Raw genomic sequence first — 57671 nt, forward strand, 5'->3', positions numbered from 1 at the left:
TCTTCCCTCCCCTCCCCCCCTCCCCCCCCCCCCCCCCCCCCACCCCCCCCCCCCCCCCCCCCCCCCCCCCCCCCCCCCCCCCCCCCCCCCCCCCCCCCGCTCCCGTACGGTTCCGCCGGCGCGTCCTCAGGTCTTCAGCAGCCGGTTGAAGAACGACCGGTACTGCTGGAGCGCCATCCGCAGGTCCTCCGTGGCGACCTCACCTCGCTGCCACTGGCCCTCCAGGTCCTGCTTGTGCGCCGCGAACGTTCCGGCGAGGTTCTGCATCAACTCGGCGACCAGACCGTCGGCCGAGGTGACCGCGTCCTTGGGGTCGTCGACGAAGCGGCCCTGGATCTCGCCCCACGCGGTGCGGTACCGCTCGGCCTCCTCGGCCGACAGCAGCGGCTGGTCCTCCCCCGCGTCCGGCTCCACGGGCTGCTCCGCCGTGCCCTCGTCGCCCGCGCCGGCCATGCCTCCGGCGCCCGCGACGGCCGTGACGTCGTCGTCGCGGCCGGCCAGGCCTTCGTCGTCCCGGCCGGCGACGCTCTCGTCCGCGTCGTCGGCCCCCCGGACGCCTTCGTCCGCGCCGCCGGAGAGGGTGGCCCCGGCCGCCTCGCCGGGGTAGACCGGCACGTCGCGCCCCTCGGTCTCCTGGCCCGCGAGGTCCTCCGTGCTCAGGGGGGTGCGTTCGGCCGACTCGTTCTCGTCATGGTTGCGCATCTCACCGGCTCCTCTGATCCGTGAGCAGTTCCTCGAACAGGGCGCGGTAGTGCACCATCGCACCCCGCAGCTCCTCCGTCGTCGCACGGCCGTCCACGCTCCGCGCCCGGACGTCGTGCGCCGCCCGGTAGTGCTCCAGCGTCCGGCCGTGTTCGACCGACAGGTCGCGCACCGCTCCCTGGTACCCCTCCGTGGGGTAGCCGCGCTCCCGCATCAGCCGGGAAACGAGGTCATCGGCCTCCTCGACGGCACCCGCCGGCCGGTCCACGAAGTGTTCCTGGACGCCGGTCCACTGCTCGGCGTAGTGGCGCCTGCGGTCCGGGGGGAGTTCCTTGATGTCGAGTTTGTCGTGCCGTGCCTCTCGGGCGCGCAGTTCGCGGTCGGCGGCCATCGTGCCGCCCTTCTCCTCGACCGTGCGCTCGTATTCCGGTCCGAAGCGGTCGCGCAGATGACGTCGCCGTGCCAGCAGCCACATGATCGCGGCGAGGGCGATCACCACGACCACCGCGACGACGATGACCGCCATGAGTGTGCTTGTGGACATCCTGGGCCTCCGTCCCGGGGCCTTGTACCCTATGGCGCGGCTGCCCGCCCTGCCTGCGGACAAACCCGACACGGGGCGGCGCCGCCGTTCCGTACGCCCTCCGGAGAGGTGCGTGGCATCCTCGACGTATGGAGGGCGAGTCCGTGCTTCGCGCTGACGGTGACGCCGCGGCCCCTGAGGTGCTGGCGCTGGCCAAGGTGGTGGCCAAGCTGCGTGCCGAGGTGGTCGACCTGGAGGGCGTGGCTTCGGTGACGGCCGTCCTCGAGCGGGCCAAGGGCGTGGTGATGGCCCAGGCGGACGTCCCGGCGGACGCCGCCCACGAGCTGCTGCTCGCCCGTGCCGTCCAACACGGGCGCAGCCTCCTGGAGGAATGCTGGATCACCCTGGGCCGCACGGGCAGGGGCCCCGCCGACGCGCCGCCGCGGGCGGCCGGGCCCGCCCGGACGGAGTCGCCGGCCCCCGAAGCGCCGGAGCCGGACTCCGGCTCGGTCTTCCGCACGGGCCGGTTCGTCATCGGCGCGGGACGCCCCGCCGGGAACCGGCGGATCCTCGCCGGGCTGGCCCGGGAGCTGGCCGGCGTCCGCACCGCGGACGGGGTCGCGGAGCTGCTGCGCTCGGCTCTCGGCGAACCGGAGGACGTGGACGCGGTGATGATCTACACCGTGTCCCCGGCCGGCAGCCTGGAGCTGGCGGGCCACGCCGGTGCCGGCGACGCGACGGCCGAACGGTGGAGCCACATCCCGCCGCTCAGCGGCGTCGCCGCGCTGGAAGCCGCCGGCACCGGCGAGGCGGTCTGGCTGGAGGACCCGGACCAGGACGGCAGCCGGTACCTGCTGATCGGCGATCCCCCCGAACGCTGGCCCTCGCGGGCCTGGCTCCCGGTCCCCGGCAACAGGCCGGTGACGGCGGTCGTCGGATTCTTCCGCACCCGGCACGGCCCCTTCGACGCCCGCAGCCGCACCCTGCTCAGGCGGGCCGTCCGGCTCTGCGGCGGGCTCCTGCGCGAAGACCACCGGCTCCGCGGCCCCGGCCCGCTGGACGCGGACGTGGACGCCGTCCAGACCGTCTTCGACGCCTTGGCCGGACCCGCGGTCCTGCTCACGCCGCTGCGCTCCGCCTCCGGGGAGGTCGAGGACTACCGGATCGAGGCGGCGGCGTCGGAGTCGGTGGACGTGGCGGGCCGGCGCGGCAAGGAACTGGTCGGTCGGCGGATCCTGGAGACCTACCCGACGGTGGCGGGCACCCCCCTGTGGGAGGGGTACCTGGAGACGCTGGCCACGGGCACGGTCTACGAGGGCGAGCCCTTCGTCTACGAGGAGGTCACCGCCGGGGTGCCGCAGCAGTCCGTGTACTCCGTGCGCGCCGCCCGGCTGGGGGACCGGCTGGTGGTCTCGTGGATCCGCCACGACACGAGCGAGCGCGAGACCCGCAGGCTGGCCGACATGCAGCGGCTGGGGAACCTCGGCTGGGCCGGCTGGAACCTGGTGACGGACACCATCACCTGGTCCGACCAGGTCTACGCGATCTTCGACCGGGATCCGGCGCTGGGCCCGATGAAGCTGGAGGAACTGCCCCGGCACCTGCTCCCCGAGGACCTGCCCCGACTGTCCTCGGCGGCGCGGCGGCTGCTGGGCGACGGCAGGGCGATCGACCAGTCGTTCAGGATCACCACCCGCCACGGAGTACGGCACCTGAGGATCGTGGCGGAGGCACAGACGGACGCGGACGGCAGCCCGGTCGAGGTGCACGGCTTCTTCCAGGACATGACCGCGCAGCGGGACACGGAACAGGCCCTGCTGGAGAGCGAACGCGCCAACCTGGTCCAGCGCGGCATGCTGAAGGCCGAACGCGCCCTCGCCGCCCGCCTCCAGGACACCCTCCTGCCGATCCCCCAGCAGTCGCTGGAGCTGGCCGGGCTGCGCGTGGACGTCGCCTACGTGCCCGCCGACAGCGGAGTCAACGTCGGAGGTGACTGGTACTCGGCGATCGAACTCCCCGACAAGAGCGCCCTGTTCGTCGTCGGAGACGTCGCCGGACACGGCCTGAGCGCGGTCGGCACCATGGCCCAGCTGCGGTTCACCACCAAGGGCATGACCATCACCGGCTCCCCCCTCCCGGACGTCCTGCGCCTGCTGAACGCCCTGCTCATGCACACGGCGGGGGAGCAGTACAGCGCCACGGCCACGATGGTGATGGGCCGCTACCAGCCCTGGGACCACCGGCTGACCTGGGTGCGCGCCGGCCACCTGCCGCCGCTGCTGATCCGGGGCGGCGAAGCGCGCTACCTGCCGCAGCCCGAGGGCAGCTTGCTGGGGGCCGCGTTCGACGCCACGTACGGCCAGGACACGATCGACCTGCTGCCGGGAGACCACCTGCTGCTCTACACGGACGGTCTGGTGGAGAACCCGGGCGAGGACATCGAAGAGGGCCTCGCCCGCCTGGCCGCGACCGCCCTGCGCCTCCTCCGGGAGGGCCGGGGCGACACCCTGGCCCGCTCGCTGGCGGCGCTGCGGCCGGGCAACCGCGACGACATCTGCGTCCTCGACGTCAACGTCCCCGAGGAGGCCTGACCCGCTGCCCGCCGTCGGCGATATCGAGCCGCGGGCCGGTCGTCGCGGGCGGGCCGTGGGCCGGGCAAGCGTGGCCGGACGGCGTGCTGGACGCTCCCGCCGGCCGCATCGGCGCGCTGCGCTGCGCGATCGTGAGCCCCCCGCGTCCAGGTGGAGATCAAGCGGATGACGCCGGTCTGGATTCCGGGCCGGCCCCGCCGCGCGCAGGACGCGGAGGACATCGGCCGTCCGGAGGAAGCCCTGCGGACCGGGCCGCGTCCGGCGTGACCCGCCCCGGCGTCAGGCCGGAGCGGGGCCGGTGAAGTGGCGCGGGCGTCGACGAGGGCTCGACGGGACCTCGAGCCGGCTGCCGGGCGGCCCGCCTAGCGTGGGCGCATGCGCAAACTTCCCCTCCTCGCAGTGGTGTTCGACCGTGGGTCGGCCGGATACATGGAGGTCCTCGCCTCCGCCCGCAAGCTGTGTTCCGTCGTGTTCGTCTGCGACGAGGACCTGCCCGGCTCGGCCGGTGTCGTGCGCCGGCTCGGCGAGGTCGCCCGGGTGCTCGACGTCACCGGGCTCACGCCCGACCGGCGCCGCGCCGCTCTCCGGGAGCTGCGCCCCGACGGCATCACCACCTTCAGCGAGTACCGCCTCGCGGCCACGGCGGAGCTGGCCCGGGCCTGCGGACTGCCCTTCCACGCCCCGGAGGTGGTGGCCGGCCTGGTGGACAAGGAGCGGCAGCGGGCGAGGCTGCGCGAGGCCGGCGTCCAGTCGACCCGTTGCGTGGCCGTTCGGACGGTGGCGGAGGTGGCGGCGGCCCTTGACGGGGTCGGCCTGCCGGCGGTCCTCAAGCCGCGCAGCGGCGCGGGCAGCGTGGACACCTGCCGGGTCGACGGTGTCGAACAGGCCCTGGCGGTCGCCGCCGACTTCCTGGCCGACGGGAACGCGGAGTTCGTCGTGGAGGAGCTGCTGGCCGGGGACCCGGACGCCGCAGGACCCGGATTCGGTGACTACGTGTCGGTGGAGTCCGTCAGCTCGGCCGGCACCGTCCGCCACGTCTGCGTGACGGGCAAGCTCCCGCTCGCCGAGCCCTTCCGGGAAACGGGCATGTTCCAGCCCGCCGCCCTGCCCGAGCCGCTGGCCGGCCAGGTGCTCGAGCTGACGGACGCCGCCCTGCGCGCCCTCGGGATCACCGACGGCGTCACCCACGTGGAGATCAAGCTGACCCCGGACGGCCCCCGGCTGATCGAGGTCAACGGCCGGATGGGCGGCTACGTGGGAGCCCTGCTGCGGCGCTCGACGGGCTTCGACCTGCTGCGCGCCGCGCTCCGCGCCGCCCTCGGTCTTCCCCTGGAGATCCCGGAACTTGCCTTCGCCGGAGTGGAGTTCGTCTACTTCGTGACTCCGCCCGCCGATGCCGGTGCCACCCTGGCCGGGATCCGGGGGCTCGACGAGGTGGCCGGCATGAAGGAGGTCTGGCAGGTCAAGGCCGACGCCGCGGCGGGCCGTGCCCTGCACTGGCGCGCCGGTACGGAGGGCCACCTGGGCACCGTGCACGGCACCGCCGCCGACCACGACCGGCTCCGGACCGTCCTCGGAGCCATCGACACGGCCATCCGGCTCGACTACGCCTGACCGCACCCGGACCCGCACCCGCCGGTCACAGCGGGATCGTGGGGTCCAGCGGCTCCCGCAGCCGTCGTGCCACCAGGGCCCGTACCGGCGCGGCCAGCGGAGCCAGATCCCACCAGCGGCCCGGGAACATCAGCCGGAACAGCCGGAGGTTGCGCAGCGCCACCGCCGTCGGCCGCAGCGGCACGCACGACACCAGCAGCGCCGTCCGCAGGGCGCGCAGGTGGTGCGCGGGGCGCCGCGAGGCCAGCAGCGACTGGGCGAAGGCGTTGCGGTAGGCCCACCACATCATCTCGTGACGCTCCGCGCCGATCTGCATCCGGGTGTTCGGCTCGCCCGCGTGCGGGTCCGCCGAGTGCGCGAGGCCGGCGGCGATGTGGTGGACGTACGGGTACCGGTCGGCCACCCGCCACAGCAGGGTGCCGTCCAGCCCGAGCCCGTGGCTGAACTCGAACGGCAGGTTGCTGGGCAGCTCGTCCTGGAAGACGTCGAGCAGATCGGCCCTGCGCATCAGGGTGCAGGAGGCACTGACGGGCACCTGGTCCTCGACCGTGGCCGACCGCACCAGGAACTCCAGCGACGACATCCGCCCCTCGCGGTGCCGGTAACAGGTCTGCGGCTGCTCGTAGTGCCACGTCATCGCCGTGAACACGAATCCGGCGCGCGGGGACCGGTCGAGCACCTCCACCGAGCGCTCCACCGCGTCCGGGGATATCCAGTCGTCGGAGAAGAGGAGCTTGACGTATTCCCCCTCGCTCAATTCGAGGGCGCGACGCCAGTTCAGGACCCGCGACAGCAATGAATCGTTGCGGTACGCCCGGACCCGCGCATCGGATTCCGCGATTTTCGTGATGACGTCCCAGGTTTCGTCCGTACTCGCATTGTCAACGACGACGACTTCAATATCGCTATAAGTCTGTTCGAGGGCGCTGCGCACGGCGCGCTCCACCTCCGCAGGCCGGTTGTACACCGGGATACAGATGCTGACCTTGGCCATCGCGCGCTCCCTTTCGTCGAGTCGGCACATTGAAGCACAGTCCGTCAACCGACGGCCCGATGAACGGACATGACCATTCGTGGCCTCCGCGATCAAGCTGTGTTGACTTATCGTTCACCCCGTGTTTGGTTTATTCGGCGATCAGTTCAGCCATTCCCGGCCCAACTCGTGCACACACCGCAGGCGGTTATGCCGGGACGGAGAACCATGCTCTTGGGGGAATCTCTCTTGCCGTCTGCCGACCACTCCTTCGGCTTTGTGTTCTGCGGTGGAGGACCCGCAGCACTCGGCCCGGTCATCACCGCCGCCCGCTCCGGCCGCCTCGACGAGCTGCTCGGCCGGGGCATCGCCCTCGTCGAACCCGGACCCGTCGGACCCGGCGGCCTCGCCCACTACCGCATCGGCGCCAACTCCCTCGGCGGCCCCTTCCTGGAGTGCCTCGACGGCCTCGGCGACACCGGCCCGTTCGCCGCCCTCCACGACCTGCCCGAGACCCGCCTGCTGAGGGCCCACGCCGACGACCACCCGCCGCTGTCGGTGGTCGCCCCCTTCCTGACCCGCCTCGGCGCCGTCGTGGCCGGCCTGCTGGAGGCGCACTCGCGCTGCGAAGTCCTGCGGGACCGCGCCCGGTCCGTCCGGCTCACCCCCGACGGCGTCGTCGTCACCACCGGCTCCGGCCGCGGGATCACGGCCCGGCGCGCCGTGCTCGCGACCGGCGGCCGCCCGCTCACCGGGTACGCGGACGCCGAGGTGGCACCCGGCCTGGAACTGGCCCCCCACCGCGACAAGGTCGTGCACTCCTCGTCGCTCGTCGACGCCCGCCACACCCCGCCCCCCGCACGCGGCAAGGCCGTCGTCGTGGGCGGCTCGCACAGCGCCTGGTCGGCCGTCGACCTGCTGCTGGCGGGGGACACCGACGGGATCACGGTGATCCACCGCACCGCACTGCGGCTGTGGTACGACAGCGCGGACGAGGCCCGCGCCGACGGGTACGCCTTCGACCCAGAGCTCGACGTCTGTCCGGTCAACGGCCGCGTCAACCGCTACGGGGGCCTGCGCGGCCGCGCCCACGAGCTGGCCAGGGCCGCGCTCGGGCTGCCCGGCGCGGCCCCCGCCCCCGTGCGCCTGCTCCGCGCCGGCGACCCGCGGGACACCGAAGCGGCCCACAAGGCGCTCGCCGAGGCCGACGTCATCGTCATGGCCAACGGCTTCGAGGCCGACCTGCCGCCCCTCCACCATGCCGACGGCACCGCGCTCACCCCGGCCACCGGCCCCACCGGCACCGTCGTCACGGACCGGGGCCACCTCGTGGACGTCCACGGCACGGCCCACCCCCGGCTCGTCGCATACGGGCTGGGAGCCGGACTGGCCCCCTCCGCCGACATCGGCGGCGAACCGAGCTACACCCGCAGAGCCGACGGAGTCTGGCTCTACCAGCACGACATCGGCGAGATCGTCCTCGACGACCTGCTGCACACCACGACCACGGGGGAGAACCACACATGAAAAGGCCGACCAGGGCAGTCGTCCTCGCCGCGGGACTGGGCCGCCGTCTCGGGCTCGACCACGCCAAGCCGCTGCTCCCGGTGGCCGGCACGCCCATCCTGCTCCGCACGCTCGACAGCCTCGCCGCCGCGGGCGTGCGCGAGGCCGTCCTCGTCGTCGGCCACCTCGCCGACGAGGTGCGCGCCGCGGTCGGGGAGACCCACGCGGGCATGAGCGTCACGTACGTCCACTCCGACGCCTACCGCACCACCAACAACGCCTACTCGCTGTGGCTGGCCCGCGAACAGCTGGACCAGGACGTCTACCTCGTCGAGGGCGACATGGTCTTCGACCCCGAACTGCCCCTCGCCCTCGCCGCCGCGGACGGCGAGGTGATCACCGCCGTGGCTCCGTACCGCCCTCCGATGAACGGCACCGTCGTCACCCTCGGCGCCGACGGCACCGTCTCGGCGATGCTGCTGCCCGCCCAGCAGGGTCCCGGGATCGACCTCGGCGAGACCTTCAAGACCGCCAACGTCCACCTGCTGCGCGAGCGCTACCTGCGCGAGGAGTTCGTACCCGCGCTCACCGCCCTGATCGCCGACGGCGGCCACGGCGCCTACTACGAGCTGGTCATCGCCGACACCGTCACCGGCGGCCGCTTCCCCGTCCACGGCGTCGACTGCGGGCACCTGCGCTGGTACGAGGTGGACGACCTGACCGACCACGCCGCCGCCGAGTACCTCTTCGCCGACGACGACGACCGGCTGACCATCCTGGAGAACCTGCACGGCGGCTACTGGCGCTACGACCTCGTCGACCACCGCCTCCTGTACAACCTGTACTTCCCGCCGGCGTCCCTGGTGGACGAGCTCGCCCACGACTTCCGCGACGCCCTCGTCCACTACCCCGTGGGCCACTTGCCGCTCCAGCAGCTCCTCGGAGCCGCGATCCGCCAGCCCGCCGACCGCCTGGTCGTCGCCAACGGCGCCTCCGAACTCATCAAGATCCTCGGCGGCCTGCTGGGCCGCGTCGGGCTCGTCGTCCCGGGCTTCAACGAGTACGAGGCCGTCTTCGACGAGGCCGACATCCACCGCATCCACCTGCCCGCCCCGGCCTTCACCATGGACCCCGCACGGGTCGCCGAGGAGGCACGGCGGGCCGGCGTGGCCGCCGTGATCATCACCTCGCCCAACAACCCCACCTCGATGGCCGTCCCGCGCGCCGACCTCGTCACCCTGGCCCGCCTGCTGGCCGCCGCCGGGATCCGGCTGGTCGTGGACGAGTCCTTCGTGGACTTCTGCGCACCGGGCCACAGCCTGGAGCCCGACCTCGCCGAACTGCCCGGCCTGACCGTCGTCAAGAGCATGAGCAAGGTCTACGGCATCGGAGGACTGCGCCTGGGCTACCTGCTCTCGGCCGACCTCGGCTTCGTCGCCGACGTCCGCGCCGCCCTGCCCATCTGGAACGTGAACGGCTTCGCCGAATCCTTCCTGCGGCTGCTGCCCCGCTACCGGGACGCCTTCGCCGCCAGCTGCGCCCAGGTCCGGCGCGACCGCGACGAACTCGCCGGCCTGCTCGCGGCCCTGCCCGGCGTCACGGTCTACCCCCCGGACGCCAACTACGTGATGCTGCGCCTGCCGGAGGGCACCTCCGCGCTCGACGTGGTCAGGCGCACCTTCTCCGGCCACGGCATCCTCATCAAGGACTGCGGCGGCAAGTCCATGCCGGACGGCGACCGCTACCTCAGGGTGGCCTGCCGCGCCCCGCAGGAGAACGCCCGGCTGGCCGACGCGCTCGCCGCCGTCATGGCCGAACGGCCCACCCCCCTGGCCACGGGAGCCTCCTGATGCCCGCCGCGTCCCGCCGGGACGAGATCCACGCCGCGCTGAAGTCCGTACTGCGCCCCCACGACCGCCTGATGGTGCTGCACTCCAGCCTGTTCGCCTTCCGCACCCCCGCCGAGGGGCTGCGCGGCGACCTGCTCGCCGCACTGCGCGCACTCGTCGCCGAGGGCATCACCGTCGCCCTGCCCGCCGTCACCTTCGAGTTCTGCCGGACGAAGGAGTACCACCACCGCACCTCCGCCCCCAACACCGGCGTCCTCGTCGAATGGTTCCTCGGCCTGCCCGAGGTCCGCCGCACCCCCCACCCCGTGTACTCCTTCGCCGTGGCCGGCCCCCTGGCCGACGAGCTGACGGCCTGCCCGCCCGACACCGCCTTCGGAGCGGGCACCGTCTTCGAGGTGTTCGAACGCCACGACGCGCGGATCGTCACCCTCGGCGCCGAATGGAACTCCTGCACCCAGGTCCACCGCTACGAGGAGCTCGGCAAGGTCCCGTACCGCCACCCCATGACCGTGAGCGGCACCGCCGACTTCGGCGCCGGGCCCGTCACCGTGGACCTCGAGATGATCGTCCGCGACACCGCTCTGAACTCCACCCTGGACTTCACCCCCGTCTTCGACCGGTTGCGCGAGGACGGCGCGCTCGCCCGCACCGGCCTGTGGGGAGCCGCCGTGGAGGCGGTGTCCACCCGGGAACTGGCCCGCACGTGCGACGAGCTCATCACCGCGGACCCGTACGTCCTGGTCCGCGAACCCCGCGTGATCGAGCACCGGGCCCGCCAGCTGGCCGCCCCGCCCGTACGGCTGGCCCTGCTGGGCACCCGCAACCTGGAGATCCTCGCCGCCGAGGTCAGCGCCGAGGGACGGCGGGTCCTCGGCTCCGCGCCGCACACCGTCTACGCGCCCGCGTACGGCACGCTCGCCCGCGAGATCCACGACCCGGCCTCCGGCCTGCGCGGATTCGACCCGCACGTGAGCTTCTTCACCGACCGGCTGGAGGACGTCCTCGCCTCCGACACCCTCGGCCCCGCCGACGGCGAACGCCTCGCCGAGGCGATGGAGCACTACACCGGCCTGGTCCGCGCCTACGCCGAGACCACCGACCGCCCCGTCTTCGTCCTCTCCTTCGCCCCCCTCCAGCCCTCCCCGCTCTCCACGGGCCCCCTGCTGCGCGAGGCGGACCGGCTGCTGCGGAACGCCCTCGACGGCCACGAACACGTCCACGTCGTCGAACTGTCCGAGATCATCGCCCGCGCCGGCGGCGGCCCCCTCGTCGACCAGCGGCTGTGGCTGGTGGGCCGCGTCCCGTACGGCGCCGCCCTGAGCCGGGCGCTGGCCCGCAGGTTCTGGGGACTCACCCTGTCGGTGACCGGCCGCACCGCGCGGGTCATCGTCACCGACCTCGACAACACCCTGTGGCACGGGGTCGTCGGCGAGGACGGCATCGACGGCATCCAGATCGGCACCGACCACCCGGGCAACGCGCACAGCAGGCTCCAGCGCGCCCTCAAGACCCTGCGCGAACAGGGAGTCGCGCTGGCCATCAGCAGCAAGAACGACGAGGACCTCGCTCTGCGCGCGATCCGGGAGCACTCCGGGATGGTGCTGCGCGAGGACGACTTCGTCGCGACGGAGATCAGCTGGCGGCCCAAGGCCGAAGCCATCGCCGACATCGCCGAACGCCTCAACGTGGGCCTCGGGCACGTGCTGTTCCTCGACGACAACCCCGTGGAGCGCGCCCGCGTCCGGGAGTTCCTGCCCCAGGTGATCGTGCCGGAGCTGCCCGAGGACCCCGCCGGATACGCCGACGCCCTGCTCGACAATCCCTATACCACCGTGTTCAACGTGACCGCCGCCGACCGGCGCCGCACCGAGCAGTACCGCGCCCGCGAGAAGGTGGAACGCCAACGGCGCGGCTTCGAGCGGATCGAGGACTTCTACGCCTCGCTCGGCACCGAACTGCACATCAGCCCCCTGACCGAGGGCAACACGGCCCGCGCCGAACAACTCTGCGCGAAGACCAACCAGTTCAACACGACGACCCGCCGGTACACCCGCGCCGGACTGCGCCGCCTCGCCGAGGCTCCCGACTCGGACGTGTTCGTCCTCGCCGTGGCCGACCGGTTCAGCGCCCGCGAGGACCTGGGCCTGCTGGTGCTCACCCACCAGGGCACCGAGAGCACCGTGGACACCTACCTGCTGTCCTGCCGCGTCCTGGGACGCGGCGTCGAGGAGGGCGCGCTGCGCTGGCTGGCGGCGTCCCTGTCCGCCGGCGGACGCACCCGCCTGCACGGGCTCGTCACCCCGACCGAGCGCAACGCGCCCTGCCGCTCCGTGTTCGCGGACGCCGGCTTCGGACCCGGAGCGGCCGAGGGGACCTGGCGGCTGGACCTGACCGGCGAGCACCACGCCCCCGCGTGGCTGCGGATCGTCGACCACACCGAGGCGGAGAACCACCGTGCATGACGTCGAACCGGGCGACATCGCCCACAGCAGCCACACCTTCACCGCAGCCGAGTTCACGGCCTTCGCCGCCGTCACCGGAGACCACAACCCCCTGCACCACGACGCCGGACACGCCGCCGAGACCGAGTTCGGCACACCGATCGTCCCCCTCGTGATGACCCTCGGCCCGGTGTCCGCGCTGATCGGCATGGTGCTGCCCGGGCCCGGGGCGGTCATCCTCGGCACGGAGTTCCGCCCCGTGCGCCCCGTCTCCTTCGGCCGGCCCGTCCACTACTCGCTGCGCGTGACCGCGGTCAGCGGGGCCGGCGTACTGACCTGCCGGGTGCTGGCGTACCAGGACCGCGAGGTCGTACTCGAGGGGGAGGTGCGCAGCACCGCGCGCGCCCCGCGCCCGCGCCCCGACGCGACCACCGGCGGACTGCTGATCCCGGCCGACGCTCCCCGTACCGCCGTCGTCACCGGCGCCGCCGGGGACATCGGCTCGGCCGTCGCCCGTGAACTGGCCCGCCAGGGCTGGGACCTGGCGCTCGTGCACCGCGGCGGCGCCGAGGAACTGATACGGCAGTGCGAGGAGGCCGGGGCCGCCGTGCACTCGGTGACGGCCGACCTCGCCGACCCCGCCGCCCGCGGGGCCGCCGCCGGGAAGCTCTCCGCGCTGCGACCGGCCGCCCTGGTGCACGCCGCCGCCGCACCGCTGGCCGCCGGCCACGCCGCACACATGGAGGTGGGCTACGCGGCACTGCGCGACCTGGCCGACGCGGTCCTCGACGGGATGCTGCTGCGCCAGCGCGGAAGCGTCGTCCTGATCGGCTCGGAGGCCGTCCGCTACCACCCGCGCGGCTGGTCGGACTACGTCGCCGGCAAGGCCGCCGCCGAGAGCGTGCTGCACGGCATCGACCGCCACCACGGCGCCCACGGCATCCGCGCCGTCGTCGTGGAGCCGGGCTACGTCCAGGGCCGCTACTCGGCCGGTGTACGCCCCGAAGGGCTCGGCCTGCTGCCCGAGGAGGTGGCCGAGGTCGTCGCCGCCGAGGCCGCCGATACGGACGCCCCCGCGCGGCGGGTGTGGCTCACCACGGGCGGCGCCACCCGCTTCGCCCTCGACGGCACCCCCGAGGGCACCGCCGCACCGTCACGGGACGGCGCCCCGGCCCCGCATACGGCCGCCTCCGCACCGGTTCCCGCGCCCGGGGACCTCGCCGACCGGGTGGAGGCCGCCGTGCGCGGGGTCCTGGGCCCGGGTGTCGACGTACGCGGCGGCGGGGTCGGGCTCACCCCGGGCTGGGACTCGCTGGGCCAGCTGCAGATCGTCCTCGCGGTGGAGGCGGAGTTCGGCATCCGGCTTCCCGCCGCCGCCCTCACCGGCGCCGGCCGCTTCGACCGGCTGGTCCGGGTCGTCGCCGAGCAGGCCGGGTCGTGAGCGTGCGGTCAGTTCCAGCAGGGGCAGGCCACGGGGCGGGCGGTGAACGCCTTGTCCCGGTCCGGCTCGGCGGCGACCCGTCCGGCCGGCGGAACCAGGGTGAAGTCGCCGGCCGGGTCGACCTGGTCGAAGGAGGCGAACAGGTGGGTGCGCGGGAACCAGTCGCCGAACGGCGTCGTGGCCGCGCCGATGCCGATGAACTCGCTGCCCGTCGCCACGGCGGCCCTTACGTCCCAGGGACCGTCACCCACGCACACCACCCGCTCGAAGCCGCCGCCGTGGCGCTCGACGGCCTGGTGGACGGCCTCGCGCACCACGTGCTCGCGGAAGGTGTGCTCGCTCGCGGTGGACACCGGCCCGCCGGCCCCGCCGCCCAGCGGCACCAGCTTGGCCGCGGTCACCTCCCGCAGGCCGCCCGTGGCGAAGGCCACCGCGTACGCGCCGTCGGCCTCCAGCGCCCGCAGGAAGGCGGCGGCGCCCGGTATCTCCTCGACGCCCTCGCGGGCGGTGACGGCCAGGAAGTGTTCGTGCAGCAGGCCGGCGAACCGCTGGACCTCGGCCTCGCCGGGGAGGCGGCCGGTGTTGTGGCGGAAGACCTCGCGGAAGATCCACGAGTCGGTGTGGTGGGCGTAGCCGCCCCACGCCGAGTCGATGTCGGTGAGCCCGCAGTCCTCCAGCGCCGCGTGGAAGGCGGCCTGGTGGGGGGCGACGCTGCGCAGCAGCGTGCCGTCGATATCGAAGACGATCAGGGTGGTCATGTCCTGCTCCCTCGGTCGGCTGTACGCACTTTTCAAGATCGTAGGGGAAGGGGCTGGACATGCCGTCGAACGTGACCGGGCACACCGCCCGGGTGATCCGGCTGGAAGCGGAAGCCGTCGCGGCGGCCGAAACGCTCGCGCGGGCGGCGGGGACCACGGCCGAGCGGGTCCTCGGCACGGCGTGCGCGGCGCTGGTGGCGCGGCTGTGCCGGTCCGACAGCGAGACCCTCGCCGCCGGGCCGGCCGCGGGCGCGGCGGCCGACGGACCGTCCGCCCTGCGACGGCCCGACGGCACCGCCGAGTTCCCCCTCACCGGCGTGCCGGACGACATCGCCGCCGCGATCGCCGACGCGGCGGGACCCTTCGTCGCCGCCGCCCTGGCCGAACCGGGCCGCCCGCTCGGCGAGCTCGACCTGACGGACGAGACCCACTGGAAGCAGCTCTCGGCCTGGTCCGGCGAGGACACCGGTCCCGTCGAAGAACCGGTGCACCGGATGTTCGCCGCCTGGGCGGCCCGCCGGCCCGACGCCGTCGCGGTGTCCTGGGAGGGCGGCTCCCTGACCTACCGCGAGCTCCTGGAGTACGCCAACGGCATCGCCGGCGCGCTGCGGGACCGCGGCATCGGCGCCGGGGACGCCGTGGGGCTGCTGTTCGAGCGGAGCGCGGAATCCGTGGCGGCGACCGTCGCCGTGGCGATGGCCGGGGCCACCGCCGTGCCGCTCGACCCGCACTACCCCGAGCCCCGGCTGCGCCTGATGCTGGAGGGCCCGGCGGTGGCCCTCACCCTGACGGCCGGGCCCCCCGGGGCCGGAGCCACCGGGCTGCCGGGGGCCACCCTCAGCGTGCTGGGCATCGCCCCCCGCGCCGAAACCCCGGACGCACCGGCCCCCGAGGTGGCCACGGTGATGTACACCTCCGGGTCGACCGGGCAGCCCAAGGGCGTCCGGCTCACCCACCGGGGCATCGCCCGTCTCACCCGCGACGAACGGATCGACTTCGGCCCCGGCGACGCGGTCCTGCACCTGGCGCCCGCCACCTTCGACGCGGCGCTGCTGGAGGTGTGGTGCACCCTGGCCCGGGGCGCCCGCCTGGAGGTCGCCCCGCCCGGCCCGCTGACCCTGACCGAGCTGGCCGACCTGATCACCGCACGGGAGGTCAGCGCGCTCTGGCTCACCGCCGGACTGTTCCACCAGCTCGCCGAGCACCGCCCCGACGCCTTCGCGGGCGTACGGCGGCTGTTCACCGGCGGCGACGTCGTCTCCCCGCACCACGTCGCCACCGTACTGTCCCGCCACCGCGCCCTCACCGTGGTCAACGGCTACGGCCCCACCGAGAACACCACCTTCACCTGCTGCCACCCGCTGCGGGAACCCCCGTCGCCGGGAGCGGCCACCGTCCCCATCGGCACCCCCGTCCGCGGTACCCGGGTGTACGTGGTCGACCGCGCCGGGCACCCCGTCCCCCCGGGCGTACCGGGAGAGCTGTGGGCGGCCGGGGACGGCCTGGCGGCCGGATACCTGAACCTGCCGGAACAGACCGCCGAGCGCTTCCCCGTCCCCGGCTCCGGACGGCTGCGCGGCATCCGCTGCTACCGCACCGGAGACCTCGCCCGCTTCCGGCCGGAGGGAACCCTGGAGTTCCTCGGCCGCGAGGACGGCCAGGCCAAGATCAACGGCCACCGGATCGAACCCGGTGAGATCGAACAGGCCGTCCTCGCCCAGCCCGGTGTGCGCGGCGCCTGCGTCCTCGTGGAGAGCGACCCCCTCGGCGGCAAGCGGCTCGCCGCGTACATCGAGGGTGACGACCGGAGGCTGGCCAAGGCCGTCCGCGCGGGCCTGCGCGCCGCCCTGCCGGCCTACCTGGTGCCCGCCCGCTACATCGTCATCGACAGGCTTCCGTTGACCGCCAACGGAAAGATCGACAGGAACCGGCTGCGCGCCGGAGAGAGCGAGTCCCGATGAACACCCCCGTACGGGAGACCGTGGAGCGGATCTGGTCCGAGGTCCTCGGCACCGCCATCGACGAGGAGTCCGACTTCTTCCTCCTCGGCGGCCATTCCCTGCTCGCCACACAGATGGTGGCCCGGCTGGAGGCGGCCCTGGGCGTCCGGGTCACCATGCGCGAGGTCCTCGAGTACCCCGAGTTCGGCGAGTTCGCCGACCTGGTCGCCGAGCGCGCCGCCACCGGCCTCCCCACCGCCTAGGAGCACACGCACATGTCCGCACCACTGTCCCTGCCGACCCTGAGCTACCAGGAGGGCCGGCTGCTGATGGACGAGCGCGGCCGCGCCCTCGGCGTCCCCTCGGTCCGTACGATCTCCCAGGCCTACCGGGTCCGCGGGCCGCTGGAGCTGCCCCTGCTCGACCAGGCCCTGGCCCGGCTGGCGCAGCGCCACGAGGCACTGCGCACCCGGTTCGACGGCCCCCGGCGGCAGACCGTGCACCCGGCCGTCACCCTGCGCGCCGAGGTGCACGACGCCCACGGCGACGAGGCCGCGGCGGTCGCCCTGGTGCGGACCGAGGCGGACCGCCCGCTCCCCGCCGGACTCGACGAGCGTCTGAGGGTCAGCGTGGTGCGCGTCGAGGACGAGGACCACTTCGTCGTCCTCGTCTTCGACCACCTCGTCGTCGACGGCTGGGCACGCGGCGTGCTCACCGACGAACTCTCCGCCCTCTACGGGGAGCTGGCGGCCGGCCGGGAGGCGCGGCTGCCGGAGGTCGCGTACGCCTACCGGGACCACGTTCGCGAACAGAGCGGCCTGCTGGCGGGCCCCGACGGCGAGCGCATGATGTCCTTCTGGCGCGAACGCCTGGCCGGCACCGGCGCGATACCCCGCCTGGACGTTCCCAAGCGGGAGCCCGGTGCCGCGCCGGAAGGCGGCTACCAGCTCCGCCGGCTGTCCCCGGAACGCGTCGCCGCGATCCGGGGGTTCGCGGCGCGGGAGCGGGTCACCCTCTTCATGCTGGTGCTGTGCGCCCTCAACGTCGCCCTGCGCGAGCACACCGGCAAGGACGACCAGGCCGTGGCGGTCAACGTCTACAACCGGGAGACGGAGGGCCGAGAGAACCTGGTGGCCCCGCTCGCCGAACTCCTCGTCGTACGCAGCGACCTGTCCGGCGCCGAGACCTTCCGGGCCGCCCTCCGCCGCGTGCGCTCCGACAGCCTCGACGCCCAGGAGAACGCCGCCGTCCCCTTCGCCGAACTGGTGAAGGCCTTCAACCCGCAGGAGTACGCCGACCCGGACGCCCCCATCGGCGTCGTCCTCAACATGCTGTACTCCCAGCTCCACGGCGGCGGCCTCGACCTCGCACCCGCCACCACCACCCCCTTCCCCCTGTCGGACGAGGGCTTCCGCCCGCGCAGCGAGCTGATGCTCGTCGGGGAAGCGGGCGGCGACGAGCTGACACTGGCGGCGTACTACCAGGCCGACCGGCTGCCCGAGGCCTTCGTCACCGGCCTGCTGGACCGCCTGGTCGCCCTCCTGCAGACCGTCGTCGGCGAACCGCTGCTGCCGCTGGACGGCGGCCGTGACTGACCGCCGCGACGAGGGCCTGCTGCGCGCCGCGTTCATCGTCTCCACCTGCGGGGACTGGGTGTTCCGCTTCGCGCTGCCGCTGCTGGTGCTCCAGCTGACCGGTTCGGCCTTCCTGGCCGCGTTCACCTACGCGCTGGAGTTCGTCCCGTACGTCCTGGTCGGGCTGTTCAGCGGGGTGGTCGCCGACCGGGCGGACCGGCGCCGCCTGATGACCGGCTGCGACCTGTGCTCGGCCGTGGTGGTCGGCGGGATCGGCCTGCTGTGCCTGCTGGACAGCCCGCCCGTGTCCATGGTGTACGTCGCCGCGTTCGTGCTGGCCTGCATGCGCCCGCTGTACTTCCCCGCCTTCCAGGGCTTCCTGATGGAGCGGGTCCCGCAGGAGCGGCGCGCGGTGATGAACGCGTGGGTCCAGGGGTCGGAGAGCCTGCTCAACATGCTCGGGCCGATCGCCGGCATCAGCGTCGTCGCCTTCCTCGGACCGGCGGCGGCCAGCGGCGTCAACGCCGTCTCGTTCGCCCTGTCGGCCCTCCTCGTCTTCCTCACCGCCGCCGCCCCGGCGAACGCCGCGAGGACCCCGCTGCGCGAGGCGGTGCGCGGCATGGGCCCCGACCTGCTCACGGGATTCCGGCTCCTGTTCGCCGAACCCGTGCTCCGGCAGGGCACCATCCTGCTGACCCTGACCAACTTCGCGGTGCACGCCGTCGAGGCGAACCTCGTGTACGTGGTCACGGACGCCACCGGCCAGTCGAGCTTCGTCCTCGGGCTGGTCGTCGCCGCCCAGGGCGCGGGAGCAGTGGCGGGCGCCGCCTTCGTGCCCCGGCTGCTGAAACGCTTCAGCGAGGGCCGGCTGCTGTCCGCCGGGATGGGGGCGCTCGCCGTGGCCCTGCTGGCCCCCGCCGTCACTGCGGACGTCCGGCTCCTCGCCCCGGCCTGGGCCGTGGCCGGCGCGGCGACCTCACTGATCGTGGTCGGCTGGTTCACGTACCGGCAGAAGGTCATCGACGCCGAGTTCATGGGCCGGGTGGTCGCCGTGAACCGGGCCGTCTCCTTCGCGGCGATCCTGCCGGCCGCGCTGCTGGGCGGCTGGGTGGCGGCCGAATTCGCGCCCGCCGCCCTGTTCGCCACCGCCGGCGTCGTGCAGGCGCTGGCCTGGATCGCCACGGTGGCGGGCCTGGTCGGCAGGGCGGGGCGTACACCCGCCCCGGTGATCATGAAAGCCGGATGATGGGAGAGAATGCCCATCACCGGACATGACCACCCGAAGAAGGACAGGAGCGCACCCGTTGAACGAGGAGATGCGCCAACACGCCCGGGAGTTCCTCCAGCCGGGGGAGCACCTCATAGCCGTCTGCTCCCACGACCTCGGACCGGGGGTCCCCGCCCCTCCCGAGTCGATGCTCGCGCCCCCGGAGCCGGCCGGCCTCCAGCAGCGGATCGAGGCGAGACTGTCCCGCCCGCTGCGCCAACTGGCCAAGCCCCGGGCGCTGGATCCCCGGCGGCCGAGGCCGGCCGGCGCGGCGGACGCCATCGGCCGGAAGCCCGAGGTGCCGGACGCCAAGGGCATGGAGGGCGGCTGGCAGAGCGCCGCCGGACACTTCCTCATCAGCCGGGCCAACGTACGCGGTCCGCTCACCTGCGTCCTCGCCCTCACCGACCGGCGGTGGTTCGCCCTCAGCGACGTGTCACCGCTGTGGCAGACGACGCCGGTGATGAAGCAGTACTGGGAAGTGCCCCGTTCGGCCGTGGCCGCCGTACGCGCCAACCCGGCCGGCGTCGCGCAGTTCGGCCGTATGGACATCGAGTTCACCGACGGCTCCTGGGTCGCCCTCCTCGCCACGGTCCCGGCGCACGCCACGCCCTTCGCCGCCGCCTCCGCCCGCTATCGCTGAACGCCTCTACGGCGTCGGGCAGTTGTACTGCTCGTCCAGCGGCACGGTGACGCAGTACACCCCCCGGCCGCGCGTCTCCTCCACCACGGCGGCGGGGACGGCGAACACGGCCGTCCGCGACCGGGGCATCACCACCGTGCCGATCCGGCGGACCAGCGAGGCGTTGTCGGAGGAGGCGTCGACCGCGTACAGGCCCACGGGCAGCCGCGTGCCGGGCCGGAAGCCGTGGACGAGGATGCGGTGGCTGCCCTCGTCCACGCTCATGCGGCCCGGCCTGTCAGGGAGTTCGACCGGATGGCCGTGCCGGGCGGAGAGCGCGCCCTGGGTCGCCCGGATCGTGAGCTCGCCCGCGGCGGCGAGGTCCTCGCGCGCCGTGTCGGGCGGCACGAACCACCACTTCTCGCTCTGCAGCACGCCGTTGCCCAGCTCGTGCACCGTCAGCTCGCGGTGGGCGAAGAGCGAGTCGGACGGTTCGAGCGTGCTGGAGGTCAGCGCGGAAGAGGTGGGCCGCGCCGTGGTCGTGTACTGCTTGCCGCCGGCCGTGACGGTCACTTCGACGGGCTCGCCGGGCGCGAATCCGTTCAGGCACAGCGCCACCTCGTCAGGGGTCAGCACCCCGTCCCGGCCGCGGATGTTCCCGATCCACACCGCGGGACCCTCGCCGGCCCCCGGGATCCGGCCCAGATCGGCGGCGCAGTCCGGGACGGCCCCGTCACCGGCCGCGAGGACCGTGATCTGCTGCGCCAGCAGCACGTCGGTGGCCGGGTCGGCGGTCACCGACGGTGACACGGACGACGAGACGGTCGGCGATACGGTCGGCGCGACCGAGGTGGCGTCGGCGGCGCGGCTCGTGGTGACCGGCGGAACGGGCACGTCGGTGGCACCGCCCGAGGTGCCGGAGGTCGACTCCGAGCCGCAGCCGGTGACGAGCCAGCCCAGCATGACGATGCCGGGGAGCAGGGTGCGTGGCCTCACGTGAATCAGGGTCCTTTCGACGGCCGGACGCCCGGCGGAGCCCCCGAGCAGGGAGCCCGCGCCGCCGTGGCCTGTTGCCGGAGCGCGTCCTCGATCTCCTCGTACCGCTGAGCGGTGATCTCCCCCTTGGCGCGGGCGTCGCGGAGCTGGCCGAGCGCCCCCCGCAGGTCCGCGCAGCCCGCCGCCAGGTCCCCGCCCCGGAATTCCCAGTCGGCCACGAGCGCCTGCCACAGGCCGCGCCGGGCGAAGCCGCGCTCCTCTGCGACCGCCTCCTTCATGGTGGCCACGGCCCCCGCCAGGTCCCCCCGCCAGAAGGCGTGCACCGCCGCGATGGAGGTGGCCAGCACCCGCAGCTCCTCGACCGCCGCCCCGCCCCCCTGGGCGGAGCGGACGCGCGCCACGGCCCGCTCGATCGTCCCGTCGTCCCGGACGAGCCGCGCCGTCACCCGGCACTGCTCCACCTGTGCCAGGTTCACCGACGCCCGCAGCCGCCCGGTCTCGGAGAAGGCCTCGTCCGCCGCGAGGGCGCGGAGCTCGGCGGAGGCGGCGGCCAGCGCCTCGGCGTCCACCGTTGCGGGGAGGCAGCTGGGCGCCGGGCCGAGCGCCAGCTGGTACCGCGTACCCGCCAGGCTGAGGCGGGCGCGCAGGCCGATCGGGCCGTCCGGGGCGATGGCCCGGTAGTCGGCGCGGGCCGCCTCGAAGTACGGTGCCCGCCCGGCCGCCGGGAGGCCGACGGCGATCTGCTCCAGGGCGTGCCCGCGGAACAGGCGCACCAGGTCGGCCGTGACGAACTCGGACCCGTCGTCGCGGGCACCGTCCGCCGCCGGCGCCAGCAGCCGGTCCAGTTCACGCCTGGCGTCGGCGACCCGGCCGGCCCGCCAGAGGTCGAGGGCATGGGTGAAGCCCGCCAGCCCGCGTGTGCGGCGGGCCAGTTCGGCGATCACGTGCCTGCGGCCGGTGTCGGAGTTCCAGTCCTGGTCGAGCCGGATCGGGCCGCTCAGGTACCACCCGGCGAGCTCGGGCGCGTCGAGCACCTGCGCGGCCCGTACGTACACGGCGGGCCGCAGCCCGATCTGCCCGGCGGAGTCGGCGGTGACCAGGCCGCCGACGACGATCCCGGCGTTGGTCTCGTCGACGAAGCCGGCCGTCCAGTCGTCCAGCTTCCGGCGGTCCCGGCCGGTTCCGGCGAGGACCTCCAGCGGAGGCGAGGTGGTCCGGGCGTAGTCCCGCGCCGTGCTGCCCTCCGGGAGCCGGTCCTCCAACAGCGTCGCGGTGAAGGCCTCCGACACGTCGTCCAGGACCCGCTGGTCGTGGCCCGGGCCGACGCCCGCGAAGCCGACCACGGCCACGTCCTGCGTCCCCGGCAGCCGGGCCAGCTCCGGCGGGGGCGGGCGCGGCCGGAAGACGACCACCAGGGCGGTGCAGGCGAGCAGGAAGGCTGCCAGGCCCGCGACGGAGAACCAGCGCGCCCGGCGGGACATCCCCGGCCGTTCCCTGAAGGCCTTCCTGACGGCGACGATCCCCCCGACCAGCACCGCGAACAGCAGGAGCCCGGAGGCCACGGGGCTGGAGTGGACGCCGAGCAGCTGGAGCAGCGGGCCCATGAGCGCCGAGAGCAGGGTGGTCGCGAGGGCCAGCAGGGCCAGCCCCCACGGCGGATTGCCGGAACCGCCGTCCGCGGGCCCGGGGGGCCGCGGCGGACGGTCGGCGGGGTTCTCCTCGGGGGCGTCCGGCCCGGGGCCGTCCACGGTGGCCTCCCTTCGGAACACGGTCGCGGCGCGCGGCGCGCGCACGGGCCGCCCCCACCCTCGGGGCAGAGGGCACGCGTCCGCGGGTGGCGCGCCCCGCCGGACCCGCACTCCCCACGTTCGGGGGAGCGGGCGCGGAGCTCCGCCGAGCGGGGCCCACGGCGGGAACGGTGGGATAATCCTGTGGGGGGACAGGTGCGGCGCACCCGGTACCCAAGCTCGGGGCGACTCGAAGGAGGAGCGTGGTGAGCACCCCCGCCGCTCACATCGCTGACCTGCCGGAGGGCACAGCGACGCCCTCCGGCCCCCGGCCCGCCCGCCACTCGGCGCCCGCACCGGCATCCGCCCCGCCGCCCCGCCCCGACGGCCCGGTCCTCGACATCAGCGTGGTCTGGGGCGACCTCGTCGAGGTACCCGCCGATCTGCACGTCACCGGGCACTACCGGTCGGTCGTCCCCGACGCGGCGGAACTCTCACTGGACCGCGCCATATCAGGCGGCCCCCGCCCGCTGATCACCGAGCACACCCGTCTCGGCTGGATCGACGCCCAGCTCGGGCAGGTCACCTACTTCCCCTGCGGGGCCGGCCCGATACGGTCGGCCGCGGTCATCGGCATGGGGCCGATGGGAACCCTCACCGAACGCCGCGCCGTCCAGCTGTACGCCTCCCTGCTGGGCGAGGCCGCCGCCGTCGGCCACGTGGCCACGATGGCGACCGTCCTCATCGGCTCGGGCGCGGGGAACCTCTCCGTCGGCCAGGCGGGCCGAGCCCTGGTACGGGGCTTCGCCGCCGCCCTGGCCTCCATGGGCCCGCCGGCGCCGCCACCCCGGCTCACCGAGGTCCTCGTCGTGGAGGTCGACCGGCTGCGCGCCGAACAGCTGCTGCTCGCACTGGCCGGCGCCGCGGCGAACCAGCCGCGGCTGCGGATCCGGCCCGACCTCCGCGAGGAGAGCGGTGGCCTGCTGCTCGCTCCCTCCGCCGCCGTGTACGCCCTGACCGCGCTGTCCGGACTCGCCCGCCCGGCGGATCCCGCCCCAGTGGACGCGGCCGCCGACCCCGCCGCCGGGCCCGGCGGACCTGATCCCCCCGCCGCCGAGCAGGCCCTGAGCACCGTACTGGCCGGATTCGAGCCCGGCATCCGCGACCAGGTCCGCGAGCAGCTGGCCCGTCTGGCGGACGTGGCGCGCACCGACCTCTCCCTGACGGTCCGCGGCCCCACCGCCCTCCAGGACGGCTCCGTACCCGTGCGGATGTCCGTCCAGTCGGGCACCGGCGGCCTGCGCTGGGCGGCCCTGACCAGGCGCGCCACCGTACCGGAACGCCTCGTCCCGGTGGACACCGACCTGCTGCGCGAGCTCGTGGACCGGCTGACGGAACCCACCGTCGAGGACGCGCGCGGCCTGCCCGACCTGCTCTCCCGCTTCGTCGTGCCCGCCGACTTCCAACGGCTGCTCACCGACGACGCCACCGTGCTGCTCGAACTGGACCGCGACACGGCCTCCGTGCCCTGGGAGTTCCTGACGGAAGTCCAGCAGGCCGGCGGTGAACGGCGCGCCCCCCTGGCCATCCGCACCCAGCTCTCCCGCCAACTGCGCACCACCTACTCGCGCGTGCTGACCGAAGGAACGGCGGACGGACCACTGCGCGCACTGGTGATCGGCGACCCGGGAGATCCGGAGACGGGCCTCCAGCTGCCGGGCGCCCGCAGCGAGGCCCTCGCCGTCGCAGCCCGGCTCTCGGCCCTGGGCGTCCAGGTCAACCTCTTCGTCGGCGCGGCGAACTCCACCCGCCAGCCGGGAGTGGAACCCGCCCGGCGGCTCGACGTCCTGCGGGCCCTGCTGTGCGGGCGCCACGACATCGTCCACTACTGCGGCCACAGCGCCTTCGAGGTCTCCGGCACCGGACGGCGCTCCGGCTGGGTCTTCGCCGACGGCCTGCTGACCGCCCAGGAACTGGCCCTGCTCGAACGGCCGCCGCTGATCGTCCTGGCCAACGCCTGCTACACGGCCCGCCTCGGATCCGCCGGCCCGGCCGGCACCCCCGCCGCGGAACCCGGCGCGGCCGCCCAGAGCCCGTGGGGCAACCCCCAGGCGGCCCTCGTACCCAGCCTCGCCGACGAGTTCCTGCGCATCGGGGTGGGCCACTACATCGGGGCTGCCTGGCGGATCCCCGACGACCAGGGGGTCTCCTTCGCCGAGCAGTTCTACACCCACCTGCTCGCGTCCGGTCCCGGAGAACCCGATCCGACCGTGGGCGCGGCCGTCCGGTCGGCGCGCAAGAAGCTCTACGAACAGCGTGCCGTGGAGGAGCGGGACCACGGCGCCGACCGGCAGCGGTGGAGTTCGTGGGCCGCCTACCAGCACTACGGGGACGCCTCCGAACCCTTCCTCCCCCCTCGTCCGGCCCCGGAGCCGACCGTGGCAGGATGACGGACCGTGACCGTACCCCTCACCCCTGTCCTGATCGTCGACGCGGCCAACGTCGTCGGCTCCGTGCCCGACGGATGGTGGCGCGACCGCAAGGGCGCCGCCGAGCGGCTGCGCGACCGGCTCGCCCGGCGGGACACCGGCGAGGAGGTCATCCTCGTCGTCGAGGGGGAGGCCCGCGGCATCGCGTCCGTGCCCGGAGTCCGGGTCGACTCCGCGCCCGGCAGCGGCGACGACCGCATCGTGGAACTCGCCGCCGCCCACGCCGGCCGCCCCTGCGTGGTGGTCACCGCCGACCGCGCGCTGCGCGAACGGGTGAAGGCGTACGGAGCCGACTGCGCGGGCCCCCGGACGGTGCGGCCCTCCTAGGCCGTCTCTTCCGGATCTTGCTCCCCCCGGCTCCCGCTGGGAGGCGCCCCCAGGTGCCGTGCGTCGCGAGGCGGAGGGGCGCCCGCGTACCGGACGTACTCGGGTGCCCCGACAACGCGGCGACCCGCGGGCACCCGTCCCTTCCCGGATGGACGCCCCGGAATGCACCGGCGATAGCGGCGGCTTAGCGTCGCAGTGCGATCCCGTGTGCCATCCGGCCGGGGCGCGCGCAGGCGGTCGAGAGGACACTCGCATGGCAGTCGTGATGACCTTTTCATGGCCCGAGATCACACCCGACGTGTACGACGCGGTGCGGAAGAAGGCGCGCTGGGAAGAGGACGCACCGGACGGGTGCGTGCTGCACGCCGCCTGGTTCGTCGACGGCGGCCTCAACGTGATGGACATCTGGGAGTCGGAGGACCACTTCAACCGGTTCATCGAGGCCAGGATCGCCCCTGTGCTCAAGGGCGAACTGGGGGTGCAGAGCGACCCCGAGCCGAGGTTCCACCCCCTGTACCGGCGCTTCGTCGCCCCTGGCGTCAGCGGCGCCAGCTCCTGAGGTACACCCTCCGCTCGGGGCCGCGTCAGCGGACACCGCTTCCCGCCACGCGCGGGGCTTCCCCCGGGCAAATTCCCGGCCGCGCACTAGGCTGGTGGGCCGTTCTCCGCCGGACCGGAACAACCCGGGCAGACTCGGGCTCCGCCGGCGCCCCGGACGCGTCCGGCAGCGAGACGTGAGGGCCTATGGCAGCCACACCCGAACGCGGCGAACTCACCCTGACGCCCGATGCGGCCCCGCCTGACGGGCCCGCGCCTGACGGGCCCGCGCCTGACGGGCCCGCGCCTGACGGGCCCGCGCCTGACGGGCCCGCGCCCGGCGGGGAGCCGCCCGGCGAACCCGGGAAGGCCGCCCGGTTCTCCGCCGGGCCCGCCGCCCTGCCGCGTACCCTCCTCGACGTCTTCGAGGCCTCCGTACGGGCCCACCCCGACGAGCCCGCCCTGGACGACGGCACGTCCCGGCTGACCTACCGGGCCCTGGCCGCCCGGGTCGAACGCCGCCGGCGCGCGCTCGCGGCCGCCGGGGTGGGGCTCGGCGACCGGGTCGGGGTACGCGTCCCCTCCGGGACCAACGAGCTGTACGTGGCCGTCCTCGCCGTGCTCGCCGCGGGCGCCGCCTACGTACCGGTCGACGCCGAGGACCCCGACGAGCGGGCCCGCCTGGTCTTCGGCGAAGCCGGCGTACGGGCGGTCCTGGGCGCCGGCCGGCGCATCGACCTCACCGGCCGGCCGGCCCCCTCCGCCACCCCCGCGCCCGCCGCCCGGCCCGGACCCGAGGACGACGCGTGGGTCATCTTCACCTCCGGCTCCACCGGCAGGCCCAAGGGCGTCGCGGTCAGTCACCGCAGCGCCGCCGCCTTCGTGGACGCCGAGGCCGCCCTGTTCCTCGCCGACGAGCCGATCGGCCCCGGCGACCGGGTCATGGCCGGACTCTCCGTCGCCTTCGACGCCTCCTGCGAGGAGATGTGGCTGGCCTGGCGCCACGGCGCCTGCCTCGTCCCCGTGCCCCGCCACCGGGTCCGCAGCGGCGCCGACCTCGGGCCCTGGTTGGTGGAACAGGAGATCACCGTGGTCTCCACCGTGCCGACCCTGGCCGCTCTCTGGGAGCCCTCGGCCCTCGACGAGGTCCGGCTCCTGATCTTCGGCGGGGAGGCCTGCCCGCCCGAACTGGCCGCACGCCTCGTCACCGAAGGCCGCGAGGTCTGGAACACCTACGGCCCCACCGAGGCCACCGTCGTCGCCTGCGCCTGCCCGCTGACCGGCGAGGAGCCCATCAGGATCGGCCTCCCGCTCGCCGGCTGGGAACTGGCCGTGGTCGACGGCTCCGGCGAGCCCGTCCCCATGGGCGGCAGCGGCCAGCTCGTCATCGGCGGCGTCGGCCTCGCCCGCTACCTCGACCCCGTCAAGGACGCCGAGAAGTACGCCCCCCTCGAAGCCCTCGGCTGGCCCCGCGCCTACCGCAGCGGCGACCTCGTACGCGCCGAACCGGAAGGCCTGGTCTTCCTCGGCCGCGCCGACGAACAGGTCAAACTCGGCGGCCGCCGCATCGAACTGGGCGAGGTCGACGCCGCGCTCCAGGCACTCCCCGGGGTCGCCGGCGCGGCCGCCGCCGTACGCACCGCGCGCGGCGGCAACCAGCTGCTCGTCGGCTACCTCGTCACCCAGGACGGCTGGGACCGCGCCGAGGCGGTCGAACGGCTGCGCGCCGAACTGCCCGCCGCCCTCGTGCCGCTGCTCGCGCCGGTCGACGCGCTGCCCACCCGCACCTCCGGGAAGGTCGACCGGGACGCCCTGCCCTGGCCCCTGCCGGACACGGAGACCACCGCCCCCGCCGAGCGGCTGTACGGCACCGAGGCCTGGCTCGCCGAACAGTGGGGCGAAACCCTGGGCGTGCCCGTGACCGGCGCCGGCGACGACTTCTTCGCCTCCGGCGGCAACAGCCTCGCCGCCGCGCAGCTCACCACCCGGCTGCGCACCCGCTACCCCGCGGTGGCCGTCCTCGACGTCTACCAGAACCCGACGCTGCGGAAACTGGCCCGGCGGCTGGAGCGGTCCGTAGGCGACGACGGCGCCGCCCGCACCGTCGCGCCGGTCCCGCTGCGCTCCAGGGCCGCCCAGTGCCTCCTGCTGATCCCGCTGTTCACCCTCGTCGGCCTGCGCTGGACGGTGGGCCTGCTGGCCCTGGGCAACCTGCTGCACCGGCTCGGACCGTACCCGTGGGCGCCGACCGCCTCCTGGTGGTACGTCACCGCGGGCGCGGTCCTGCTCCTGAGCCCGCCGGGCCGCCTCGCCATCGCCGCCGGCGGCGCCCGCCTGCTGCTGTGCGGGGTCCGGGCGGGCCGCCACCCGCGCGGCGGAAGCGTGCACCTGCGGCTGTGGACGGCCGAGCGGCTCGCCGAGTGCTCCGGCGCCACCTCCCTCACCGGCCCCTGGCTCCAGCGCTACGCCCGGGCGCTCGGCGCCCGCGTCGGCCCCGAGGTGGACCTGCACTCCCTTCCCCCGGTCACCGGCATGCTCAGGCTCGGCCGCGGCTGCGCCGTGGAGGCCGAGGTGGACCTGTGCGGCCACTGGCTGGACGGGGACCGGCTGGAGATCGGACCCGTCCGGATCGGCGCGGGGGCCGTCGTCGGCACCCGCAGCATCCTCTTCCCCGGAGCCCGCGTCGGCAAGCGGGCCGAGGTGGCCCCGGGCTCCGCCGTGGCCGGACGGGTCCCGGCCGGCCAGCGCTGGGGCGGGGCCCCCGCCGTCAGGCTCGGCAGGGCGAAGCACAACTGGCCCGAGGAGCGCCCGCCGCGCCCGCTCCACTGGCGGGCCGTGTACGGGGCGACCGGCTTCTGCCTGACGGCCCTGCCGCTCGTCGCCGCCCTGCCCGCGCTGCTCGTGGCCGCCCGGTTCGTGCCCGCCGGCGCCGGGCCCGGCCGGGCCCTGCGCGGAGCGCTGCTCGCGGCGGTGCCCGGGGCGCTCGTCTTCGCGCTGGCGTACGCGCTGCTCCTGCTGGCCGCCGTGCGCCTGCTCAGCCTCGGGCTGCGCACCGGCAGCCACCCCGTCCACAGCCGCGTCGGCTGGCAGGCCTGGGCGGTCCTCCAGCTGATGGACCTGGCCCGGGCGGCGCTCTTCCCGCTGTACGCCGGCCTGGTCACCCCGGTGTGGCTGAGGCTGCTCGGCATGCGGGTCGGGCGGGGCGCCGAGGTGTCCACCGTGCTGGCGCTGCCGAGCCTGACCACCGTCGGCGACGGCGCGTTCCTCGCCGACGACACCCTGACCGCCCCCTGCGAACGCGGCGGCGGCTGGATCCGGATCGGGCGCTCCGAGATCGGCCGCCGGGCCTTCCTCGGCAACTCCGGGATGACCGCGCCCGGCCGTACCGTGCCCGACGGCGGGCTGGTCGGCGTCCTGTCCGCCACTCCGAAGAAGGCCAAGAAGGGCAGTTCGTACCTGGGGCTGCCGCCGGTCAGACTGCCGAGGTCCGCCGCGAACACCGACCGCGGCCGCACCTACGATCCGCCCGCCCGGCTGCTGTGGGCGCGCGGCCTGGTCGAGGCGGCCCGGTTCGTGCCCGTCCTCTGCTCGGCCGCGCTGGCCGTCCTCACCCTGGCGGCGCTGTGCGCGCTGAGCACGACGGCGCTGGGGGTCCCGGGCGCCGCCCTGCTGTCCGGAGCGGTCCTGCTCGTGGCGGGCGCCGCCGCGTGCGCCGTCAGCGTGGCCGCCAAGTGGCTGCTGGTGGGCCGGCACCGGGCGGGGGAACACCCGCTGTGGAGCGGCTTCGTCTGGCGCGGCGAACTGGCCGACACCTTCGTGGAGGTACTGGCGGTGCCCTGGCTCGCCGGCGCCGTCCCCGGCACCCCGCTGCTGGTCCTGTGGCTGCGCGGGCTCGGGGCGCGGATCGGGCGCGGCGTGTGGTGCGAGAGCCACTGGCTGCCGGAGGCGGACCTGGTGGCCCTCGGCGACGCGGTCAGCGTCAACCGGGGCTGCGTGTTGCAGACGCACCTCTTCCACGACCGGATCATGCGGACGGATACTGTGGTCCTCCGCGAGGGCGCCACCCTGGGGCCGGGCGGAATCGTCCTGCCCGGGAGCACGGTCGGGGCACGCACCACCCTGGGTCCCGCCTCCCTCGTGATGGCCGGGGAGTCCGTCCCGGCCGACACCCGCTGGCTGGGCAATCCGATCGAGGCGTGGCGGTCCTGAACGGACCCGGGCACGGCGCAGGGAGCGCGAGCGGCGATGAGTGGCCAGACAGCGGCGGCTGACCCGTACTTCCCGGACAACGGAGACCCCCGGTACCGGGTGCACCGGTACGAACTCGCCCTGGACTACCGGCCCGGCCCCAACCGGCTGGCCGGCACCGCCCGGCTCAGCGCCATCGCCGGGCCGGCCCCGCTGGCCGAGTTCCACCTGAACCTCGCCGCGTTCAGGATCGGCCGGGTCTTGGTGGACGGCCGCGCCCCGCGCCACACGCACCGGGCCGGCCGGCTCCGCGTCCGGCCGGCCGAACCGCTGCCGCCCGGCGCCGCCTTCACGGTCGAGGTGCACTGGGCGGGCAACCCCAGACCGGTGCGCAGCCCCTGGGGCGGTCTCGGCTGGGAGGAACTGACCGACGGGGCGCTGGTGGCCAGCCAGCCCGTCGGCGCACCCTCCTGGTACCCGTGCAACGACCGGCCCGCCGACAAGGCCGCCTACCAGATCTCCCTCACCACCCCGTCCGCCTACACGGTGGCCGCCGTCGGCCGGCTGCTCACCCGGACCACCGGGGCCAGCACCACCACCTGGGTGTACGAGCAGGCCGCGCCCACCGCCAGTTACCTGGTCGGCCTGTCCATCGGCATGTACCGGACGGTGCCGCTGGGCGACCCGGACGGCGGCGGGGTTCCGCAGAGCGCCCACGTGCCCGCCCGCGTCCTGCCGCGCTTCTCCCGGGACTTCGCCCGGCAGCCCGCCATGATGCGGCTCTTCGAGGAGATCTTCGGTCCCTACCCCTTCGGCGAGTACACGGTGGTCGTCGCCGACGAGGAACTGGACGTACCCGTGGAGGCCCAGGGCCTCTCCCTGTTCGGCACCAACCACGTGGACGGCGCCCGCGGTTCGGAACGCCTCGTCGCCCACGAACTGGCCCACCAGTGGTTCGGCAACAGCGTGGGCGTCGCCGACTGGCGCCACATCTGGCTCAACGAGGGCTTCGCGAAGTACGCCGAATGGCTCTGGTCGGAGCGCTCCGGAGGCCGCCCGGCGCACGAGCACGCCGCCGCCGCGCACCGGCTGCTGGCAGGGCGGCCCCAGGACCTGGTACTGGCCGACCCGGGCCGCAAGCTGATGTTCGACGACCGCCTCTACCAGCGGGGCGGCCTCGCCGTGCACGCCGTCCACTGCGCCCTCGGTGACGGGGCGTTCTTCCGGATGCTCCGCGACTGGACCGCCCGCCACCGGCACGGCGTGGTGACCACCGGCGGATTCACCGCGCACGCGGCCGGCTACGCCGCGGGCCCGCTGGACGGCCTGTTCCGGGCCTGGCTGCACGAGCCGGCGCTGCCGCCGCTGCCCCCGGCGCCCGCCGCGGGCCCCGCCGCCTGACCGGGCTACGGGGAGGCCGGCCGGGCGCCACGGCCCACGGGTCACATCGGACGACGGCAACTCGGCCGCGGAACAAGGTGATTGCCGAGTCACTCACGGCGGTACTCAGCCCTGCCAGATCTTCCGGTACGCCTCGCGGTAGCCGGGCGGGTCCCAGGAGGCGGCGCCCCGGCTGTTGCCGGCCGTGGCGATGTGCACGGGGGCGACGTGGCCGCTGGCGGGCTGCCCGGCGAAGGCGCGGTTGAACTCGTCGACGATCTGCCAGCCCTGCGGGGACAGCGGCTCGGGGACGGTGGCGGCCTGGTACTGCCCGCTGTTGATCCGGTGGAAGGCGGAGGGGTCGCCGTCACCCGCGCCGATGTTCAGGGGCGGACCCGAGCCGGGCCGTCCCGCCGCCCGCAGGGCCGGGGCGGCGTCGGCGAAGTACAGGTCGTTGATGGCCACCGAGTGGGTCCAGTCCTTCCCGAAGCGGGACAGCAGGGAGGAGACCGCCTGCGGGGTGCGGCTGCTCGCGTCCGGGATCGGGATGTTCTCGTACGTCAGGAGCCGCACCCCGGCACAGGTGGCGAGCTCCCGCTTGATCAGGGCCGCCTTGTTCCGGGCGAAGGGGATCGAGTCGTCGGTGAACAGGACGACCCCGGCGTCACCCCCCGACCGGGCGATGATCCAGTCCGCGCTGATCCTCGCCACGTCCCCCACCCGCGTGGTGACGTTCGTGAAGAGCGCCGGGTCCCGGCTGGGGCCGGGGGAGTCCACCGCGTGCCAGCCGACGACCGGGATGCCCGCGGCCCTCGCCCGCGCCAGCTGCTGCGACTCCGGACGGGGGTCGAAACCGCCGATGACGATGCCCGAGGGCCTCAGGGTGACCGCCTGGCTGAGCGCCGCCCGGATGCCGGCCGGGGTGCCGTCCCCGTCGATCACCCGGACCGGCCAGCCGATGGCCTTCGCCGCCTCCCGGACGCCCTTCGCGACTCCCGCGACGCCCGGGTTGGTCATGGTCTGCGCCACGTAGACGAGGTTCTTGCCGGGAACCGCCGCCGGACCGGTGGTGGGGCCGGCCCAGGAGGCGTCGGCGGTCTCGGCCCGCCGGACGGCCGCCTCGGCCCGCGTGAGCGCCTCGGGACAGCCGGTCCCCGACGACGGCCGGCCGCCGGACGGCGGGCCGCTCCCGCAGCCGGCCAGGAGGGCGGCGGCGACCGCGGCCAGGGCCGCCGCGGTGACGGAAGCTCTCGGATTCGGGTGCTTCGGGTGCTTCGGGTGCACGGTGCTCCTGGCGTGGGTGCGCGTACGGGGATCTACGAGGGGCCGTCCCCGCCCGGCCCGGGCGGACGCCGGCCGTCCGCCCGGCCGGAGGCGGCCGCCCCGGCGCGCAGCCGGCGGCGGGCCGCGTATCCGGCCAGGCCGACGGCGATGAGCAGGGTGGCGCCGTTGAACAGCGGAGTGGCCCAGAACTGGGCCCCGAGCTGGCCGATCCCGGCGAGCCCGATAGCGAGGACGGCGACGGCCACGACCGTGCCCAGGGCGTTGGCGCGGCCGGCCCTGATCGTGGTGGAGCCGAGCAGGGCGCCGACGAAGGCCGGCAGGAGGTAGTCCAGCCCGACGCTCGGGTTGCCGGTCTGCTGCTGGGCGGCGAGGAGGACCCCGGCGAAGCCGGTGACCAGGCCGGAGGCGGCGAAGGCCGCCACACAGTAGGACCGGGTGGGGATGCCCAGGGCGGCTGCCGCGCGCGGGCTGGAGCCGATGACGTACAGGCAGCGCCCGGCAGGCAACCGCTCCAGCACCACCCACAGGACGGCCGCCACGGCCAGGACGTAGAAGGCGGGCAGCGGCAGCCCGAGGAACCGGGAGTCGTACAGGGCGGTGAAGGAGGCGGGCAGGCCCTGCGGACCGGGCACGATCCGGGCGCCGTCGGTGATCCAGCCGGTGACCGCGTACATCATGCTGCCGGTGCCGAGCGTGGCGATGAACGAGTCGATCCGCCCGAACTCGACGATCACACCGGCCAGCGCACCGGCCGCCGCGCCCCCGGCCACCACCACCAGGCAGGCCGGGGGCCAGGGCCACCCCTCGGTGACGACGAGCCGCATCACCATGACGTGCGCGAGGCCCAGGCCGTAGCCGATGGACAGGTCGAACCTGCCGGTGACGATCGGGACCGTCGCCCCGAGCGCGAGGACGGCGGGGATCGCCTGGTTGGACAGGATCGCGGAGACGTTGTCCCGGGTGGGGAAGGTCTGCGGCAGGACGAGGGAGAACACCAGGAAGAGCAGGGCCGCCAGGACGGGCAGGCCGTAACCGCCGATGTGCTGACCGCCCACGCGCCCCAGCGGGGACCGCGGCGGGGAGGAGCGGGTCACGGTCCCGTCGCGCTTCCGGTGATGGCCGGCATCGCCGACGCCGTCCGGGTCAGTTCCGCCACGGTCAGGTCCGGGCCGAGGAGCTCGGCGCCCACGGATCCGCGGACGAAGACCAGCGCGCGGTGGCACAGGTCCGCGACCTCCTCGAAGTCGCCGGAGACGAGCAGCACCCCCAGGCCGGCCGCCGCGGCCTCCCCGAGCAACCGGTGGATCAGGGCCTTCGCGCCGACGTCCACACTGGCGGTCGGCTCCTCCAGGACCAGCAGCCGCAGCCCGCCCCGCAGCCACCGGCCGACCATGACCTTCTGCTGGTTGCCGCCGGACAGGGTGGCGATCGGCACCTCGCTGTCACGGGGGACCACGGAGAACCGGTCGATCAGCGCGGCCGCCTCGGCACGCTCGCGCCGGGGCGCGGTCCAGTGCCACGCGGGCACACCGGCGGCCCGGGGGTTCGCCAGGAAGTTCTCCCGTACCGTCAGTTCCGGGGCGCACCCCTCCTCCTGGCGGTCGCCCGCCACGAAACCGACACCGGCGCCGAGGGCGTCGGCGACCGTACGCGGCCGGTACGGGCGGCCCCCGAGCAGCATCCGCCCCCCGAGGGCCGGCCGGAGGCCGGCCAGCGCGCGGCCCAGCTCCCGGTGCCCGGCACCGGTCAGACCCACCGTTCCGAGGATCTCGCCGGCGCGCAGTTCCAGGCCGACCGGTCCGGCGTGCGCGGTCCGCACGCCGTCGAGGAGCAGCAGGGGAGCGCCGGGGGCGGGTGCGGCGGGAACGGCGGGGCGGCGGACGGCCGGCTCGTGGCCGACGACGGCACGCACCAGACGGGCCGGGCCGTAGCCGGCGAGCGGGCCGTGCTCGACCAGGCGGCCGTCGCGCAGGACGGCGAAGGTGTCGGCGACCCGGTACACCTCGTCCAGCCGGTGGGTGACGTAGAGGATGCCGTGGCCCCGGTCGCGGAGGGCGTGCAGTACGCCGAACAGCCGGGCGCAGTCGGCGGCGGGCAGGGTGGCGGTCGGCTCGTCCAGGACGATGACCTCGGCCCGCGCGGCCAGCGCGCGGGCGATGGCGACCAGCGAACGCTCGGCCGGGGCGAGGTCGCCGATCCGGGCGTCGGCGTCGAGGTGCCCGGCGACGGTCCCCAGGGTCCGCTCGCACCGCTCCCGGGTCCGCCGCCAGGAGATGAGACCGCCGCGGCGCGGGTAGCCGGTGCCCAGGGCGATGTTCTCGGCCACCGTCATCCACTCGACCAGGCCCGGGTCCTGATGGATGAAGGACATGTGCCGGGCGGCCCCGTGGGAGCCGAGCGGCTGACCGGCCACGGTCACCTCGCCCCCGTCGGCGCGGTGGACCCCGGCGAGCACCTTGATGAGGGTGGACTTGCCGGCGCCGTTGGGACCGAGCAGGGCGAGGACGCTGCCGGCGTGCAGGTCGAGGTCGACCGAGTCCAGCGCGAGGGTGCCGCCGAAGCGCTTGCGCAGACCGCGCACGCGGACGAGAGGTTCTCCACCGAAGCGCGGAGGTGGGCTCATTCCCCGACTCTAGAGGATCACCCGTCGGGATCGGCTCACGCCGCGTCCAGGGCGCATTCGGCCCATATGACCTTTCCGTCCGGCGTGTAGCGGGTGCCCCACGCCTGGGCGAGCTGCGCGACGAGGAACAGGCCCCGGCCGCCCTCGTCGGTGCCGGCCGCCCGGCGCATGCGCGGGGCGGTGCCGCTGGCGTCGTACACCTCGCAGATCAGGGTGCGGTCGCGGATCAGGCGTACCCGGACGGGCCCCCCGCCGCCGTACCGGATGCCGTTCGTGACCAGCTCGCTGAGCACGAGTTCCGCGGCGAAGGCGGCCTCCTCCAGGCCCCACCGGCTCAGCTGCTCCATGACGGCGGCGCGGACGCCGCAGACGCGGGCCGGGTCGGCCGGCAGCTCCCAGGTGGCGATCCGGTCGGCGGGCGTGGCGCGGGTGCCGGCGACCAGGAGCGCGATGTCGTCGGCGGGGTGCTCGGGCGCCAGGGCGTCGAGGACCGCCCGGCAGGTGTCCTCGGGGGACCGTCCGGGGTGGCCGGTCAGGGTGCGCTGCAGCCGGCCGAGGGCCACGTCGATGTCGCGGTGGCGGTCCCCGAGGAGCCCGTCCGTGTAGAGCACCAGCCGGCTGTCCTCGGGGAGGCGGATCTCGGCGGACTCGAACGGCAGGCCGCCCAGGCCCAGCGGGGGGCCGGCGGGCAGGTCGGGGAAGGTCACGGTGCCGTCGGGCCGTACCAGGGCGGGCGGCGGGTGGCCGGCCCGGGCCATCGTGCACCGCTGCGTGGTCGGGTCGTAGACCGCGTACAGGCAGGTGGCGCCGACGATGGCGGTACGGCCGGGGGCCGGATCGTCCCCGCCCTCCTCGCGGTCCAGCCGCACCATCAGGTTGTCCAGGTGGGTCAGCAGTTCGTCGGGGGCCAGTTCCAGTTCGGCGAAGTTGCGGGCGGCGGTGCGCAGCCGGCCCATGGTCGCCGCGGCGTGCAGGCCGTGGCCGACGACGTCGCCGACGAGGAGGGCGACGCGGGTCCCGGACAGCGGGATGACGTCGAACCAGTCGCCGCCCACTCCGGTGTCGGCGGGCAGGTAGCGGTGGGCGACCTCGACGGCGCTCTGCTCGGGCAGCCCGTGGGGGAGCAGGCTCCGCTGGAGGGCCAGGGCGAGGGTGTGCTCCCGGGTGTAGCGGCGGGCGTTGTCGATGCACAGGGCGGCGCGGGCGGCGAGTTCCTGGGCCAGGGAGCGGTCGTCGTCGCCGTAGGGGGCGGGGTTGCGGGACCGGTAGAAGCCGGCGACGCCCAGGAGGACGCCGCGGGCGAGCAGGGGGACGGTGATCAGGGAGTGGACGTTGTGGGCGAGGAGCAGCCGGGTGTGCTCCGCGTCCTGGGCGATCCAGCCGGAGGCGGCCTTCAGATCGGGTTCCAGCACCGCCTGCCCGGTGGCCAGACAGCGCATGTGGGGCGTGGTCGGGCGGAGCTCCACCCGCTCGCCGACCGGGTAGAAGGGGCAGTCGTCGCGGATGCCGTGGACCACCGTGCGGACCAGTTCCCCCGTCGGGTCGCCGGACTCATCGCCGCGCAGCACGGACTCCGGCAGGTCGACGGTGACGAAGTCCGCCAGTCTCGGGACCGCCGTCTCGGCCAGCTCCCGGGCCGTGCGGCCCACGTCCAGCGTGGTGCCGATACGGGTACTGGACTCGGCCAGCAGCTCCAGGCGCCGGCGTGCCGCGACGGCGTACTTCCCCACCTCCGGCTCGCCCACCAGCACCAGCCCCCGGACGGCACCGGCACCCGGGCCGGCGGCCCTCGCGGGGGCGGCGGCCGTACCGGACGGCGGGCGGGCGCCGTGGGCGGGCGGGGGCGCGTGGTGCTCGTCCTCGTCGGGCAGCAGCGCCTCGACGACGATGCCCTCCACCCCGTCCGGGGTCGTCACGGGCCGGCTCACGAGGGTGACCCGCCGCCCGCGGGACAGGGGCACCTCGGCGGCCGCGCGGTGCGCGCCGGACAGCAGCTCGGTGGCCTTCTCCTTGAGGGTCGTGTGGTCGCTCTGCTCCAGCTCGCTCAGGAGCAGCTCGGCCAGGGTGACCGGGTGCCCGTCGAGGGCGTCCCCCCGGGCCGGGGCGAGGGCCCGGGCCCGGTTCCCGGCTTCCAGGTACGCCTGGAGCAGGCCGCGCTCGCGCGCCGAACTCTGCTCCATCAGCCGCCGTTCGATGGCCTCGGCGGCCCGGCGCACGACCGCGGCCAGTGCCGGGGCGGCGTCCGTGCAGGGGTAGCCCAGGCACAGGACGCCCTCGATGTGCCCGCTGAGCTGGTCGCGGACGGGCGCCGCGGTGCAGGCGCTGGACTGGGAGCGCTCGGCGAAGTGCTCGGCGCCGTTGACCTGGACGAGCTGCCGTTCCGCGAGGGTGAGGCCGATCCCGTTGGTCCCCGCGACCCGCTCGGCGAAGACGAAGCCGGGCTGCGTCTGGATCGGCGGCAGCCGGCCGGGCAGGGACCCGTCTCCGAAGCGGCGTTCGAGGACGGTGCCGCGGCCGTCCGCGAGGCAGATGTTCATCCGGCTGCCCGCGAAGATCGACGCCAGCCGGTCGAGTACGGGTGTGGCGGCGCGGACGAGGGGACCGTCCGCGTCGAAGTCCTGGGTGAACGGCAGCTCGGTCTGGTCCGGCGACAGTCCCAGCGCCATGCTGCGCTGCCAGGAGCTCAGGATCGGACCGCGCACGCTCCGCACGACCGATTCGGCCGACCCGCCGTGCAGGAACCGGTCACGGGACTGCACGGGGCCGGTGCCGGTGCGGTCGTCCACGACCCCCATGTGCACCACTTCCCTCGCCGGAGCAGTCTCGATGGCCCGGTTTGAGTATATTCCTCGCTTTTGCCCGGGCGTGGGGGTGGGGGCGGCCCGTAGGAGGTCCGGTCACAGCACCGCGACCGGATTGACGGGGGACCCCGTGCCGCCCGGCACGTTCAGCGGGGTCACGACGAGCATGAACGCGTGGCGGCCCGCCTCCGCGCAGGCGGCGGACAGCGCCTCCAGGTCGAGGTTGTCCAGCAGGGGCACTCCCATCGCCGTGATCGCCAGCGTGTGGACGGGGGAGCGCAGGCCCTCCACCGGTGAGGGCCGTACGTCGCTGTCCCCGTCGGCGCCGAGCAGGGCGACGGCCCGCCGCGCCAGCAGCGGTACGGCGTCCACGTGCCAGCCCGCGCTGCCCGTGGCGGGGTCCCACGGGCCCCGCTCCCGGCGGCGGCGGAAGCGTCCGGAGCGCAGCAGGACCGCGTCGCCGTCGCCGATGGTCACGCCGAGCGCCTCCTCCGCGGCCAGGACGTCCCGGGCCCGCACCGCGTGCCCCGGCTCCAGCCACGGCACCCCCAGGACGGCGGGCAGGTCCAGGAGCACGGCCCGGGTGACCAGCGGGCCCAGGGCCGCCACCGAGCCGAAGCGGACGCCCCCGGCGCCGGCCTCCTCGCGGGCCGTGCGCCCGTCGTAGAGGCGCCCCCGGTAGCCCATGTGCGACAGCGCGTCGAGATGGCTGACCGACTTGCCGTGGTAGTCCGCGCCCAGGAAGTCCTTGTACGCGGACGGCTCCGGGGGCTCCACGTCACCGAGGTCGGTCATGTGGTGCAGGGCCGGCCGCTCGTTGTCCGGGCCGGGGACGGTGTCCCAGGGGCGCCCCAGCGGCACGACCGTGCCCGACCGGACCAGTGCGGCGGCCCGGCGCACGTGGTCCGGGGTCACCGCGTTGAAGGCGCCGCGGCCGGGGTCCTCCCACCGGCCCCAGGTCCGGACCGCCTCGAACAGGGCGTCGAACTCCCGGCGGGAGACGGAGGCCCCGCCCGGGTGAGCCGCGCCGCCGGGACCTCCGCCGCCGGGACCTCCGCCCCTGGGACGGGGCGGAGGAGCGGGGGCATCGGCGGCACTGGGGCTCATGGGGCACTCCGGGGTCCGTACGTCCGTGGCCCGACCTCTATGCCCGCCGGGACGCGCCCTCTACCAGGCCCGCATCGGCTCCCCCTCCACGAGCTGGGAGACGAAACCGTCCGGCCCCTGCGCGGGCTCCCCCAGGACCGTCACGCGGTGCATGACCCGGTCGACGTCGAGGTGGGCGAAGTCGGTCGGGGCGAAGTGGCAGGTGCTGCGGTTGTCCCAGAAGGCGATGCTGCCCGGCTCCCAGCGGAAGCGGACGGTGTACTCGGCGCTGGTCAGGTGCTGGAACAGCATGTCCAGCAGGTGGCGGCTCTCCAGCTCGGTGAAGCCGGTGATCCGGGTCGTCGAACCGGGGCTGACGAACAGCGCCTTCTCGCCGGTCTCGGGGTGGACGCGCACCACCGGGTGGACGGCCACCTGGGGGTCCTCGCAGTAGATCCGCAGGATCTCCCGGTCCCGCGCGTCGGAGTGGCGCAGGTGGACGGCCGTGAAGAAGGCGTGCTCGGCGGTCAGCCCGTCCACGAGCGCGCGCAGCGGTGCCGACAGGCCCTCGTACGCGGCGACCGTGTTGGTCCACTGGGTGTCGCCGCCGAAGGCCGGGGTCCGCTCGGCCCGCAGGATGGACAGGCTGGGCGGGTTGACGGCCTGGGTCAGGTCGCTGTGCCAGCCGGCCAGCGGCGAGGACCACTTGCGGCGGTAGTGCTCCTCGAAGTCGGCCCCGTAGCGCTCGGTGTCCGCCTTCGGGTCGACGGTGAGGATCTCCGGGTGCCCCTCGGGGTGCACGCCGTGCTTCTTGCCCGGCCGCCGGGTCAGCGCGCCGAAGCGGCGGCCGAAGGCTATGTGCTGGGCATGGGTGATGTCCTGGCCGCGGAAGAAGACGACCCGGTGGGTCAGGACGGCCTGCCGGATCTCGGCCACCGTGGCCTCGTCGAGCTCCTGGCCGAGGTCGACCCCGGAGATCTCGGCCCCGATGCGGCCGGCCACCTGCTCGACGGAGATCCTGGTGGGCTGCGCGGTCTGCGTCACGGTTCTGCCTTTCTTGGACTTTCCACACAAATGGTGCAAGGAACGGCGTGGGTGAACGGCCCCTCGTCCGAGGGGCTCCGACGGTTGACGGGCTCAGGCCGGCCGGGCCACCAGCTGCGTCCACAGGGGCAGCAGCAGCAGCGCGAGGACCGAGCTCTTGATGACGAGGGAGGCCGACATGTCGACCCCCACGTCGTAGCGCTGGGCGAAGATGAAGAGGTTCTGCGGCGCGGGCATCGCCGCGATCAGGACGAGGTAGCTCAGCCACTCGCCCTCCACCCCGAAGACGTAACGGCACATCGCGAAGGTGATCAGCGGCAGCGCCACGCACTTGAAGCCGATGATCCAGATCTCCTCCAGGGTGGTGCCCCGGACACTGATCCCGCTTCCGCCCAGGTGCAGGCCGAGGGCGAACAACGCCACCGGCGAGGCACTGTCGCCGACGAAGGCGAAGCCGTCCAGCACGACCCCGGGCACCGTGACGGGCAGCAGGTTGAGCACGATGCCCGCGTTGCAGGCGATCACGACCGGGGTCATCAGCGAGGCGGCGACGGCCGATCCCAGCCGTCGCGCGGGACTCCCGACCCGGTCCGGCCGGCCCAGCTCCATGATCGAGATGACGATCAGGGACAGCACGCAGACCTGGAAGAGCAGCACCGGGAAGATGGGCGCCGCGTTCCCGAACAGCATGATGAAGACCGGCACGGCGAAGTAGGCCGTGTTCACCTGGACGGCGGCCATGATGCGCAGCGCCACACCCCGCGGATCGCGTACGCCCACGGCCCGGGCGATGACCCCGATGAGCGCGGCCGCGGCGCACGCCGCGGCCGCGTAACCGCTGATGGCCCGCCAGTCGAACAGGGCCCCCAGATCACTGCGGTAGATGTTGCCGAAGAGGAAGCAGGGCACGGCGAAGAGGAACGCGTAGTCCGCGAAGACCTTGGAGCTCTCGGCCGGCACCACCTTCCGCCGCGCCAGGACGACCCCGCATCCGAAGGCCAGCACCACCGGTGCGAGTTTTTCCAGAGCATCTACCGCTCCCATGCACGTGCCCTTGCTCTTGCGGCCCCTCAGGGGGCCTGCTTTCCTGTCGCGACGGCTTCCTACCGGGCCCGTGCGCCGGGGACGCGCAGCTCCGCGCGCCCCCGGACCAGCTCCCGGTAGGCCGTGACGATCTTGCGTGTCACCGCGTTGCCGGCGACGTCGTAGTGATGATCATCGAGGCGGCCGACGGGGAGGATCTCACATGCGGTCCCGCACAGGAACGCGCCGTCGGCCTCGCCCGCGAACGCCGGGGCCAGATCGGCGACCACGCACTCGATGCCCTCCCGTTCGGCGATCGCCAGCACGCACGCCCGGGTGATCCCGTCGATGGTGCAGCGGGTCGTCGGGGTGTACAGCACCCCGCCCTTCGTGAAGAACAGGTGCGCCCCGGTCGCCTCCACGAAGTTCCCGCGGTCGTCGAGGAGGAGGGCGTCGTCGAAGCCCGCCCGCAGCGCCTCGTTCTTGCTGACCGTACCGATCATGTAGTTGCCGGCGGCCTTGCTCTTGACCGGGGCGTACTCCGGCGAAGGCCTGCGGTAGCGGCCCGTCACCAGGGAGATCCCCTGGTCGACGGCGTCCTCCGCCGCGTAGTAGCCCGCGGGGAGCTCCCACGCGGCCACCGAGGTGTGCACCGACGTCTTCAGCGCGGCGGTCTGGATGATCTCCGAACCCCGCCAGGCGTTCATGCGGACGTAGCCCTCGGTGAGGCCGGCCTCGGCGATCACCGCGCGGGTGGCCTCGTACAGCACGTCCTCGCCGTACTCGAGCTCGAAGTCGAGGATGCGGGCCGAGGCGCCGAGGCGCGCGATGTGCTCCTCCAGCATGAAAGCCTCCCCGCCGTAGACGCGGATGCCCTCGAAGATGCTGGAGGCGTAGTGCAGTCCGTGGCTGAGCACGTGGAGCCGGGCGTCGGCCCAGTCCACGAGGGCGCCGTCGTACCAGATCTTCCCGGTGCGCTGGTCGAAGGGGATCACTGATGCCTCCTTCTCAGAGCGCGAGGTCGAAGAGCTGACGGGGCAGGTCCCCGACGAGGGCGACGAAGCGCCGCTGGTGCTGGGTCAGGCTGCGCACCGACACCCCGTGCAGGGCCAGCGGGTTGATCGGGTACAGCACCAGGGTGTTGCTCCGGTACGGGACGGTCGTGACCTCCTCGACGTACTCCGGGTCGATGTCGAAGCGGTTGTCACCGTACTCGGAGGCGCTGGTGCGGAACTTGTGCGCGCCGGGCCGGTACTTGTAGAGCACCAGGTCGCCGCCGGTCGCGTCGTCCTCGGGCAGGCGCATGTAGAACAGCCCGCCGAAGAGCTTGTGCGGCTTGTCCACGTGCGGCCCCCGGTAGGCGGAGGGACGCCCGGTGACCGCCGAGTTGATGACGGCCGTGCAGTCCAGGAGGATGTCGTGCGTCTCGAAGCCGTCCCGGTTGCGGCGGCCGACGCGCAGCTCGCGCAGCGGGCCCACCAGCTTCTCGGCGTCCGGGAGGTTGGCGAGCAGGTCCTCCTGGAAGAGGTCGAGGAACTCCTCGTAGAAGGCGGGGGAGGAGTGGTAGGTCACGAAGTCCTTCCACACCGCGGCCATCGTGTCGTCGGCCAGGACCATCTCGGACATGTAGTTGTAGCGCTCGTTCGAGGTGATCGGCTTGCCGATCCGCTCGCCGATGTACTCCGCGGTCGGCATCGACTTCGCCAGCGCGTCGTACAGCTCCTGGGGGAGGGCGTCGCTGATCACGATGTGCGGGAACGGGTCGCGGCGGATGTCGTCCTTGGTGACGCCGGCCAGGAGCGAGGTGATGGCGGGCCGGGACTCGGGCGTGTCGGTCATGTCCTGTCTCTTTCCTAGGGGTGGAGGGGGGCGGGGGTCAGACCGCGGGCGGAGAGCCAGCTCTCCAGGACCAGGAGGGACCAGAGCAGCTCGGCGGCGTGCGCCCCCGGGCTCTCGGTCTGGGTGCGGAACAGTTCGTGGACGGCGTCCCGCCGCACGTAGTCACGGCAGCGGGCGCCGGGGCCGAGGAGGAGGTCGCCGACCATGTCGTACAGCGCCTCGCCCGGCCGGATCATCGCCGCGACCGGCAGGGTGAACGGCTGCTTGGGCCGCTCGATGACACTCCGGGGCACCCAGCGCCGGGCCGCCCGCGCCACCGGCGCCTTCACCGTGTCCCCGGCCACCTTGACGGCGGCGGGCAGCGCGTGCGCCAGGCGCATCACCGACGGCTGGAGGAACGGGATCCGGGCCTCCACCGAGTGGGCCATGCTCAGATGGTCGACCCGGCGCAGGATGTAGTATGGGAACCGCTCGGCCTGGTCGTAGCGCAGCAGCGTCTCCAGCCTGCCGTGCCCGCCCGCGCCCGCCCGGCGCGCCAGCTCGTCCCCGCTGCGGTCCCCGAAGTGGCCCCCGGCCGCCCGGACGTGCTCCAGGTAGCCGGGCGTGTACAGCCGGGCGAGCGACGCCGTGCCCGCGACGGCCATCGTGTCCTGGTAGGCGCGGTGCCAGGCGGAGTCGCCGTCCCGGTCGGCCTTGACGAAGCGGGCGTACCCGGCGAAGAGCTCGTCGGCCCCGTCACCCGTCAGGGCCACCTTGAACCCGGCGTCGTGCACGGCCTCGAACAGGGCGAAGGTGCTCAGGCTGTGCGGGGCGTTGTTCGGCTGGTCCAGGTGGCGGGTGAACCGCTCGACGAGGGCGGGGAAGCCGGCCGGGTCGAGGAGCACCTGGTGGTGCTCCGTACCGCAGTGGCGGGCCACCTCCGCGGCGTAGTGGCGCTCGTCGGCCGGCCAGTCACCCTTGTAGGCGATGTTGAACGAGGCCACGTCGGACACCAGATGGGCGGCGAGCGCGGTGGTGTAGCTGGAGTCGAGCCCGCCGCTGGTGATCACGCACACCGGCACGTCCGCGTCGAGCATGCGGCCCATCTCGGTGAGCAGCAGTCCGTCCAGCAGCTCCGCCGCCGCGTCGACGGTCGCGACCCCGCCGGGCCAGTCCGGCTCGGCGGGCTCCAGGGCGGTCCGGGACAGGGTCGGGCGCCCGTCCGCGAACCGCAGCACCGAGCCGGGCTCCAGGGTGCGGACCCGGGTGTAGACGGTGCCCGGTCCCCACACCGCCTTCCCGCCGAGGTAGCGGTCGACCGCGAGCGGGTCGAGCTCGTCGGGGAAGTCCGGGAAGCGGGAGAGCGCCCGCAGCTCGGAGGCGAAGCACAGCCGGCGGCCGTCGGCGGACACGTAGTAGTAGAGCGACTTCATGCCCGCGTGGTCGGTGAAGAGCTTCAGGCACGGCTCTTCGCGCTCGTCGACGACCGCGATGGCGAACATGCCCTCCAGACGGCTGGTGAAGGCGTCGCCGTACAGCTCGTACAGCGGCAGCAGCACGTCACCGTCGCAGTCGCCCTCGAAGGAGTAGCCGTGTGCGGCCAGTTCGGCACGCAGCTGCCGGTGGTTGTAGATCTCTCCGTTGAACACGCAGCACAGCGCGCCGCGTACGAAGGGCTGGTCGCCGGCGGAGACGCCCTGGATGGCGAGCCGGTTGTTGCCGAGCGCCCAGCCGTCACCGCGCCGGACGGTCTGTGCGTCGGGCCCTCCCTCGAACATCGCCGAGGAGACGGCGTCGAGCACGTCCCGGCCCGCGGGCTCCCCGCCGAAGCAGCCGTGGATGCGGCACATGGCTCACACCTCCGTCCGGGCGGGGGCGGAGACGCTCCCGGCCGCTTCGAGGGAGAGCGCGGCGGATCCGGCGCGGCTCTGCCGGGCCCCGGGGTGGTGCCGGCCGACGAACTCGGTGACCAGTTCGACCTGCCGCAGGATGTCGTCCAGCTGCACGGGGGAAGGACTGACGCCGTGGCCCTCCAGGGCGCTGTTGCCCGTCTTGAGGTAGACCGGCGACGCCACCCGGACGATGTCGGGGGCCTCGTAGGTGCGGATGAACCCGCCGGAGGACCGCGGGTTGTCCACGTGCAGGTCCAGCGGGACCGTCACCGCCTGCCGCAACGCCGCGATCATCGGCAGGGTCAGGTCGCGCACCGGGTTGAAACTGTTCGCGCCGAGCATCTCCAGCATCTGCGCGGACGCCGGATTGCCCTGACCGCAGTGCGCGGAGACCTTCAGGTGGATCCCGGCCGGCAGGTCACCGGCGGTGCGCAGCCGCCCCAGCACCCACAGCAGGCCCTCGTCGTAGACGACGAACCCGCGTACGCCCAGGCCGATCCCGCGCTTGACGTCCTCGACGGCGCGCACGATCTGCTCCTGGCCGCGCAGCCGGTAGCCGATCCGGGCACCCTCGGGCGTCTGGGCCCCGGCACCGATGTCGTTCGTGGCGCGGGGGCCCACCGACATCAGGATCTCGGCGCCGAACTCCTCGCCGAGCGCGACGTACTCGCCGATCTCCCGGGCCGTGTGCCGGTACATGCCGCGGGTCTCGGTGATGCGGTTGATCGTGAATCCGCGGCGCCGGCTCTCCCGCAGCAGCCGCTCGGCGGCCCCCACCGAGTTCACCGTCGGCACCTCGATGCGGAAGTGCCCGCCGTCGGCGAAGACGGCGTCCGAGTCCGGGCTGAGCTGGGGGTCCCCGTCCGGCAGGCCCAGCCGGGCGAGCTGCCGGCGGGTCTGGTCGAAGAATGCGGTCGTGGTCGTCGTCCTCACCTCGTCACCTCGATACCGAGCCGGTCGGCCATGCCCCCGACGATGTCCTCGGCGATGCGGATCGACGTCTCCCGGTCGGCGTGCACGACCTGGACCTCGCCGAAGTTGCCGAGGTTGCCCCGGCAGGGCAGGAGGGTGTCGCCCTCGGGGAAACGGACCGTGAGCGAGTGCAGGCTGTCGCCGTACTCCTCGGCGGCCCAGCCGAGGTCGGGCACCCGCTCGGGGGTGGCCACCCGGTCGGCGGCGCCGAACCAGCGGACCGTCGCGTACGCGTCGAAGACCGTCGGGCCGCGCTCGATCGGTTCGTTCAGGTGGATCCGGACGAGCAGTTCGAAGATGTCCCCGCCGCCCGCGAGCCGGAACAGGTTCGGCAGGCAGGAGCCCATGATGCGGGGGTTCAGCTCGATCAGCCGGGGCGTGCCGTCCGCGCCCAGCATCACCTCCACGTGGAAGACGCCGAGCCGCAGGCCGACGGCGCCGACCACCTCCTCGGCGAACCGCATCACCCGGTCGTGTTCCTCCGGGGAGATCCCCGCCGGGATCGTGGTGCCGGTCTCCAGGGCCTCGTGCCGGTGCCAGGTGGACCGCTCGCTGACGGCCAGCCGCAGGAACCGGCCGTGCACGAGGCCGATCTCGGCGGAGACGAAGCGTCCGCTCAGGTACTCCTCGACGAGGATGCCGGCCGCGTACGCGTCGTCCGAGGCGTCCGCGAGGACCGCGGCCAGCTGCTCCTCGTCCGCGACCACGTGGGCGCCCTCGCTGCCGGAACCCCGGGCCGGTTTGACGACGACGGGGTATCCGCCGGCGGCCGCGAACGCGGCGGCCTCCTCGAAGCCGGAGACGACCGCGTACCGGGTGGTGTCCACGCCGGCGGCCGCGAGGATCTCCCGGCAGCGGTCCTTCTGCTTGGCCGCCTCCGCGGCGCCGGCGTCGGTGAAGGGCACCCCGATCTCCTCGGCGATCCGAGCGACGGGGACCACCAGCGCGTCGACGGTGGCCACGAACCCGTCGACCGGCCGCTCCCGGTGGACCTCCAGGACGAGGGAGCGCAGCGCCACCGGGTCGGTGGCGTCCTTCAGGACGTGGACCCGGTCGACGAACCGCGCGTACGGGGAGGCGTCGAAGTCGACGTTCTGCGCCTGCTCCATGAGGAGCGAGCGGATCAGCGTCACGTGGTGGCCGAGCCGCTTGGCCGCCTCGAACGCGGGGGCGTTGCCGGCCTTCCAGGTCACGAAGACCACGTGCCGGACGGGCGCGGACGGGTGTGGGGGGTGGATGGGGTCTGTCATCGTGTCTTCCTCGCGAAGCGCTGGCCGATGCGGACGAATCCCGGGACCGCGGTACCGGGGGTGGGAATGAAGGAGATCGAACCGGCGAGGATGTTCTTCTCGGACATCGAGCTGAAGCCGCCGGCGCCGGACAGCACCAGGTCGCCCTCGTCCAGGCACAGCCACGCGCCGTCCGGCTGCCGCTCGGAGTACGCGTAGCGCAGGTGCTCCGTGCCGTGCAGCACCTCCAGCCGGTAGCCGTCGGAGGCGTACACGCCGGCGCAGTCGTCGAGTTCCATCTCGAACGGGCGCCCGGTGCGGATGAGCCCCTCGCCGGTGAGGGACCGCAGCAGGTCCTCGTAGAGGCCGAAGGCCGGGTAGGCGTTGGCGAGCAGCAGCAGGAAGGAACGTTCCTCGGGGAAGATCTGGATGAAGTTGTGGTGGCCGCTGCCGTTGGAGTTGAAGCCGAAGGCGGACGGCCCGAACATCAGCCAGCCCAGGCCCCAGGCGTGCATGAAGTGGTGGCCGGGGACGGGGATCTGGGGCGTGCGCATCTCCCGTGCCAGCTCGGCCGACAGCAGGCGCTCGCCGCCGGGGGCGACCCCGTCGTCGACGGCGAGCATCGCGATCCGCGCCAGTTCCTCCAGGGTGAGGCACACGGAGAACGAGCCGGCCGCGTCGTCGGCGATGGTCTGCGGCGGCGGATCGTGGCGTACGTAGCCCTTGACCCGCTCGGTCCACACGTAGCCGACGGAGACGGTGTCCCCGTAGTGGCCGTCCTCGGTGAGGGTCTCGGGGACCTCCCGGATGCCGAGCGGGGCGAGCATCAGCTCGTTCACCGCACGGCGCCAGGGGATGCCGAGCAGCTTCTCGATCAGCGCGGCGACGATCGACGTGCCCACCGCCGAGTACGCGAACACCTCGCCCGGCTCGAACAGCTGGCCGTAGGCGGGCAGGGTGGCGATGTAGCCGTCGAGGTCCGGCAGGCCGGTGTCGTGCCAGACCTCGTACGAGTCGTCGACCCCGCTGGTGTGCGACAGCAGGTGCCGCAGGGTGACCTTCACGGTGCCGCCGTCGCGGCGCCGGAACGCCTGCGGCAGCAGCCCGTCCAGCGGCTGGTCGAGCCCGAGCAGCCCCCGGTCCACCAGCCGCAGGGCGACGAAGGCCAGCATGGGCTTGGTGACGCAGGTGACGCGCTGGCGCGTGCCCGGGCCGTACGGGGCCCCGGACGCGGTGTCGGTGACGCCGTGGTAGCTCAGCTCGAGGGTGCCGTCGAGGAACACGGCGGCGCCGGCTCCCGGCACCCCGTGCCCGCGCGCGGACTCCCGCAGCGTGTCGGCCACGGCGCGCAGCCGCTCCGCCGGCCCCGCCGCCGCCCCGGCGGCGGACGCCCCGGCCGCCTCCTCACGGGTGCGGCGCAGCAGCGCGGCCTGCTCGGCGAGGGTGCGGTGGCGGTAGATCTCGGCCACCCGGACGGGCCGGCCGGCCGCGTCGGACAGGCGCGCCGCCAGCAGCGTGGCGAGCAGGGAATGCCCGCCCACGGAGAAGAAGTCCAGGCCGGGGGAGACCTCGGTCAGGCCGAGGAGGTCGGCCCACACCCCCGCCACTTCCGCCTCGTCGGGGCCGGCGGGGCCGTCACCGGTGAACCCGGCCGCCGCCGGCCCCGGCCCCCAGTCGACGTCCCGTGCCGCCAGGGTCTTGCGGTCGACCTTGCCGTTGGGGAGCCGCGGCAGCCGCTCCTCGACGATGATCCTGGCGGGCTGCATGTAGTGCGGCAGCTTCGCCCGCAGATGGGCGGCCATGGCCTCGACGGTGACGTCGGCGCCCTCCAGGCCCACGTAGCAGACCAGCCGGGTGTCACCGCCGGTGCGCACGGCCAGGGCCGCCACGTCGCGCAGGCCCACGACCCCGCGCAGCGTCGCCTCGAGCTCGCCGAGCTCGATCCGGAAGCCGCGCACCTTCACCTGGTTGTCCTTGCGCCCGAGGAAGCGGAGCTCGCCCTCCTCGGTCCACCGGGCCAGGTCGCCGGTGCGGTAGAGCCGTCCCCCCGGCACCGCGCCGAGGTGCGCCGGGGCGGCGACGAACGAGGCCGCGGTGCGCTCGGGGTCGTTGATGTAGCCGGCGGCCAGGCCGTCGCCGCCCAGGTGGAGTTCGCCGGTGGCGCCGTGCGGGACGAGCCGGCCGAGCGGGTCCAGGAGGTGGGCGGTGGTGTTGTGGACGGGAACCCCGATCGTGGGGGCTCCGTCGACGGGGCCGGTGAAGCACTTCCAGGTGGAGTACGTGGTGTCCTCGGAGGGCCCGTAGAGGTTGTAGAGCCGCTCGGTGCCGGTGGACGCGAAGGCCTCGTTGACCAGTTCCCGGGAGAGCGGCTCGCCCGCCACGTTGAGGACGCGGGTGGAGGAGGGCACCGCGCCGCGCTGGAGCAGGACGTTCAGGGCGCTCGGCACGGTGTTGACGAGGGTCGGGAGCAGCCCCTCGTCCTCCGTGAGGGCGAGGACGTTGTCCACGACGACGACGCAGCCGCCCCGGGTGAGCGGCGCCCACAGCTCGAACACCGACAGGTCGAAGTTGAGCGAGGTGGAGAAGAGCACCCGGCGCAGGTCCTCGGCCGTGTACGTCTCCTCGGCCCAGGCGAGGAGGGCCACCACGTTGCGGTGGCTGATCACCACGCCCTTGGGCAGGCCGGTGGAGCCGGAGGTGTGGATGAGGTGGGTGGTGGAGGACGGGTCGACGGTGACGTCCGGCGCGCGCTCGTCCTCCGTCTCCGCCTTCTCCCACAGCTCCCGCCACGGCAGGGCCCGCACGGGACCGTCACCGAGCCAGGCCGGGGCGTCCTCGCCGTCGTGGACGACCGCCGCCAGGTCGGCGGTCGCGGCGATGGCGCTCAGCCGGTCGGCCGGATAGGCGGGGTCGAGCGGTACGTACGCGCAACCCGCCTTGTGGACGGCGAGCAGGAGGACGACGCTGCGGTGCGTGCGGGCCAGCGACAGCCCGATCCGCGAACCCGGGGCGATCCCGTGGGAGGCCAGCGCCCGGGCCAGCCGGTTGGCCTGCCGGTCGAGCAGGCGGTACGTCAGTACGCTGCCCCGCCACGCGACGGCGGGCGCGTCCGGAGTCCGGGCCGCCTGGGCCTCCACCAGGGCGTGCAGCGGAGTGTCCCGGTCGTAGGGGCGGGCCGTGTCGTTGAACCCGTGGAGCAGCCGGTCGGCCTCGGGCCCGGACAGCAGGGTCAGTTCCCCCGCCGGAACCCCGGGGCGGGCGGCCGCGTCCGCCAGCAGGGTGTCCAGGTTCGCGGCCATCCGCGCGATCAGCGCCCCGGGGAAGAGGGCCCGGTCGTAGTGGAGGGTGAACAGCGGGCCGTCCGGCGCGGGCCGCGCCTCCAGCAGGAGCGCGAATCCCTCGGGTACGGGGGCGGTGCCGTCGGACTCCAGGAAGCCGGCCCGCAGGCCGTCGCCGAGGTCGGCCACCGTGCCGGGCGCGGCCTCCCGTACCGCCTCCCGGTACGTGCCGGCGAGTGCGAGCGCCAGCGCGGGGAGGGTCCGCTCCGGTGCGAGGAGGGAGCGGACCGCGACCGGCGGCGTACCGTGCGCGCCGCCGGCCCGGGCCAGCACGATGTCGTCCTGGCCGCTGTAGCGGTGCAGGAGCACGGCGAACGCGGCGTGCCACAGGTCGGCGGGCCCGGCCCCGGCGGCCGTCCCGCCCGGCGCCGGGACGGCGCCCGGCCAGGAGTGCGTACCCCGGCCCGTGCCGTCGGCGCCCGGCCCGGCGTCCCGCACGGGCAGTTGCAGGGCCTGCGGTGAGTCGGCGGAAATGTCGCCCACAGTGATGGTCCCCTCGTTTGCATTTCGTTCGCCGGCCGTGCGGCGGACATGCCGAATACACGCACGGCACATCTTCGGACCCCGCGCAATCGGATTTCTCCGCGGCGGGTCATTCATACGGGACGCGTCATCACCCAGACCGGAATGCGATAAGGGCGACGGCGCGGAAAAACACCGGAACAGGAACGGTAAAGGAACGGCGGAAAACCGGACGGAAGGACCGGAAGGGCCGGAAAGACAAGGAAGAGCGGGAAGCGGGAGGGAGGAAGCGGAATCAGCGGCGGGCCGAGGGGGCGGGCGCGACCACCGTCAGGCGGGGAGGGCGTCGGGGACGGCCTCCCGGCTCCTGAGCGCCCGGTCGGCGATGCGCGGCATGGCGGCTCCGGCCAGCGCGAACCCGAGGGCCATGGCCAGCCAGCCGAGGCTCCCGTGCTCGATGGCGAGCCAGGTCAGCAGCGCCGGAGCGATCATCTTGCCCATGTCCGAGCCCATCGCGTACGTGCCCTGGTACTGGCCCTGGGCGTGCTCGGGCGCCAGCGCGAACGACATGCCCCAGCTGCCCGCCGACTGGCGGATCTCGCCCAGCACGTGGGCCAGGGCCCCGAGGAGCAGCAGCACTCCTGCGAGCGTCGCCGAGGTCCCGCCGCTGAAGGAGAAGACCACGCAGGCGAGCGCGAGGCACAGCGCCCCGGACCGCGAGGCCCTTGCCGCGGCGCGCGGCTCGTCGGTGCCGCGAGCGGCCCTGACCTGGAGGAGGACGACGGCGACCGTGTTGGTCAGCAGGATCGCCGCGATCATCCAGCGCGGTGCGTCGGTGCGGTGCAGCACCCACAGCGGCAGGACGACGTCGAGCAGCAGGTTGTGCATGGACAGCAGGCCGTCCAGCACCACGAACGTCAGGTAGGGGCGGTCCCGCAGCACCTTCAGGGCTGGCCCGGGGCGGGCCGGCTGCGCCGCGACCGCGGGCAGCATCAGGGTGAGCAGCCCCGTCGCCAGATAGGTGGCGGCGTTGAAGGCGACGGCCGCCTTGTACGCCCAGACCGAGTCGGCGGCGAGCAGCAGGCCGGCGAGGGCGGCTCCCACCGACACGCTGACGTTGCTGGTGGCCCGCAGGTACGCGCGGACCGAGACCCGGTCCTGCGGCGGCACGAGTCCGGCGACCATGGCCATCCGGGCGCTGCGGCTGGCGCTGTAGGCGACGGCCTGCGCGCTCACCACCAGCAGGTAGGCCGTGAAGCCCTCCACCGCGAGCAGGGCCGCCGTGAGCGGACCGAGGGCGATGAAGGACCAGATCTGCACCGAGCGCGGACCGATGCGGTCGGCGAGGTGTCCGGTCGGGGTGCTGACCAGGAGGGCGATGCCGGCGGCGACGCCGACGCCGATGGCGAACCGCCCGGGCGAGAGCCCGAGCACGGCGGTCGCGAAGATGGCGTTCAGTGCCATCCAGAGGCCCTGCCCCAGGGTGTGCACCAGGGTGATGCCGGTCAGGACGCGTGCCGGGCCGGCGGGCGGCAGCAGGCGGCTCAGCATCGGCCTGCCGCGGTGCGGTCCGCGCGTACGGACCTCATGAAGCTTCCTCGTGCGCACGCCAGGATCACTGACACGCCCCCACCCCTCGTTAAGCGCCGTTGCCAACGACAAGATTCGGGAAATTCCCCCGTGGTCGCGGGCCGAGATCGTCGGCGCCGCAGGCCATATCGAAACTTGATCGACATCGGACTGTCCAGGAAATACCCCTGTGACCCCGATCACATGATCGAAATCCCGCGATCGGGTAAAGGCCGGAGAAAGAACATGTGCAGAAACCGTCGGCCCCCTGCCCTTACCGGCCAGTAGGGCATAGGGCGGAGCGTTGCATTCCGGGGAGTCTTCCGGTCATGCCGGCGCTCGGGAGGATTGGCCGGGCCGTCCTCGGGCAGGCGCGCGGGTGGAGCGGAGGAGGACGTATGTCGCGAGAGACGCCCCGGGGGCGCGACGAGAGCCCGGACGAGCGGGCGGACCGTCAATGGCAGGAGCTGATCCAGGAGATCCGCGTGGCCCAGACGGGGGTGCAGATCCTCTTCGGGTTCCTGCTGACCGTCGTCTTCACGCCGCACTTCCAGGGACTGGCCGAAATGGACAAGGCCGTCTACGTCGCCACGGTCGTCCTCGGCGCGCTGGCCACCGGCGCCCTCATAGGACCCGTCTCCTTCCACCGGATCGTCTCGGGCCGCCGCATCAAGCCCAAGGCGGTGGTCTGGGCCTCGCGCCTGACCTTCGCCGGCATCGTCCTGCTGCTGGCCACCTGCACCTCCGCCCTCTTCCTCGTCCTGCGGGTCGCCGCGCCCGACACGGTGGTGCCCTGGCTGGTTTCCGCCGTCGTCGCCTGGTACCTGCTGTGCTGGTTCGCACTGCCGCTGTGGGCACGGACGCGCTACACCTCCGAGGAGTAGGAGCATGGCCGGGCACGCGCTCTCCCGCCGTGAACGCAGGTCCCTGACCGCCATCGAACGGGCCCTGCGGACCGACCCGAGGTTCCAGCGGGTGATGACCGCCGGCGCGGAACTCCTCCCCGAGGAGCCCGGCACCCCGGCCCGCCGGGCCGAGCCGGAGGAACCGCGCAGCAGGCTCCCGGGCGCGGTCTGGGCGTCGGTCGTCCTCTCGCTCGTCCTGCTGCCGCTGGCCGCCGCCACCTCCTCACCCGCCCTGATTTGCGCCTTCGCCGTGTCCTACGCGATCACGCTCGTCGGCATCGGCCTGCTGCTCCGGCACTGGAGCGACCGGTGCGGCTGATCCCCGGCGCCGGGACCGCGAGGGCGAACGAAAAGACCGAGAAGCCTACGAAGACCGAGGAGACCGAGGAGACCGAGGAGCGCGATATGAGCGAGCACAGGCAGCACCACCGGTCCGCGCCGCCCACACCCCCCGAGCCCGCCGGCGAGAGCGGCGACGGCGCGGCGCGCCGGCCGGCGGACGAGTCCACCACCGGCCGGGCCGGGGACACCGCCCCCGACGAAGAGGGCGGCGGCCGCTTCGCCAAGCGGCAACGGCCGGGCCTCGGCCGGGAGGAACAGGTCCGCCCCTACCCGCCGGCGTCCCACCCGCGGCCCGAGCGGGAGAGCGACGACCGCTGACCGTGTGCCGGGGCGGGTCGCGAGGGGTCAGGGGAGTTCGGGGATGAACGGCAGGTAGTCCTCGGTGCCCCCCGACGGGACCACCGCGTAACTCGCCTCGGGCAGTTCGTTCCACACACCGGGCAGGCTTCCGAGGGGTTCGGAGACCACCAGCCGCGTGTCGTCGGACACCTCGCGCAGGTAGGGCAGCTCCGGGTACAGCTCGCGCACCGTCTCGGCCCTGCTGCTGTAGTACAGCGAACGGGACCGGCCCTGGCTGGAGTAGCGGAAGGCCCAGACCCGCGTGCCCTCGCTGACGGCGACCGTCATCTGGAGCGGGTCGGCCACCCCGTGCTCCTTGCCGAGCCGCTCCACCAGACCCACCATCCGGGCGACCGCCCCGGGAGGGTCCTGGTCGAGCCCGAAGGTGACGGCCAGGTAGAACATCACCTCGGAGTCCGTCGACCCCTCGATGCAGGGGAACAGTGCCGGATCGACGGCCATGCACAGATCGCGCTGGAGGCGGTGGAAGTCGGTGATCGCACCGTTGTGCATCCACAGCCAGCGGCCGTGCCGGAAGGGATGGCAGTTCGTCTGCTGGATCGCCGAACCCGTGGAGGCGCGGACGTGCGCGAAGAACAGCGGTGAGCGGACGTGCGAGGCCAGCTCCCGCAGGTTCCGGTTGTTCCAGGCCGGGCCGATGTCCCGGAACACCGCGGGGGTCCCGTCGCCGTCGGCGCTGTACCAGCCGATGCCGAAGCCGTCGCCGTTGGTGGACTCGACCCCCATCCGCGCGTGCAGACTCTGGTTGATCAGCGAGTGCTCGGGCTGGTACAGGACGGCGTCGAGCAGCATCGGCGAGCCGGAGTAGGCGAGCCATCGACACATGTGCACCATCCCTCTCGTGCGCCACTCCGTCCGAGCCTAACGCGCCGGGCGATCGCGCGGCCTCCCGTTGCGCCGCGCGGGGGGCGTCTCTCCGTGGCGGTCCGTCGAGGGGCATGCGGCTTCGCCCCGCGTCCGCACGCGGCCTCGCCCCGCGTCCGCGCACCGCTTTCCCCGCAGTGGGGAAGCCGGTCCTTCCCGCGCCGCCTACCGCCCGTCGCCGGAGTCGTCCGGCCAGCCGTACCCCGTGCGCGGCACCTCCGGCACGGCGCCCAGCGCTGCCAGGTCCCGGTCGGCGGCGCGGCTCAGCTGGCCGGCCAGGTCGCGCATCGCCCGGCTCGCCGCCAGCTCGTCACCGATGGCCGGGACGTCCACGTCCTGCGGATTGCACCGCGCCCGACCGCGGCCGACCATTTTGGCCTTCCCGGTCTCGAGCACCGCTCTGGCCCTGGTCGTGCCGTCCTCCTCGACGAGGTAGACGCCGACCTTCCACTCTTCGGCGTGTGACATGGCCTGCCTCCTGACCTCCCGGGGCCTCGTACTACCAGGATCCCTCCGCCGCGGCCGGTCCGGCCACGGCAGGACGGGCGCCCCGCTCACCAGGACCCGTACGGCTCCTCCGCGGATCGGGGGATCCGCCGCTCGTGGCGCCGCTCCACGGCCGGTCTCCGCCCGGGCGGCGTCACACCGCGGGGACGAGGCGTGCGGGGGCCGGGCCGTCGGGACGCACCGTGATGCTGTACGCGGCCCCGGCCGGGACGGAGTCGAACACCGGGACGTGCAGGGGCAGCAGCCGCTCCAGCAGGGCGGTCGACTCGCGCAGCGCGAACTGCGTGCCGAGGCAGGCGCGCGGGCCCAAGCCGAAGGGCAGGTAGGCGCCGGGCTGCGTGGGCCGCCTGCCCGGTGTGGTGAAGCGCCCGGGGTCGAAGCGCTCGGGGTCCGGCCACAGCCGCGCGTCGCGGTGCGTGAGGTACGGGCACACCAGCAGGTCCGTCCCCGCCTTGACGGCGTGACCGGACAGGGCGTCGGCCTCCGTCGCGTGCCGGGGCAGGATCCAGGCCGACGGGTAGAGCCGCAGCGTTTCGCTGACCAGTGCCTGGAGGGCCTCCCGGCGCTCCGGCGAGCCCTCGGGGCCAGCGGCCAGGGCCTCCTCGCGGGCCGCGGGGTGGCGGTCCAGGAGCAGGTACAGCCAGGTCAGCGTGGTGGCGGTGGTCTCGTGGCCGGCGACCAGCAGAGTGACCAGCTCGTCGCGCAGCAACCGGTCCGTGTACGCGGGGTGGGTCGCGGAGGCGTCGACCAGCACCTGGAGCAGTCCCGGGCCGTCCGGGCCCGCCTCCCGTTCCCGGGCGGCGGCCACGGCGTGCCGGGCGACCGCGTCGATCCTGGCCAGGTCGGCGGCCACCGACCCCCGGGCCTCCACCTCGTCTGCGGGCAGGCTCGGCAGTGCCGCCACCACGGCCGCCACGGAGGTGAGTTCCCGCGCGGTGCGGGCGTCCAGGGGGTGGCCGGTGAGCGCGCGCCAGATGGTGTCCAGGGCGAAGCGGCGCATCTCCTCGCCGACGTCGAAGCTCTCCCCGGTACGCGCGAACCGGGCCCAGCGCTCGGCGGCGGTACCGGCCGCCGCCGCGATCCGCTGCTCGTACCGGCGCATGCCCGGCCCGGTGAACTGGGACTGGAGGAGCCGCCGTTGGCGCTTCCACGCCTCCCCGGTCGCGGCCAGCACCCCGTCGCCGATCAGCAGGCGGGCCCGGTGGGAGCGCTTGACGTACCGGTCCGGATGCCGGGCCAGCACGTGCTGCACGGCCTCCGGCCCGGTGACCAGCACGGTGGGCTCCGGCCCGATCCGGACGGCGGCCACCCCGCCGCACCGCTCACGCGCCAGCGCCAGCAGCTCGATCAGCGCGCCCCCGCCCGCCCGCCACCGCCCGACCTCGGCCGCGTCGAGCTCGGGCACCGGCAGACCCCCTCCGGCGGGTTCCTCCTGGGCGGGCGGCCCGGTAACGGCGTGCGTGGCCAAGGCTGTTCTCCTGTCCGGCGGGGATCGGGCAGCACGGACTGTACGCGTGCGCGTGCCCGCGTACGAGGGAGCTTCGAGCCGATACCGCCCGGATACGGCCCCGGCACCCGGGCCGTCGCCTACAGCCCTAGCTCTGGGGTGCCCAGCGCTGCGAGGCGTTGCCGTTGCAGGAGTTGGCGACCAGGCCGCTGCTCAGTCCCAGGTCGAGGCAGCCGCCGTTGTGGACGTTGCGCAGGGTGCCGCCCGAGCCGGTGCGCCAGGTGCGGGCGGTGTCCTGGGCGCAGTCGCCCACGAAGACGGCCTGGCCGAGCATGTTGCCGTAGAGGCAGCCGCCCGTCTGCTGGTTGACCAGCTTGAAGCTGCCGTCGCCCTGGCTCCGCACCGTCCAGCGGGCCGTCGGGTCGGAGCAGTCACCGTGGTCGGAGGAGCCGTAGACCTGGGTGATGCACTTCCCGTTGTTGCCGTTGCGGTAGTGGCGGGTGCCGGAGGCGGGGGGAGGCGCGGCCGTCGAGGATCCGCCTCCGCCGGGGGTGCCGGAGCCGCCCGGGCCGTTGGGCGTACCGGCGGTGGGACCCGTGCCCGTGCCCGCGCCCGTACCGGGTCCCGCGCCCGCGCCCGTAGCCGTCCCGCCGTTCCCG

43 protein-coding genes (1 of these 43 only partly in view) are annotated in these 57671 nt (G+C 74.2%); 19 read left to right on the forward strand and 24 right to left on the reverse strand.

Annotated elements, in window-relative coordinates; translation table 11 throughout:
* Positions 1-126: 126 nt before the first annotated feature.
* Positions 127-702 (reverse strand): hypothetical protein, encoded by a 576-nt coding sequence (locus ACZ4WZ_RS27035; protein ID WP_467894228.1) that lies wholly within the window; start codon positions 700-702, stop codon positions 127-129.
* Position 703: 1 nt separating this feature from the next.
* Positions 704-1246: a hypothetical protein gene (locus ACZ4WZ_RS27040; protein WP_467894229.1), complete on the reverse strand. Its 543-nt coding sequence runs from the start codon at positions 1244-1246 to the stop codon at positions 704-706.
* Between the two features lie 128 nt (positions 1247-1374).
* Here ACZ4WZ_RS27040 and ACZ4WZ_RS27045 point away from each other — a divergent pair, with 128 nt between their 5' ends.
* A complete protein-coding gene (locus ACZ4WZ_RS27045; RefSeq protein ID WP_467894231.1) occupies positions 1375-3816 on the forward strand; it encodes a SpoIIE family protein phosphatase in 2442 nt (813 codons plus the stop codon).
* Between the two features lie 375 nt (positions 3817-4191).
* Positions 4192-5430 (forward strand): ATP-grasp domain-containing protein, encoded by a 1239-nt coding sequence (locus ACZ4WZ_RS27050; RefSeq protein ID WP_467894233.1) that lies wholly within the window; start codon positions 4192-4194, stop codon positions 5428-5430.
* Between the two features lie 25 nt (positions 5431-5455).
* Here ACZ4WZ_RS27050 and ACZ4WZ_RS27055 read toward each other — a convergent pair whose 3' ends face one another.
* On the reverse strand, positions 5456-6424 hold the full coding sequence (locus ACZ4WZ_RS27055; protein ID WP_467894235.1) for a glycosyltransferase family 2 protein: 969 nt from the start codon (positions 6422-6424) through the stop codon (positions 5456-5458).
* A gap of 228 nt (positions 6425-6652) precedes the next feature.
* Between ACZ4WZ_RS27055 and ACZ4WZ_RS27060 the strand changes: the two genes are divergently transcribed.
* Genes ACZ4WZ_RS27060 through ACZ4WZ_RS27075 form a run of 4 tightly spaced genes read left to right on the forward strand, consistent with a single transcriptional unit; the run spans position 6653 to position 13641 of the window.
* On the forward strand, positions 6653-7930 hold the full coding sequence (locus tag ACZ4WZ_RS27060; RefSeq protein WP_467894236.1) for an FAD/NAD(P)-binding protein: 1278 nt from the start codon (positions 6653-6655) through the stop codon (positions 7928-7930).
* Positions 7927-9759 carry an aminotransferase class I/II-fold pyridoxal phosphate-dependent enzyme gene (locus tag ACZ4WZ_RS27065; RefSeq protein WP_467894238.1) on the forward strand — a complete coding sequence of 611 codons (1833 nt, stop codon included), beginning with the start codon at positions 7927-7929 and terminating at the stop codon, positions 9757-9759. The genes ACZ4WZ_RS27060 and ACZ4WZ_RS27065 overlap by 4 nt, the downstream gene beginning before the upstream one ends.
* Positions 9759-12221 carry an HAD-IIIC family phosphatase gene (locus tag ACZ4WZ_RS27070; RefSeq protein ID WP_467894240.1) on the forward strand — a complete coding sequence of 821 codons (2463 nt, stop codon included), beginning with the start codon at positions 9759-9761 and terminating at the stop codon, positions 12219-12221. Before ACZ4WZ_RS27065 ends, ACZ4WZ_RS27070 begins: the two co-directional genes overlap by 1 nt.
* Positions 12214-13641, forward strand: coding sequence for an SDR family NAD(P)-dependent oxidoreductase (locus ACZ4WZ_RS27075; protein WP_467894242.1), 1428 nt, complete (start codon positions 12214-12216; stop codon positions 13639-13641). Before ACZ4WZ_RS27070 ends, ACZ4WZ_RS27075 begins: the two co-directional genes overlap by 8 nt.
* Before the next feature lie 8 nt (positions 13642-13649).
* On the opposite strand, the gene ACZ4WZ_RS27080 is transcribed toward ACZ4WZ_RS27075, so the two are convergent.
* Positions 13650-14399: an HAD family hydrolase gene (locus ACZ4WZ_RS27080; protein ID WP_467894244.1), complete on the reverse strand. Its 750-nt coding sequence runs from the start codon at positions 14397-14399 to the stop codon at positions 13650-13652.
* Positions 14400-14458: 59 nt separating this feature from the next.
* Between ACZ4WZ_RS27080 and ACZ4WZ_RS27085 the strand changes: the two genes are divergently transcribed.
* The 5 genes from ACZ4WZ_RS27085 to ACZ4WZ_RS27105 are packed head-to-tail and all read left to right on the forward strand — an operon-like array spanning position 14459 to position 19823.
* Complete coding sequence (locus ACZ4WZ_RS27085) at positions 14459-16360, forward strand: amino acid adenylation domain-containing protein (RefSeq protein WP_467894246.1); 1902 nt, start codon at positions 14459-14461, stop codon at positions 16358-16360.
* Positions 16357-16602, forward strand: a complete 246-nt coding sequence (locus tag ACZ4WZ_RS27090; protein WP_388937813.1) for a phosphopantetheine-binding protein — start codon at positions 16357-16359, stop codon at positions 16600-16602. Before ACZ4WZ_RS27085 ends, ACZ4WZ_RS27090 begins: the two co-directional genes overlap by 4 nt.
* Positions 16603-16614: 12 nt before the next feature.
* A complete protein-coding gene (locus tag ACZ4WZ_RS27095) occupies positions 16615-17934 on the forward strand; it encodes a condensation domain-containing protein (protein WP_467894248.1) in 1320 nt (439 codons plus the stop codon).
* On the forward strand, positions 17927-19159 hold the full coding sequence (locus ACZ4WZ_RS27100; protein ID WP_467894249.1) for an MFS transporter: 1233 nt from the start codon (positions 17927-17929) through the stop codon (positions 19157-19159). The genes ACZ4WZ_RS27095 and ACZ4WZ_RS27100 overlap by 8 nt, the downstream gene beginning before the upstream one ends.
* A gap of 58 nt (positions 19160-19217) precedes the next feature.
* On the forward strand, positions 19218-19823 hold the full coding sequence (locus ACZ4WZ_RS27105; protein WP_467894251.1) for a hypothetical protein: 606 nt from the start codon (positions 19218-19220) through the stop codon (positions 19821-19823).
* A 6-nt stretch (positions 19824-19829) separates the two neighbouring features.
* Here ACZ4WZ_RS27105 and ACZ4WZ_RS27110 read toward each other — a convergent pair whose 3' ends face one another.
* Both ACZ4WZ_RS27110 and ACZ4WZ_RS27115 read right to left on the reverse strand, forming a co-directional pair.
* The gene (locus ACZ4WZ_RS27110; RefSeq protein WP_467894253.1) at positions 19830-20798 is read right to left on the reverse strand and encodes a hypothetical protein; all 969 of its coding nucleotides are present in this window, start codon (positions 20796-20798) and stop codon (positions 19830-19832) included.
* Between the two features lie 5 nt (positions 20799-20803).
* Positions 20804-22546 (reverse strand): hypothetical protein, encoded by a 1743-nt coding sequence (locus tag ACZ4WZ_RS27115; protein WP_467894255.1) that lies wholly within the window; start codon positions 22544-22546, stop codon positions 20804-20806.
* 245 nt (positions 22547-22791) lie between these two features.
* On the opposite strand from ACZ4WZ_RS27115, the gene ACZ4WZ_RS27120 reads away from it, so the two are divergent.
* From ACZ4WZ_RS27120 to ACZ4WZ_RS27140, 5 genes are all read left to right on the forward strand, one after another.
* Positions 22792-24975, forward strand: coding sequence for a CHAT domain-containing protein (locus ACZ4WZ_RS27120; protein WP_467894256.1), 2184 nt, complete (start codon positions 22792-22794; stop codon positions 24973-24975).
* A gap of 6 nt (positions 24976-24981) precedes the next feature.
* A complete protein-coding gene (locus ACZ4WZ_RS27125) occupies positions 24982-25341 on the forward strand; it encodes an NTP pyrophosphohydrolase (protein WP_467894258.1) in 360 nt (119 codons plus the stop codon).
* A gap of 253 nt (positions 25342-25594) precedes the next feature.
* A complete protein-coding gene (locus tag ACZ4WZ_RS27130; protein WP_467894260.1) occupies positions 25595-25900 on the forward strand; it encodes a hypothetical protein in 306 nt (101 codons plus the stop codon).
* Between the two features lie 185 nt (positions 25901-26085).
* Positions 26086-30087: a Pls/PosA family non-ribosomal peptide synthetase gene (locus ACZ4WZ_RS27135; RefSeq protein ID WP_467894261.1), complete on the forward strand. Its 4002-nt coding sequence runs from the start codon at positions 26086-26088 to the stop codon at positions 30085-30087.
* Positions 30088-30123: 36 nt separating this feature from the next.
* Entirely contained in the window at positions 30124-31467 is a 1344-nt protein-coding gene (locus ACZ4WZ_RS27140) for a M1 family metallopeptidase (RefSeq protein WP_467894262.1), read from the forward strand.
* 105 nt (positions 31468-31572) lie between these two features.
* Here the strand turns inward: ACZ4WZ_RS27140 and ACZ4WZ_RS27145 are convergent, their stop codons facing one another.
* The 14 genes from ACZ4WZ_RS27145 to ACZ4WZ_RS27210 form a co-directional block, all read right to left on the reverse strand.
* Complete coding sequence (locus tag ACZ4WZ_RS27145) at positions 31573-32673, reverse strand: substrate-binding domain-containing protein (protein ID WP_467894336.1); 1101 nt, start codon at positions 32671-32673, stop codon at positions 31573-31575.
* Between the two features lie 89 nt (positions 32674-32762).
* The gene (locus ACZ4WZ_RS27150) at positions 32763-33824 is read right to left on the reverse strand and encodes an ABC transporter permease (protein ID WP_467894264.1); all 1062 of its coding nucleotides are present in this window, start codon (positions 33822-33824) and stop codon (positions 32763-32765) included.
* Complete coding sequence (locus tag ACZ4WZ_RS27155; protein WP_467894265.1) at positions 33821-35353, reverse strand: sugar ABC transporter ATP-binding protein; 1533 nt, start codon at positions 35351-35353, stop codon at positions 33821-33823. The genes ACZ4WZ_RS27150 and ACZ4WZ_RS27155 overlap by 4 nt, the downstream gene beginning before the upstream one ends.
* 35 nt (positions 35354-35388) lie before the next feature.
* Complete coding sequence (locus tag ACZ4WZ_RS27160; RefSeq protein WP_467894267.1) at positions 35389-38148, reverse strand: SpoIIE family protein phosphatase; 2760 nt, start codon at positions 38146-38148, stop codon at positions 35389-35391.
* Positions 38149-38250: 102 nt separating this feature from the next.
* On the reverse strand, positions 38251-39261 hold the full coding sequence (locus ACZ4WZ_RS27165; RefSeq protein WP_467894268.1) for a cyclase family protein: 1011 nt from the start codon (positions 39259-39261) through the stop codon (positions 38251-38253).
* A 60-nt stretch (positions 39262-39321) separates the two neighbouring features.
* Entirely contained in the window at positions 39322-40284 is a 963-nt protein-coding gene (locus ACZ4WZ_RS27170; RefSeq protein ID WP_467894270.1) for a TauD/TfdA dioxygenase family protein, read from the reverse strand.
* Positions 40285-40377: 93 nt separating this feature from the next.
* Positions 40378-41328, reverse strand: a complete 951-nt coding sequence (locus tag ACZ4WZ_RS27175) for an AEC family transporter (RefSeq protein WP_467894271.1) — start codon at positions 41326-41328, stop codon at positions 40378-40380.
* Between the two features lie 59 nt (positions 41329-41387).
* Positions 41388-42302 carry an aminotransferase class IV gene (locus tag ACZ4WZ_RS27180; RefSeq protein WP_467894273.1) on the reverse strand — a complete coding sequence of 305 codons (915 nt, stop codon included), beginning with the start codon at positions 42300-42302 and terminating at the stop codon, positions 41388-41390.
* A 13-nt stretch (positions 42303-42315) separates the two neighbouring features.
* Positions 42316-43146, reverse strand: coding sequence for a hypothetical protein (locus tag ACZ4WZ_RS27185; protein ID WP_467894274.1), 831 nt, complete (start codon positions 43144-43146; stop codon positions 42316-42318).
* Between the two features lie 14 nt (positions 43147-43160).
* On the reverse strand, positions 43161-44975 hold the full coding sequence (asnB, locus tag ACZ4WZ_RS27190) for an asparagine synthase (glutamine-hydrolyzing) (protein ID WP_467894276.1): 1815 nt from the start codon (positions 44973-44975) through the stop codon (positions 43161-43163).
* A gap of 3 nt (positions 44976-44978) precedes the next feature.
* Positions 44979-45950: a peptidase gene (locus tag ACZ4WZ_RS27195; protein WP_467894278.1), complete on the reverse strand. Its 972-nt coding sequence runs from the start codon at positions 45948-45950 to the stop codon at positions 44979-44981.
* Complete coding sequence (locus tag ACZ4WZ_RS27200; protein ID WP_467894279.1) at positions 45947-47239, reverse strand: ATP-grasp domain-containing protein; 1293 nt, start codon at positions 47237-47239, stop codon at positions 45947-45949. The genes ACZ4WZ_RS27195 and ACZ4WZ_RS27200 overlap by 4 nt, the downstream gene beginning before the upstream one ends.
* A complete protein-coding gene (locus tag ACZ4WZ_RS27205) occupies positions 47236-51039 on the reverse strand; it encodes a non-ribosomal peptide synthetase (RefSeq protein WP_467894281.1) in 3804 nt (1267 codons plus the stop codon). The genes ACZ4WZ_RS27200 and ACZ4WZ_RS27205 overlap by 4 nt, the downstream gene beginning before the upstream one ends.
* A gap of 309 nt (positions 51040-51348) precedes the next feature.
* On the reverse strand, positions 51349-52626 hold the full coding sequence (locus ACZ4WZ_RS27210) for an MFS transporter (protein ID WP_467894282.1): 1278 nt from the start codon (positions 52624-52626) through the stop codon (positions 51349-51351).
* Positions 52627-52985: 359 nt separating this feature from the next.
* On the opposite strand from ACZ4WZ_RS27210, the gene ACZ4WZ_RS27215 reads away from it, so the two are divergent.
* From ACZ4WZ_RS27215 to ACZ4WZ_RS27225, 3 genes are all read left to right on the forward strand, one after another.
* Complete coding sequence (locus ACZ4WZ_RS27215; RefSeq protein ID WP_467894284.1) at positions 52986-53471, forward strand: DUF6328 family protein; 486 nt, start codon at positions 52986-52988, stop codon at positions 53469-53471.
* A 4-nt stretch (positions 53472-53475) separates the two neighbouring features.
* Complete coding sequence (locus ACZ4WZ_RS27220; protein WP_467894286.1) at positions 53476-53811, forward strand: DUF3040 domain-containing protein; 336 nt, start codon at positions 53476-53478, stop codon at positions 53809-53811.
* An 86-nt stretch (positions 53812-53897) separates the two neighbouring features.
* On the forward strand, positions 53898-54152 hold the full coding sequence (locus ACZ4WZ_RS27225; protein ID WP_467894287.1) for a hypothetical protein: 255 nt from the start codon (positions 53898-53900) through the stop codon (positions 54150-54152).
* A 27-nt stretch (positions 54153-54179) separates the two neighbouring features.
* Here ACZ4WZ_RS27225 and ACZ4WZ_RS27230 read toward each other — a convergent pair whose 3' ends face one another.
* From ACZ4WZ_RS27230 to ACZ4WZ_RS27245, 4 genes are all read right to left on the reverse strand, one after another.
* Positions 54180-55019, reverse strand: coding sequence for a class II glutamine amidotransferase (locus tag ACZ4WZ_RS27230; protein WP_467894288.1), 840 nt, complete (start codon positions 55017-55019; stop codon positions 54180-54182).
* A 204-nt stretch (positions 55020-55223) separates the two neighbouring features.
* Complete coding sequence (locus tag ACZ4WZ_RS27235; RefSeq protein WP_467894290.1) at positions 55224-55526, reverse strand: DUF1876 domain-containing protein; 303 nt, start codon at positions 55524-55526, stop codon at positions 55224-55226.
* Between the two features lie 172 nt (positions 55527-55698).
* Positions 55699-57033 (reverse strand): cytochrome P450, encoded by a 1335-nt coding sequence (locus tag ACZ4WZ_RS27240; protein ID WP_467894291.1) that lies wholly within the window; start codon positions 57031-57033, stop codon positions 55699-55701.
* 127 nt (positions 57034-57160) lie between these two features.
* Positions 57161-57671, reverse strand: partial view of a serine/threonine-protein kinase gene (locus ACZ4WZ_RS27245; protein ID WP_467894293.1) — the final stretch only. Its footprint extends 1286 nt past the window's final position; the window shows 511 of its 1797 coding nt (coding positions 1287-1797); the start codon falls outside the window, past its right edge; the stop codon is at positions 57161-57163.

The organism is Streptomyces sp. NPDC029122 (genome assembly GCF_055569445.1).

Coding starts and splice junctions, on each gene's coding strand:
- ACZ4WZ_RS27035 (WP_467894228.1), bottom strand. CDS start 702: ATGCGCAACCATGACGAGAACGAGTCGGCCGAACGCACCCCCCTGAGC.
- ACZ4WZ_RS27040 (WP_467894229.1), bottom strand. CDS start 1,246: ATGTCCACAAGCACACTCATGGCGGTCATCGTCGTCGCGGTGGTCGTG.
- ACZ4WZ_RS27045 (WP_467894231.1), top strand. CDS start 1,375: ATGGAGGGCGAGTCCGTGCTTCGCGCTGACGGTGACGCCGCGGCCCCT.
- ACZ4WZ_RS27050 (WP_467894233.1), top strand. CDS start 4,192: ATGCGCAAACTTCCCCTCCTCGCAGTGGTGTTCGACCGTGGGTCGGCC.
- ACZ4WZ_RS27055 (WP_467894235.1), bottom strand. CDS start 6,424: ATGGCCAAGGTCAGCATCTGTATCCCGGTGTACAACCGGCCTGCGGAG.
- ACZ4WZ_RS27065 (WP_467894238.1), top strand. CDS start 7,927: ATGAAAAGGCCGACCAGGGCAGTCGTCCTCGCCGCGGGACTGGGCCGC.
- ACZ4WZ_RS27070 (WP_467894240.1), top strand. CDS start 9,759: ATGCCCGCCGCGTCCCGCCGGGACGAGATCCACGCCGCGCTGAAGTCC.
- ACZ4WZ_RS27080 (WP_467894244.1), bottom strand. CDS start 14,399: ATGACCACCCTGATCGTCTTCGATATCGACGGCACGCTGCTGCGCAGC.
- ACZ4WZ_RS27085 (WP_467894246.1), top strand. CDS start 14,459: ATGCCGTCGAACGTGACCGGGCACACCGCCCGGGTGATCCGGCTGGAA.
- ACZ4WZ_RS27090 (WP_388937813.1), top strand. CDS start 16,357: ATGAACACCCCCGTACGGGAGACCGTGGAGCGGATCTGGTCCGAGGTC.
- ACZ4WZ_RS27095 (WP_467894248.1), top strand. CDS start 16,615: ATGTCCGCACCACTGTCCCTGCCGACCCTGAGCTACCAGGAGGGCCGG.
- ACZ4WZ_RS27130 (WP_467894260.1), top strand. CDS start 25,595: ATGGCAGTCGTGATGACCTTTTCATGGCCCGAGATCACACCCGACGTG.
- ACZ4WZ_RS27135 (WP_467894261.1), top strand. CDS start 26,086: ATGGCAGCCACACCCGAACGCGGCGAACTCACCCTGACGCCCGATGCG.
- ACZ4WZ_RS27140 (WP_467894262.1), top strand. CDS start 30,124: ATGAGTGGCCAGACAGCGGCGGCTGACCCGTACTTCCCGGACAACGGA.
- ACZ4WZ_RS27155 (WP_467894265.1), bottom strand. CDS start 35,353: ATGAGCCCACCTCCGCGCTTCGGTGGAGAACCTCTCGTCCGCGTGCGC.
- ACZ4WZ_RS27160 (WP_467894267.1), bottom strand. CDS start 38,148: ATGGGGGTCGTGGACGACCGCACCGGCACCGGCCCCGTGCAGTCCCGT.
- ACZ4WZ_RS27165 (WP_467894268.1), bottom strand. CDS start 39,261: ATGAGCCCCAGTGCCGCCGATGCCCCCGCTCCTCCGCCCCGTCCCAGG.
- ACZ4WZ_RS27175 (WP_467894271.1), bottom strand. CDS start 41,328: ATGGGAGCGGTAGATGCTCTGGAAAAACTCGCACCGGTGGTGCTGGCC.
- ACZ4WZ_RS27185 (WP_467894274.1), bottom strand. CDS start 43,146: ATGACCGACACGCCCGAGTCCCGGCCCGCCATCACCTCGCTCCTGGCC.
- asnB (WP_467894276.1), bottom strand. CDS start 44,975: ATGTGCCGCATCCACGGCTGCTTCGGCGGGGAGCCCGCGGGCCGGGAC.
- ACZ4WZ_RS27200 (WP_467894279.1), bottom strand. CDS start 47,239: ATGACAGACCCCATCCACCCCCCACACCCGTCCGCGCCCGTCCGGCAC.
- ACZ4WZ_RS27215 (WP_467894284.1), top strand. CDS start 52,986: ATGTCGCGAGAGACGCCCCGGGGGCGCGACGAGAGCCCGGACGAGCGG.
- ACZ4WZ_RS27220 (WP_467894286.1), top strand. CDS start 53,476: ATGGCCGGGCACGCGCTCTCCCGCCGTGAACGCAGGTCCCTGACCGCC.
- ACZ4WZ_RS27225 (WP_467894287.1), top strand. CDS start 53,898: ATGAGCGAGCACAGGCAGCACCACCGGTCCGCGCCGCCCACACCCCCC.
- ACZ4WZ_RS27230 (WP_467894288.1), bottom strand. CDS start 55,019: ATGTGTCGATGGCTCGCCTACTCCGGCTCGCCGATGCTGCTCGACGCC.
- ACZ4WZ_RS27235 (WP_467894290.1), bottom strand. CDS start 55,526: ATGTCACACGCCGAAGAGTGGAAGGTCGGCGTCTACCTCGTCGAGGAG.